Source organism: Lysinibacillus sp. GW823-FHT06C08 (assembly GCF_058795135.1).
The window spans coordinates 1-57,671 of the sequence record NZ_JBXAHN010000011.1 but is presented as its reverse complement, the minus strand read 5'-3'; the positions used below and the strand labels follow the sequence as shown (position 1 = coordinate 57,671).

39 protein-coding genes and 1 riboswitch (1 of these 40 running past the window's edge) are annotated in these 57,671 nt (G+C 37.4%); of the genes, 26 read left to right on the top strand and 13 right to left on the bottom strand.

The window, feature by feature from the left end; translation table 11 throughout:
* Both AC1Q6O_RS20215 and AC1Q6O_RS20210 read left to right on the top strand, forming a co-directional pair.
* On the top strand, positions 1-1,018 hold the 3' portion of the coding sequence (locus AC1Q6O_RS20215) for an FtsX-like permease family protein (RefSeq protein WP_342531548.1). It extends 851 nt beyond the left edge of the window; only the last 1,018 of its 1,869 coding nucleotides appear in the window; its start codon lies beyond the left edge, outside the window; it ends in the stop codon at positions 1,016-1,018.
* Between the two features lies 1 nt (position 1,019).
* Positions 1,020-1,379, top strand: a complete 360-nt coding sequence (locus AC1Q6O_RS20210) for a YxeA family protein (protein WP_089986903.1) — start codon at positions 1,020-1,022, stop codon at positions 1,377-1,379.
* A gap of 25 nt (positions 1,380-1,404) precedes the next feature.
* Here the strand turns inward: AC1Q6O_RS20210 and AC1Q6O_RS20205 are convergent, their stop codons facing one another.
* Both AC1Q6O_RS20205 and AC1Q6O_RS20200 read right to left on the bottom strand, forming a co-directional pair.
* Positions 1,405-2,793 carry a sensor histidine kinase gene (locus AC1Q6O_RS20205; protein WP_090003020.1) on the bottom strand — a complete coding sequence of 463 codons (1,389 nt, stop codon included), beginning with the start codon at positions 2,791-2,793 and terminating at the stop codon, positions 1,405-1,407.
* Positions 2,790-3,512 (bottom strand): response regulator transcription factor, encoded by a 723-nt coding sequence (locus AC1Q6O_RS20200; protein ID WP_089986905.1) that lies wholly within the window; start codon positions 3,510-3,512, stop codon positions 2,790-2,792. The genes AC1Q6O_RS20205 and AC1Q6O_RS20200 overlap by 4 nt, the downstream gene beginning before the upstream one ends.
* Before the next feature lie 224 nt (positions 3,513-3,736).
* Between AC1Q6O_RS20200 and AC1Q6O_RS20195 the strand changes: the two genes are divergently transcribed.
* From AC1Q6O_RS20195 to AC1Q6O_RS20180, 4 genes are all read left to right on the top strand, one after another.
* Positions 3,737-4,351 (top strand): PH domain-containing protein, encoded by a 615-nt coding sequence (locus AC1Q6O_RS20195; protein ID WP_427535002.1) that lies wholly within the window; start codon positions 3,737-3,739, stop codon positions 4,349-4,351.
* 118 nt (positions 4,352-4,469) lie between these two features.
* Entirely contained in the window at positions 4,470-5,825 is a 1,356-nt protein-coding gene (locus tag AC1Q6O_RS20190; RefSeq protein ID WP_090003021.1) for an acetamidase/formamidase family protein, read from the top strand.
* 193 nt (positions 5,826-6,018) lie between these two features.
* Positions 6,019-6,573: an HPP family protein gene (locus AC1Q6O_RS20185; protein WP_492402060.1), complete on the top strand. Its 555-nt coding sequence runs from the start codon at positions 6,019-6,021 to the stop codon at positions 6,571-6,573.
* Between the two features lie 195 nt (positions 6,574-6,768).
* The gene (locus AC1Q6O_RS20180; RefSeq protein WP_090003023.1) at positions 6,769-8,244 is read left to right on the top strand and encodes a hypothetical protein; all 1,476 of its coding nucleotides are present in this window, start codon (positions 6,769-6,771) and stop codon (positions 8,242-8,244) included.
* A 45-nt stretch (positions 8,245-8,289) separates the two neighbouring features.
* On the opposite strand, the gene AC1Q6O_RS20175 is transcribed toward AC1Q6O_RS20180, so the two are convergent.
* Complete coding sequence (locus AC1Q6O_RS20175) at positions 8,290-9,474, bottom strand: CaiB/BaiF CoA transferase family protein (protein ID WP_089986909.1); 1,185 nt, start codon at positions 9,472-9,474, stop codon at positions 8,290-8,292.
* Positions 9,475-9,973: 499 nt separating this feature from the next.
* On the opposite strand from AC1Q6O_RS20175, the gene AC1Q6O_RS20170 reads away from it, so the two are divergent.
* Together AC1Q6O_RS20170 and AC1Q6O_RS20165 are read left to right on the top strand one after the other, a co-directional pair.
* Positions 9,974-11,542 carry a sensor domain-containing diguanylate cyclase gene (locus AC1Q6O_RS20170; RefSeq protein ID WP_446936836.1) on the top strand — a complete coding sequence of 523 codons (1,569 nt, stop codon included), beginning with the start codon at positions 9,974-9,976 and terminating at the stop codon, positions 11,540-11,542.
* A 447-nt stretch (positions 11,543-11,989) separates the two neighbouring features.
* Entirely contained in the window at positions 11,990-16,342 is a 4,353-nt protein-coding gene (locus AC1Q6O_RS20165) for an S-layer homology domain-containing protein (protein WP_171365889.1), read from the top strand.
* A 50-nt stretch (positions 16,343-16,392) separates the two neighbouring features.
* Here AC1Q6O_RS20165 and AC1Q6O_RS20160 read toward each other — a convergent pair whose 3' ends face one another.
* From AC1Q6O_RS20160 to AC1Q6O_RS20140, 5 genes are all read right to left on the bottom strand, one after another.
* Positions 16,393-17,193 (bottom strand): alpha/beta hydrolase, encoded by an 801-nt coding sequence (locus AC1Q6O_RS20160; protein ID WP_492402058.1) that lies wholly within the window; start codon positions 17,191-17,193, stop codon positions 16,393-16,395.
* Entirely contained in the window at positions 17,190-18,182 is a 993-nt protein-coding gene (locus AC1Q6O_RS20155; protein WP_328038444.1) for an ABC transporter substrate-binding protein, read from the bottom strand. The genes AC1Q6O_RS20160 and AC1Q6O_RS20155 overlap by 4 nt, the downstream gene beginning before the upstream one ends.
* A gap of 45 nt (positions 18,183-18,227) precedes the next feature.
* Positions 18,228-19,415 carry a helix-turn-helix domain-containing protein gene (locus tag AC1Q6O_RS20150; protein WP_492402057.1) on the bottom strand — a complete coding sequence of 396 codons (1,188 nt, stop codon included), beginning with the start codon at positions 19,413-19,415 and terminating at the stop codon, positions 18,228-18,230.
* A 26-nt stretch (positions 19,416-19,441) separates the two neighbouring features.
* Positions 19,442-21,070 carry an ABC transporter substrate-binding protein gene (locus tag AC1Q6O_RS20145; RefSeq protein ID WP_090003027.1) on the bottom strand — a complete coding sequence of 543 codons (1,629 nt, stop codon included), beginning with the start codon at positions 21,068-21,070 and terminating at the stop codon, positions 19,442-19,444.
* Positions 21,071-21,167: 97 nt separating this feature from the next.
* Entirely contained in the window at positions 21,168-22,124 is a 957-nt protein-coding gene (locus AC1Q6O_RS20140; protein ID WP_107922587.1) for an ABC transporter substrate-binding protein, read from the bottom strand.
* Positions 22,125-22,350: 226 nt separating this feature from the next.
* Between AC1Q6O_RS20140 and AC1Q6O_RS20135 the strand changes: the two genes are divergently transcribed.
* A complete protein-coding gene (locus AC1Q6O_RS20135; RefSeq protein WP_107922586.1) occupies positions 22,351-23,517 on the top strand; it encodes an MFS transporter in 1,167 nt (388 codons plus the stop codon).
* A 90-nt stretch (positions 23,518-23,607) separates the two neighbouring features.
* Complete coding sequence (locus AC1Q6O_RS20130) at positions 23,608-24,582, top strand: AraC family transcriptional regulator (RefSeq protein ID WP_164908750.1); 975 nt, start codon at positions 23,608-23,610, stop codon at positions 24,580-24,582.
* A gap of 36 nt (positions 24,583-24,618) precedes the next feature.
* Here the strand turns inward: AC1Q6O_RS20130 and AC1Q6O_RS20125 are convergent, their stop codons facing one another.
* On the bottom strand, positions 24,619-25,575 hold the full coding sequence (locus tag AC1Q6O_RS20125; RefSeq protein ID WP_342531571.1) for an ABC transporter substrate-binding protein: 957 nt from the start codon (positions 25,573-25,575) through the stop codon (positions 24,619-24,621).
* Between the two features lie 99 nt (positions 25,576-25,674).
* On the opposite strand from AC1Q6O_RS20125, the gene AC1Q6O_RS20120 reads away from it, so the two are divergent.
* From AC1Q6O_RS20120 to AC1Q6O_RS20105, 4 genes are all read left to right on the top strand, one after another.
* Positions 25,675-27,240 (top strand): AraC family transcriptional regulator, encoded by a 1,566-nt coding sequence (locus tag AC1Q6O_RS20120; protein WP_089986919.1) that lies wholly within the window; start codon positions 25,675-25,677, stop codon positions 27,238-27,240.
* A gap of 100 nt (positions 27,241-27,340) precedes the next feature.
* Positions 27,341-28,285 (top strand): ABC transporter substrate-binding protein, encoded by a 945-nt coding sequence (locus AC1Q6O_RS20115; protein WP_089986920.1) that lies wholly within the window; start codon positions 27,341-27,343, stop codon positions 28,283-28,285.
* Positions 28,286-28,454: 169 nt separating this feature from the next.
* On the top strand, positions 28,455-30,380 hold the full coding sequence (locus tag AC1Q6O_RS20110; RefSeq protein ID WP_492402053.1) for an AraC family transcriptional regulator: 1,926 nt from the start codon (positions 28,455-28,457) through the stop codon (positions 30,378-30,380).
* A 138-nt stretch (positions 30,381-30,518) separates the two neighbouring features.
* Complete coding sequence (locus AC1Q6O_RS20105; RefSeq protein ID WP_342550680.1) at positions 30,519-32,444, top strand: AraC family transcriptional regulator; 1,926 nt, start codon at positions 30,519-30,521, stop codon at positions 32,442-32,444.
* A gap of 98 nt (positions 32,445-32,542) precedes the next feature.
* Here the strand turns inward: AC1Q6O_RS20105 and AC1Q6O_RS20100 are convergent, their stop codons facing one another.
* Positions 32,543-33,835, bottom strand: a complete 1,293-nt coding sequence (locus tag AC1Q6O_RS20100; RefSeq protein ID WP_089986923.1) for a hypothetical protein — start codon at positions 33,833-33,835, stop codon at positions 32,543-32,545.
* A 482-nt stretch (positions 33,836-34,317) separates the two neighbouring features.
* On the opposite strand from AC1Q6O_RS20100, the gene AC1Q6O_RS20095 reads away from it, so the two are divergent.
* Entirely contained in the window at positions 34,318-35,472 is a 1,155-nt protein-coding gene (locus tag AC1Q6O_RS20095) for a response regulator (RefSeq protein WP_089986924.1), read from the top strand.
* Between the two features lie 206 nt (positions 35,473-35,678).
* On the opposite strand, the gene AC1Q6O_RS20090 is transcribed toward AC1Q6O_RS20095, so the two are convergent.
* Positions 35,679-37,325 carry an S-layer protein gene (locus AC1Q6O_RS20090; RefSeq protein ID WP_253734949.1) on the bottom strand — a complete coding sequence of 549 codons (1,647 nt, stop codon included), beginning with the start codon at positions 37,323-37,325 and terminating at the stop codon, positions 35,679-35,681.
* Positions 37,326-37,579: 254 nt separating this feature from the next.
* Here AC1Q6O_RS20090 and AC1Q6O_RS20085 point away from each other — a divergent pair, with 254 nt between their 5' ends.
* The 3 genes from AC1Q6O_RS20085 to thiC all read left to right on the top strand — a co-directional run bounded on the left by AC1Q6O_RS20085 (position 37,580) and on the right by thiC (position 43,041).
* Positions 37,580-39,682, top strand: a complete 2,103-nt coding sequence (locus tag AC1Q6O_RS20085; RefSeq protein WP_090003034.1) for a methyl-accepting chemotaxis protein — start codon at positions 37,580-37,582, stop codon at positions 39,680-39,682.
* A 324-nt stretch (positions 39,683-40,006) separates the two neighbouring features.
* Complete coding sequence (locus tag AC1Q6O_RS20080) at positions 40,007-40,936, top strand: AEC family transporter (protein ID WP_171365883.1); 930 nt, start codon at positions 40,007-40,009, stop codon at positions 40,934-40,936.
* Between the two features lie 66 nt (positions 40,937-41,002).
* Positions 41,003-41,117: riboswitch (TPP riboswitch) on the top strand.
* Positions 41,118-41,262: 145 nt separating this feature from the next.
* The gene (gene thiC / locus AC1Q6O_RS20075) at positions 41,263-43,041 is read left to right on the top strand and encodes a phosphomethylpyrimidine synthase ThiC (protein ID WP_171365882.1); all 1,779 of its coding nucleotides are present in this window, start codon (positions 41,263-41,265) and stop codon (positions 43,039-43,041) included.
* Positions 43,042-43,250: 209 nt separating this feature from the next.
* Here thiC and AC1Q6O_RS20070 read toward each other — a convergent pair whose 3' ends face one another.
* On the bottom strand, positions 43,251-44,756 hold the full coding sequence (locus AC1Q6O_RS20070) for a catalase (protein ID WP_492402050.1): 1,506 nt from the start codon (positions 44,754-44,756) through the stop codon (positions 43,251-43,253).
* A 307-nt stretch (positions 44,757-45,063) separates the two neighbouring features.
* Entirely contained in the window at positions 45,064-46,518 is a 1,455-nt protein-coding gene (locus AC1Q6O_RS20065) for a helix-turn-helix domain-containing protein (protein ID WP_342550682.1), read from the bottom strand.
* A gap of 276 nt (positions 46,519-46,794) precedes the next feature.
* On the opposite strand from AC1Q6O_RS20065, the gene hutH reads away from it, so the two are divergent.
* From hutH to AC1Q6O_RS20025, 8 genes are all read left to right on the top strand, one after another.
* A complete protein-coding gene (gene hutH / locus AC1Q6O_RS20060; protein WP_089986931.1) occupies positions 46,795-48,309 on the top strand; it encodes a histidine ammonia-lyase in 1,515 nt (504 codons plus the stop codon).
* A gap of 153 nt (positions 48,310-48,462) precedes the next feature.
* Positions 48,463-50,133: a urocanate hydratase gene (gene hutU / locus AC1Q6O_RS20055; protein ID WP_089986932.1), complete on the top strand. Its 1,671-nt coding sequence runs from the start codon at positions 48,463-48,465 to the stop codon at positions 50,131-50,133.
* Entirely contained in the window at positions 50,130-51,407 is a 1,278-nt protein-coding gene (gene hutI, locus AC1Q6O_RS20050; RefSeq protein ID WP_089986933.1) for an imidazolonepropionase, read from the top strand. The genes hutU and hutI overlap by 4 nt, the downstream gene beginning before the upstream one ends.
* A gap of 197 nt (positions 51,408-51,604) precedes the next feature.
* Complete coding sequence (locus AC1Q6O_RS20045; RefSeq protein WP_089986934.1) at positions 51,605-52,405, top strand: NUDIX domain-containing protein; 801 nt, start codon at positions 51,605-51,607, stop codon at positions 52,403-52,405.
* An 83-nt stretch (positions 52,406-52,488) separates the two neighbouring features.
* A complete protein-coding gene (locus AC1Q6O_RS20040; protein WP_036220239.1) occupies positions 52,489-53,040 on the top strand; it encodes a cysteine hydrolase family protein in 552 nt (183 codons plus the stop codon).
* A gap of 9 nt (positions 53,041-53,049) precedes the next feature.
* Positions 53,050-54,531: a nicotinate phosphoribosyltransferase gene (locus AC1Q6O_RS20035; protein ID WP_090003039.1), complete on the top strand. Its 1,482-nt coding sequence runs from the start codon at positions 53,050-53,052 to the stop codon at positions 54,529-54,531.
* A gap of 22 nt (positions 54,532-54,553) precedes the next feature.
* Positions 54,554-55,168 (top strand): nicotinate-nucleotide adenylyltransferase, encoded by a 615-nt coding sequence (gene nadD / locus AC1Q6O_RS20030; RefSeq protein ID WP_089986936.1) that lies wholly within the window; start codon positions 54,554-54,556, stop codon positions 55,166-55,168.
* Between the two features lie 148 nt (positions 55,169-55,316).
* Complete coding sequence (locus AC1Q6O_RS20025) at positions 55,317-57,170, top strand: SLC13 family permease (protein WP_089986939.1); 1,854 nt, start codon at positions 55,317-55,319, stop codon at positions 57,168-57,170.
* Positions 57,171-57,671 lie beyond the last annotated feature (501 nt).

Genomic DNA, 57,671 nt, shown 5'->3' with positions numbered 1-57,671 from the left:
CCGCGCAAATGCTAAGTCATTGTCGATTATTGCCATTTTAAGTGCAACGACAATTACAGCAGGCGGTGGCGTCTTTGGTATGTATTATAATGCAGAAGCATCTGTACGTCAGATGCTGCCCAATACATTTATGTGGAAAGGCGATCCCGTCGAGTTTTCACAGAAAGACGTTATCTATCATGAATCACTGTCTGTGAAGAATTTACGTGTCGATAATGAATTTTCATTTTTCGAATATACATTACTTAAGGAATCTGATTATAATCGTTTAGCAAAATTACAAGGTAAGGATCAAAACCTGCATATTGCTGATGGATCGGCCGTGCTGCTGGACGCAGCTTATGATGAACGATTTTCACATGACTTTACTGGGGAAGATTTCAAACTAAAAAATGGTGATTCCTTCCATGTGGAAAAAATGTACACAGAGAGCGTTCTTAACTTTATTCCGGCGGGGACTGTACTTGTCGTGAATGATCAAGAGTTTGCTGCGACTAATGCAGAAGAGGTAAAGATGCAGGCTATTGGTTTAGACAATGATTTGAAACAACAGGCCGTGTCAAAAGACATAGTCAAGCAATTGTCGACAGAACAACAAGAATCTTTCTCTAGTGTTCCACAAAGCTATGAGGATAGTATAGCCACAGTAGGTGCATTACTGTTTGTTGGTAGCTTCCTTGGACTAGTTTTCCTAGCGGCAACAGGAAGTATCATTTATTTCAAAATCTTAACGGAAGCCGAGGAAGATCAGGCGAAATATGCGATTTTAAATAAAATTGGTGTAAACAGTAAGCAAATCTTAAAGACTGTAGCCGGACAAGTGGCTGTCATCTTTAGTGCACCACTGATCGTAGGTATTGTGCATAGTGCATTTGCGTTACTAGCATTTTCACAGTTATTTGGTATGAATATTACGAAGCCAGTCATATTATGGATGATTGCGTATTCTGCTATTTATTTCATCTATTATATATTTACTGTACGTTCGTTCTACAAAATTGTAAGACAGGGGAATTAATATGAAAAAAGTATTTTTCGGAATAGGTGCATTGCTTATCTTATTCGTAGCAGGGTTAGTTGTATTGATGACTGTAGACTTTAACCGTTTAAATAAAGACACTTATTATGTCCATATTACGGCTGATGGTGAGGTAGAGGAGTATAAGGCAAGTAATGGTGAAATTTTTAAAATGTATTGGTATGAGCTGCCTGCCTACAATAAAAATGGGGAAGAAAAAACATTAAAATTCTCCGCTCACAAAAATTTACGCCATGATGCTTATTTAAAGCTTTATGTCAAAAAAGAAACAGAAGTCTCTTCCTATGATGAGGTGAAATTCCACGAGTTACCGAATAAAGCGCAAGATCAAATGAAATAGCAAAAAGGAGCATCCACTAGTCAAACTAGGGCTGCTCCTTTTTTAAATAGATGGTAACGGTGGTACCCTTACCTTCTTCTGAAGTAATAGTAACAGTACCTCCATGGGCTTCAATAATATCTCTAGCAATGGCGGTGCCTAAGCCGGTACCAACTGTATTATCCGTATTTGTACCGCGGTAATAGCGCTCAAAAATATGCTCTAAATCCTCCGCAGAGATCCCTTTGCCATTATCCGCTATCGTAATGGAGTCTTTATCGATAGATACATGGACAGATACATCAGGCGTGTTGTGAAGTAGGGCGTTGTGTAAAAAGTTCATGATAGCTCTGCGCATAAAATGTTCGTCAATGAGATGGTGATAGTTTTCTGAGGTTGCTTCAAACTCTATATTGGCAAGTTCAAACTGTGGGGTATTTAATGTATCAATCACAATCTCACGAATAAACGGTACCATGTTGACGTCTTGTAGAGTGAGCGGTAGTTGCTGATGTCTTAAGCGCATCGTTAAATTTAAGTCATCGAGCAACTCTTGCATATGCAATGACTGTTTCTCGATAATCTGAGCATACTCGGCCTGTTCTTGAGAGGTGAGTGTCTCGTCGTCTAAAAGCTCTGCATAGCCACGAATAGAGGCAAGCGGTGTTTTCATATCATGAGAGACATTGCTAATCCATTCCTCACGCATCACTTCAAGACGTTTGCGTTCCTGCTCATGTAAAGCTAGTTCTCTAGATACTTCATTTAAATTTTCAAAAACAGTTTTATATACACCACCAGGTGTTTTAACTGACTGATGCTCATGGTTTTTTAAATGACGAATGCGTTCTATCAAGGCATAGAGAGGCGTCGTTAGCGTACGACCAAATAGCCAGCCAACCAATGCAGCGACTATTAAATCAGCAATAACAATGAATAATCCGAATTTACCAGCAAACTGCAACAAAGAAGGGCCAGAAATATGCATGACTAATCTTGCAACATTACTCCCTTTAATGCCAACAAGATAACTAACCTCATCTTTGACACCAACATAAACTGTCGTATCAGCATCAAATTCTTTATATTTGTACACTTGTATCAAATCAATGGGTTTGTAATGGGAAGGTGCTTCTTCTGGAGCAAATTGAGAACCAATGACTTGACCATTCATATCAAGTAATTGAATCCAAGCATTTCGCTGATGCAACTGTTCGAGTCCTTCTGTACTTATAGAAGCTGCTCCATTTCCTATTTCAATGTACTGCTGAAAATTCCGTACGAAGTCTTCTTCTTTCGATTCAGTAGCTCCATGAGAATCATTAATAAGTCTATATGACAGGAGCCCCATGAGAATGGCTGTATTGACGAAAATAACGATGATCACAATGGATAGAACAGAAAAGAGGAAGCGTGCGGTCAATTTCCACTTCATCCTTGCGCCTCTTTTGGTATGACGAACTTATACCCAAGGCCTTTTACAGTTGTGATAAAAAAAGGTTTAGAGGCATCCTGCTCAATTTTTTCACGCAGACGTCGAATATGCACCATGACTGTATTATCAGAACCGAAAAAATCCTCTCCCCAGACACGCTCAAAAAGAGTCTCTTTACTTAAAATGCGATTAGGGTTGTTCATAAAACATGCCATTAAACCAATTTCCTTAGCCGTTAACTCCAATAAAACCCCATCCTTGTGTACTTCAGTTTCATCAGCGTTAAGCTGGAAGGGTCCAACTTGTATCGTTTTTTCTGAAATGCTCAAAATTGTATCGTGTGTTTGATAGCCAGCTCTACGTAACTGTGCCTTTACACGGTAGGCAACTTCCTTAGGGCTAAAGGGTTTTGTAATATAATCATCGCCTCCAATGGCAAGTCCTAAAATTTTATCAATTTCTTCATTTTTAGCAGACATGAAGAGCACGGGTACATGCGATACTTCGCGGATTCGTCTACATAAATCATAGCCTTCCCCATCAGGAAGCATGACATCTAGAAGCACAATATCGGGACTTGTTTGCTGAAAGCTTGTCCAAGCATCCTGAATGGAGCCAGCTGTATAAATTTGTTTATAGCCTTCTTTTTGCAGACTTACCTTTAGAAGATTAGCTAAATCTACCTCATCATCGACTACTAATATGGTTGGCTCTTGCATTTATTCACACAACCTTTCTTTTAATGAATACTTTCTTTTTGAAAGAATCTTTATATGTTATGAACATCATTATAAATGAAATGTACTGAAAAGAGTAAATGAAGTATTACTAAGAAAAGACTTTGTATACTTACGTTCACAATTATTAAAAATGAAGTTAGGGGAATGAAACCTTTACAGCTATTAAACGTAAAAAGAGTATAAACGAATGAGGAGGAATGGCAATGTTTAAAAAAATAGCTGCGGATGCATTAGGATTATCTGATATTGGAGTAGTCGTTCAACGAGAGGATTATGATAAAACAGATGCAGATGATTTTATACTACATGAAATTGATGAGAAAATTTACTTTTTAATTAAAACGAAGGCAGATGAATACTGCTTTACAAACCGTGCCATTCTCCATGTAGATGGCGAAAGCGCTATGAGTAAAAAACGATTACTACGTCGCTATGACTATTCTATGTACGCTATTACAGATGTTTTTCTCGAAACAGCAGGAACAATTGACCTTGATGTCGAAATTAAGTTTACAATCGGTAATTCTCCACTTTCCATCGACATTCATAAACGCTTTATTGATGACATTAAAGATTTATATAAAGCACTAAATGCGATTAGCTACGAACAAAAGAACAATGCCTATAAGTTAGAAGTAGCAGAAAAAAGCTTACATATTGCTTCTTCATCACTTGGACGAATTGGCAATGATAATATTTCTCCATCAGCATCATTTGAGGCAATTACCCGCTTTGCGAATACTTGGATGATTGATCATAAAGATCAGTACAAAAAAGAAGATTTCTCACATATTTTTGATTTATATATGAATAATTAATTGTGCCAAGTAGTTTAGGCTGCTCATGATAGAAAAAAATAGCTCTCTGCGTATGTGGAGAGCGTTTTTTTACATATAATCTCATACATAAAAAGACAAACTAGGAGCGTGACGAAAAATGACAAACGAATTGCAAGTGCTTGACAAAGAGGGACTAGAAAGTGACTTTATACAGCAACCGCAAGCCGCTGAGACATTGTTCGTAAATGAGTTCATAGATGGTATTTTAGACCCTTCACAAGAAATGCTTGGGCCAGTTAAAGATGGAGGAACAATTATTGCCAATACCACACCTGGCTGCTGGGGGCCCATGCTAACACCAACTATACGGGGTGGACATGAAGTAACGAAGCCTGTTTTTGTGGAGGGGGCTGAGGTGGGGGACGCCATCGTCATTAAAATTAAGTCTATTCAGGTTACTTCACTGGCCACTTCCTCTGGTCATGATGAGGCGATTACAGATCGATTCATTGGTGATCCATTTGTTTCCGTAAAATGCCCAGGCTGTGGCAAGCTCCACCCAAGCACAGTTGTTAAAGGTATAGGTCCTCAAGCAATTCGCTGTTCGACATGTGACACAGAGACAGCACCATTCAAAATGACGAATGGCTACACAATGACGTTTGATCATAAAGGGCAAATAGGTGTAACGGTTGGACGAGAGGGTGCCCGTCGTATTGCCCTTGATGCCAAAAATTACATGAGAACACCTGAAAACTCTACTCAAAATCCCGTTGTTGCACTAGCACCAAGTGACATAATAGGTGTCATGGCCAGAATGCGCCCATTTTTAGGTCAGCTTGGTACAACCCCTTCAAAGGCAATGCCAGATTCTCATAATGCGGGTGATTTTGGTTCATTTTTAATTGGGGCACCACATGAATATGCCTTTACACAGGATGAATTGGATTTACATCGTACTGACGGACATATGGATATTAGCAGAGTTCGTGAAGGTGCAACGATTATTTGTCCTGTAAAGGTTCCTGGCGGTGGCGTATACATTGGAGATATGCATGCCATGCAGGGAGATGGTGAGATTGCAGGACATACAACTGATGTAGCAGGAATTGTACAGCTTCAAGTTAGTGTCTTGAAGAAAGTAGCATTGGAAGGTCCCATATTACTACCAAATGAGGAAGATTTACCGTATACAGCAAAGCCTTTTACAAAGGAAGAAAAGCGTCGTGCTCGTGAACTAGCAGAGGAATTTGGGGTAAAGCAGGTTGAAGAGGCATTCCCTGTATCGATCGTTGGTTCTGGCAAAACATTAAATGAGGCAACTGATAATGCTATTCGTCGTGCTTCCAAGCTATTCGAATTACCTGAACCAGAGGTATTAAATAGAGCAACCATCACAGGCTCTATAGAAATTGGTCGTCATCCAGGGATGGTCACAGCTACTTTCCAAGTACCTAAAACGATACTGAAAAAGGTCCGAATTTATAAAACGGTGAAAAAACAATACGATTAACAAATCAATTTGTAGGAAAGCAAACTTTCAAAGGTTTGCTTTTTTTGTAGGAGTTGTGAGCGGAAAAAGTGATTATTTGTCGGAAATTTGAAGTTAGAATTGAAATGTTATGATGGATTGATATAATGATAAAAGTTTAATATCCATTAATATATAAGTATAAAAAATAGAGAAATAGCAAAGTCGGTGCTGAATGTCAGAATTAGTGCGAGTAGGAAATAAAATTGAAAAAAAGAATATCATAAAGCCCTTTATTTTAAAGATGAAGGGAGGCGGACATGCGCCCTCTCGGACAAATTTTGCTGATGCCTTTACTGGAGCGATAGGTGGTCTAATCTGTATTTTTGTGATGCTTTTGTTAACAAATTATACAAATGCACCTTGGTTAATGGCATCTCTTGGCGGGAGCTGCGTTCTTGTATTTGTCGTTTGGAATGCGCCATTGTCTCAGCCTCGTAATATTATCGGTGGTCATTTGGTTTCTGCATGTATTGGTCTAGTATTGTATTCAACATTAGGTTCGAGTATGTTGTCCATCAGCCTTGGTGTTGGGTTAACTATATTTTTCATGGCCTTGTTAGGCATTATTCATCCACCTGCGGGCGCCAATCCTATCATTATTATTTTAGGAGGCTATAGCTGGAGTTACTTAATTATGCCTGTATTAATAGGGGCAGTCATTATTGTTTTCTTTGGTCTGTTAATAAATAATTTAAGAGAAACACGAAAATATCCACAATTTTGGTGATCAAGATGCCATCTGCGAAGTATTCACTTCATAGATGGATTTTTTTATTCGCATGCATTTTTGATAGGCATACCACTATTTTTTTAGCATATGTTAGGTAAGATTTGTTATATTGAAGAAAGAGTGTTAAAAACATGAATTTTAAAGATAGGGGTAGATCTTTGTTGGTCGAACTTGATGGGAGGCTCCAATTGTATGCTGTTGGACTGTGATGAGCAATTATTCATGACATATAAACAAGGTAATGTAGAGGGTGCTGAAAATTTACTTGCAACATGGCTAGAGGCAGAGGTAGATCTGCAAGAAGATCCAAAAATACTTGGTACTTCGCTCTTACCCAAACGATTTTTAGTAAACGAAGAAATGGCTATGAATATTGCCTTTTCCACAGCACGTAAATATTGGGGCCGTGCATCAACAGAAATGCAAATGTATTTTGACAAATATGGTTTAGATGCAAAATTTGTGAATGATCGGCTCAATGCCTTTTTTTATACGCAAAAAGGAAAAGAAACTTTCTTTGAGCAGCTCTTTGCCCAACATACAATAGACCTAGAACGATTAATTTGGCTGGTTTTTGGGAAAAGAATGCAGATGGAAATGCCAGTGAATGAGCTACAGACAATTATGTTATATAAATTTCAGGATGAGTATTTAGTGCATATGATGTATAAGGAACATACATCTTTTTGGCATTGGCTGTTCACAAAAAAAGTTTATTCACTTTTTATCCACAGACCATTAGAACAATTCACATTTCTTTATGAAATAATGGGACATTTCGAGCATTCTATGAAAATGAGCTGTGAACATGTGGATAACTTTGTGAATAACTATAAACTGATACTGGATAAGTGTATAACTCATGTGGATAAAAATAAATCTAGCTGTTTGGCAAAGAAACAGCTACGACTTTACCAAATTGTTACACATTATTGCTTATCGGAGGGTGACTATCATCGCGTCAAAGACTTTATAACTTCATTTGAAGCGGAATGGCGATACTCCATGTACGCTCTAACAGAGAAGGAAAAAGTGTTAATTGCCTATATTTTATTTCATATAGCAAATAGAGAACTGCAAAGTGAAAAAGTTATACATTATGGTGAATATTTATTAGAGGATGAGCGCTTAAATAATTATGCTATCGAAATTTTATTGGAATATAAAGATCTTTTGCCAAATCGGAAACCTACACCACCTGCAATTATAAAAAATTATCAACTAAATTATTTAGAAAACTTATATGCTATTTTACTTGATCATTATGTAAAAGCGACACGTTATGAAGATGGCTTACTGCTTTTAAAGGAACATGTATTAGCGTCTAACAAAAAAATAAATACTTCTTTAGTACAAAAAAACTATAGCAGTGAACAGCTAATTGCTATTGAGGCATACGTTCAACAGGATATTGCTCTACAGGTGAACAACTCACTACAGCATATTGGTTTGTCAGTAGAAGAGTGGCGACAAAATTATCGTCAACCGGATGTCCCTTACTATATCGTGGCACAGAGTGCTTCCTTGCATATGTTAAATATTTTACGGGTGTTATTTGTAACGGAGCAATTCGAGCTTTTTGAGAAATTAATGGAAATCTATAAAAAATATTTATTAATTGATGATCATTTTGAAAATCTTCGAGTATTTATTAGTGCCTATGTATAAAAAAGTGTCTAATACGTCCTTCATCGACAGTATTAGACACTTTTTTTATTCCAAAACGCCTTTATCTTTTAAAGCCTTGATTTGTTCAGTATCGTAGCCTAATGAACTTAGTATTTCCTCATTATGCTCACCTAGCTTAGCACCAACATGCTTGTATTCTGGTGCAGAGCCATCAAATTTAAAAGGAGAAGCAATTTGTTGTTGTAATGTGCCATCCCCTTTAGGAATCGCAACAATCATTTCTCTTGCTTTTAGCTGTGGATGCTCACAGGCTTCTGGGAATGTGAGAACAGGCTCCACACAACCTTCAAAATCTTCATTAAATACTCTTAGCCATTCCTCATACGTTTTCGATAAAAAAGCATCGTGAACAGCTTCTTTAAAACGAATTTGTGTGTAGTAGGAATCATTGAACGTATTATCAATCAATTCAGGAATATCGAGTGCTTCACAAAGTAATTTTCGAAATTGAGGCTCTAAACTACCGACAGAGAAGAAGCGGCCATCCTTTGTTTTATAAAAATCATAGTAACTACCACCGTTTAAAATTTCCTGTTCTGGCTGTGGTACACGTCCACCTCCAATAAAGGCTGAGCCATACATAGCATTTAGTGAAAATACAGCATCCGTCATACTAATATCAATGAATTGACCATCACCTGTTTTCTCACGATGAAGGGCAGCGGCTAGTACCCCAATCGCAGCATGCATCGTTCCACCTGCAATATCAGCTAGCTGAATTCCCATGGAGACAGGCTTTTTATCTTTATGGCGAGAATAATCAAGGACACCGGCTAATGAAAGGTAGTTATTATCATGCCCAGGTCGATTGCTATATGGTCCCGTTTGTCCATAGCCTGTAATCGCACAATAAATTACCCGTGGATTTATTTCTTTAAGAGCTTCGTAGCCAATCCCGAGCCTTTGCATAACCCCAGGTCGGAAACCTTCAATTATTACGTCATATTCTTGTACAAGAGATTTTACAATTTCAATAGCTTCTGGTGATTTCAAATTTAACGTGATCGATTTTTTAGAACGATTTAAATGTTGATGGATATATGCTTCATGATCATCATCGTAAGGAGGCATAATTCTTGTTAAATCGACGCGTTTGGAAGATTCAACATGTATGACATCGGCTCCTAAATCAGCAAAAATCATTGTTGCCATTGGCCCTGGTAGTAATGCAGAAAAATCGAGAATTTTTAACCCCTCTAAAATACCCAAATCTTTCAACCCCTTTTTGTGTAGGCTACACGACCATCAAGGATGGTTGAGTAGCGCTTTTCTCATAATCCCCATTGTGCGAAAAGCGTTGTGCAAAACTGTAATAATACAGAATATTTAATTTTAATCAGTATTATAACAGAATGAATCTTTCCTTGCCTATGTTAATTTTATTATAGAATAAATAATGCTACTTTTATATGTCAGAATAACAATAAAAGTAAAAAAATTTAGAATTTAGATTCTGCATCAACTTTCTGACAACTGTTGTCAAATATTAGAAAATTCAGTGAGAAATAAAGAGCTTATTGGAAAGAGAAAGTTTACTGGATAGCCATATTATTCAACCCTCTTTATTGATACAATCCTAGAGATATGTTCTAGCGTTTAACGGAAGGGGTCTCTTCAGAAGATTCCTTTTCTATTGAAGTGCTGTTGCTTATAATAGGCACTAATTGTTAAAAATTATAAACATACTAACATATATAGGTGGGAAGTAATGAAATCACATCAGTTAAAATTAAAGCATTTAATTATGGGAGTAGCTATGGCTGCATTCTTCTTTACAAGCATAGGAAGTGTTTGGGGCGGATACAGAATGAATGTTGACTCCATAAAGGAAAATACACTTGAAACAAATCGAGTGTATGCACAGAAATTGGCTTCAACAGCAGACGCCTATCTTCATGAAGCCTTTCAAATTTTAAGTTATAGCGCCAATCAAGTGAGTGAAAATTTGGATGATGAGCAAATTTTAAATAGAGAAACAGACCGTCTAAGATTACAAAATGAAATGTTCAATTCAGTAATCATAACAAATGCAAGGGGGCTTGTTTTATCTGTATCACCACCCTCCATTGAAATTAAAGGTGAGGTTTTAACTTCTCTTGGCGCACAAGAGGCATTAGCCAAAAAAATACCACTAGTTTCTAAGCCTTACGAGGCGATGACAGGACGCCTCATTATTTTTATATCCCAACCTATCTTTTCGGCATCTAACGAGTACTTAGGGATGGTAGCGGGAACAATTTATCTAAAAGAACCAAACGCCTTTAAAACGTTATTAGGAGAACATTATAGTAAGGATGGCTCCTACGTATATGTTGTAGATTCAGATGGACGTGTGATCTATCATCAGGACCCAAGCCGTATCAATGATGTTGTCACAAAAAATAAAGTCGTTCAGGCTGTGATGTCCGGTAAGAGTGGGATTCAAATCGTTGACAACACAAAAGGAGTGAAAATGCTTGCCGGTTTTAGTACAGTGCCTTCCACAGGTTGGGGAGTTGTCGCCCAAAAGCCTTTAGAAGTAGCACTGGCACCTTCATTCGATAGAGTACAAGAAGTTATTATTAAATCTGTACCGCTTATGATTGTTTCAATTGTTATTGTGCTTTGGGCAGCGACTCGCATTGCTAATCCTTTACAACAATTAGCGACGTTAACAGAAGAAAGTCTAGATAAGAAAAATGTAGAAGGCTTAAAGTCAGTCAGTGACTGGTACTTTGAAGCCCATTCGTTGAAGAATGTCTTAATTCGAAGTCTATCGTTTTTACATGGACAGGTTACATTTTTCAAGGATCAATCAACCGTAGATCCATTGACGGGTGTTACCAATCGACGAACGATGGATGCTATGCTGGCGGAGTGGTTAGAAAATAAGGTGCCTCATGCCATTATTTTGCTAGATTTAGATCACTTTAAAAGCGTGAACGACACATTTGGTCATGCTGTTGGTGATAAAGTCCTGCAGTTTTTAGCCAAACATATGCAATCTGTAGGGCGAGAAGGGGATGTATGCTGTCGTTATGGTGGCGAGGAATTTGTGATGCTTCTGCCGAATACAACTGCCAAAGAGGCGGAGCAAGTGGCGGAACAATTGAGGGGAAAATTGGCTGAAACGGAAAGTCCATGTGGTAGACCCGTAACATTATCAGCAGGGATAGCCCTATATCCAGAAATGGCTGCTACAACAGAGGCGTTAATTGAAGCGGCTGATGGAGCCTTATATGAGGCGAAACAAGCTGGACGAAATCAAGTTAAGATTGCCGTACAAAAAATAAAGTAAAAATTAATTAAAATAAGCTTATATTTTTGATTTTTGGGGTAATTGATTAATGGAAACATCATTTGGGCAAGCTATTTGTAAGTCATTCGCCAAATGACCATTAACTATGTTCAAATGATATGTAATTCGGGTCACATCTCTCGATCGACTTGACAAGACGTAAGGTTATCCCCCTTTCCCTTATGACATCACAAGTACGACTAGATGTATGCCTATAAATCGTGAAAGTCAAGTGAGCACCGATGCTCCTTGGCTTTTTTTGTTGTTGTAAAATGCGATAGAAGTTTTTGGCTGTACGAGTAGTCTCGTAGTGCTATATTTATCAATAAATTTACTGGACTATTTTACATTTATCTATGAAGATTCGCCTGCTCTTGGTCGATATAAAGGGTATGATGAAAATGATATTTGTACGTATCAAAATACATAAGTGAAAGGAAGAGTGGAATGGATAAATCTAAAATCCAAAAAGTAAATAAAGCCTTGATAGCAACAGTATTTGCTTCAAGTGGGATTGCTGTTGTAGTACCTTCACCACAAAAGGCGGCAGCGGCTACTTCTCCCTTTACAGACATAGATCAATACTCGGTTCATTATAACGATATATTAAAATTGTATTCTCAGGGCGTAATTAACGGGTTTGCCGATAATACCTTCCGTCCAGATGTCAATGTAACTCGTGGACAAGTAGCAAAAATGCTGGCTACGGCATTAAAATTGGATACTAGAAATGTCCAAGACCCTTATTATAAAGATGTTCCGAAGGGGAGCGATTTTTATAAATCTGTAGCGGCACTGCAAAATGCAGGCATTATGTCTGGTTATTCAAATGGCACATTTATGCCCAATGAAGTAATGACTCGCGGCGAATTAGCTAAAATATTAGTGTTAGCATTCCATCTGGAGGTTTCTCCTAGTTACAACAACATTTTTAAAGATGTAGATAGCAAATCAAGCAATGCAATCTATATTCAAACACTAATCGATTTGAACATTACGGAAGGAACGACACCTGTAACATTTTCACCGTTTGATCCTGTAAATCGTGGACAATTTGCTTCTTTTGTTGTCCGTTCACAAGAAAAGAAAAATAATGAAACATCTTACAAAATTACAAGTGTCGATGATGATGCCGTTTATATAAATGGAAAGGCTTATAAAGCAGAAAACCTTTCACATATTTTTAACGACTATAATGCTCCAGTTTTAAAGGGTGCATATATTGAAGGGACTCTTTCTAGTAAGAAGATTCTATCCATTTCTAAATTAACTATAAATGCTAGTGGTACAAGCAAGGATTTCCTTGATTTCGATGGGGATCATGGTTCATTAGGTGCTACTATCGAAGTTAATGGTAATTATATTGAATTTAATAATCTGAAGATGACTGGTACTATGTTTGTCAATGAAACAGTTCGTCCACCATTACATTTAGGGGCTACTACTTATAATCAGCCTTTATCAATTGGACGTGTGGCAAGTAACAATATATCATTTATCAACTGGTCAGATCCTGATAATACTAAGGGTGAGGATTCATCTATTAACAATTCAACAAACGATCTTCAGAATTGGACGAATCAAAAACCTGAAAAAGATAAGCCTTTTGTCAACTGGTCTAACGAAAAACAGGAAATGAAAAATGTTGAAAAGCATCTTGAATTTTATAACAGTACTGTTTCGAGACTAGTAGTATCTCAAACAGGTACAAAAATCGAATCCAATATGAAATTACCACGTGTAGACATTATAGGAAGTGTGCGCGAATTTGAAATTGAAGGCTATATTGGTACGTTAAATCTTACTACAGAAACACCGCTAACAATTTATGGTTCAGGAAATATTGATTGGATCAACTACAATAGCCGCACAGATCTTGAATTATATATCTACGGTCGAATTGGCACATTATTTGTGGATAATTTATACGGTAAAATCGATATTGGAGATTATACGTATATCGATAAGGTCATCTTACCTAAGGATGGTTCACCGAATAATATCTTCGACGATTTCCTTGATGATAAAGATAATATAGGCAGTATTACTGATCCAGATGGCAAACCAATTGATAAAGATGAAAACGAGAATCAAAACCCTGATGATAAAACAAAACCTATCGTTAGCATTACAAATGTCAAAGTGCTAAATGGCAGTGAGATTCAGGCGGACTTCACATCCGATGAAGTCGGTACGTACTATTATATTGTCCGTGAAAAAGGTGCCGAAGTACCAAATAAACGTGAAATGGTTAATCACCTTTCAAATGAAAACGTAGCTTATGGAAGTGGTGCCGCTGTAAAAGGTACAAACTCCGTTAAAGTATCCAATCTAGGTGAGAAAAAAGAATATGTCATCTACATCATGGTGGTAGACGGCTCGAAAAATGCATCTGATATTGTGTCACAATCATTCCAGATGAAAGATGCATCACCGCCAGTAGTGAAATCTTTACAAGTTACACCTTTACACGGAGGCACAAGAGCTGAATTCAAATTTGCAGCAAGTGAACCTGGAGATTATTACTACTATGTTCGTAAGAAAACAACAGCAGCTGACCCGACAACGGCAGACATCGTCGCTAACCCAACAGGTCAAGGGAAAGCAAAAGCTGGTGAACTTGGCATAACTGGAATCTTAACAGGACTTGATCCGGAGACAGATTATCAGCTCTATGTCGTAATGAAGGACGATTCAGGAAACTACTCTGTAGATCCTGCTGTTGTAAAGGATTTTAAAACTGGTGAGCTTGATAATATTAATCCATATGTTGAACAAGGTAAATTAGTTAGAAAGAGCAATAATCAGTTTGAATTGACTGTGAGTGAGGCATTAGATCCTGCAAGTGCTAACGATATTAATAATTACTTATTAACGGGTACAGTTATTGTAAATGTAACTGGAGAAAAAGGAATTAAACCTTCAGCTGTTGAGTATAAAGCAGGGGATAAAAAAGTATTATTAACAATTCCATCTGATACAGGTTTTGTTAATGGTGATACATTACGTGTAACGGTTTTACCAGGTGTCAAAGACTTAGCAGATAATGCATTTGAAAACACGAATACGGTGAAGCCAGGTGACCCTATTCGTAATTATGCTGAGTATAGACATGAAGATACTGTAATGCCAGTAGTAACAATTGTAAATACAATTAATAAAACAGATGAATCTGATGGTTTCCGACGAGCTGAAATCGAATTTAAACCGAATAAGGCCGGGACATATTATTATATGATACTACCAAGTACAGTAGTAGATAATGGTGAAACGAAGACTTTCCAACAATATTTAACAGATCATAAAATTACAGAACGTGACTTTATTAATGAATTTGGGAATGATTCTAGTAAATCTGGTTATTTCCAGATTGGTGGAAAGGATATTTATATCCAACGAGGTTCAGGTACTGCAGATTTGGAAACAGCTACACAAAAATTCCCTGTCTCTATTGAACAAAATAAACTTGATCCGTTTAATAGTTATACTATTTATATGGTGCTAAGAGATCGTGGTGGAGAACTTTCTAAAATCGCGGGTCCTAAGACAGTATTTGAAGATACTAAAGCTCCTTTACTACGTAATATAGAGATTAAAGCAAAAGAAAAAGATGATACAAAGGCTACTATTAGCTTCGAAACAAATGAAACAGCAAAAGTTCATTACTGGTTTGTTGAAAGAAGAATTAAAGATAAGGATGGCAATCTAATTGATAATCCGGATGCCAATCTAACTGCACCCGCAGATGAAAAATATTTAGAATCAAAACTTAAAGCTAGCCCATCGGTTGAAAAAATTGGGAAAGGTCTTTCAGGGACATTGGATGCGAGAGGTGTATCCCTTAAACCACATACAGAATATGTCGTTTATGTAGGTGTAGAGGACACTCCTGGCAATTTCACAATCTATAAGGCGAATGATTCATATAATGACCATGATCGAACATCTGATGGCTTGATGAAGCATAACTTCTATTCGGATGGTACACCACCAAGCATTGGAATGGTTTCTCCAATGGACAATAAACAATACCCAGGACTTATCTATCGTAATAGCGATGATACATTTACAATCACGTTTAATGAAACAATAATGCGTGATGAAAATGGTAAGTCCAAACTTGAAAATCCAGGTGTTGATTTAGCAGATATTTTGACAATTACCTCAAAGGATATCAATGGTAATGAGGTAGATGTGACAGCTAAATACGAGTCAGTTACTTATACTGTTGGGACAGATACCACTAAAGAGAGTAAGCTCATTATTAAACCAAAAACATTAAGTGATGCAAATCAAACGATAAAAGTTACAATGAAAGAGGAAACTCGAGACTTCATGATTCCAGGCTATGAAGGCCATAAGTTTGTCAATACTGGCCAATATTTATACAGAACATTGGATGCGAAGTTTATGGAAATAAAACTAACCTATTTGACTTCACCAGGCGACGATAGAAAAGTACAGGCAACATTTGATTTACTTGGCTCTGATTCGCAATTCTATGAAAATGGTGAATTACTGAAGTATTATTATTTATCTGATACTACTGGAACAGATGCTTCAGTTATTACAGGTAGAACTCCTGCACAAGTGATTCAAGCAGTCTTACATGGTTCAAACAGTTCTTTATCAAAGGGAACAGGAACAGTTGCGACAAATGTAGCTCGTGTTACAAAAGAACTTACACATCCAGCTAAATTCTTCAATGGTGACTGGGTGACAATTGTATTAGAAGATAAATATGGTAATTTCCACAAGTTCTATGCGAAGGTTGGTTATAAAGATCCTTCCATTCAATAATTATCAAAAAGCCAAGTAGATTTGTAAAAACTACTTGGCTTTTTTATTAGTTAAGTATCTAAAAATCGTGGAAGTCGACCAAGCATACAAGGTAGGACGCTCACATGGTCCTCCTCATCAAACTTCACATAATTAGTATAAATGTTTTGGTCACTTAAACGCTTCAGTCGTTCAGCCGCTAAATCAGCTCCCTCTAACATATCAGGCAACTCGTTAGCACCGATTGTGAGTAAGAGATTAATAGCATGCTGACCGTTCCAATCTTCAGAAAATTGGTCTATTACTTTTAGTACCGCATTGTCAGCCCACCAAACAGAGGGACTGCCAGCTACAATATGACTGAATAAATGAGGTCTTGCACATAAAGCATATAGTGTGAAAAGACCTCCTAAGGAATGACCAACAACCGCTTGTTTCTTTTTGTTGATGGGCCATTCTTTTTCGACAGCAGGCATTAGTTCATGTTCAATAAAGTCTAGAAACTCATTGGCTTTGCCGTTTGGTGGCCAAGGAGTTCCATCTGGACGTGCTGGCAGCTTTCCGTCACTAACAGGCAGGGTAAAATCATTGCAGCGTCGTTCCATATCAAAGGGTTCCTTAGAGGGATAGCCAATACCAATAACAAGAATGGGCTCATAGCCTTTTGGTTTGCGCGTTTGTAATTTTACCGCCTCTGCAAGCGTTGGGAAAAGAGCAACTCCATCTAGTACATAAATAACCGCATAACCATCTGCTGGTGGTGCATCTGTCGGGTTTGCAATTAATAGTCGATAGTCTAACTGGTTGTGGGATGTCATGGTATATTCAAAATAAGTTTCTGATACATATGGTTTTTTTGTCATTGTTGTCATGGCGCTAAAAACTCCAATACATCGTCTATCACTTTCCCTTGTGCATGGATACCACCATTTAGCCAATAATCCTCAGATGTTTCAAATACCTGATTACTTTTGAAGGCATCTGTACTTTGCCAGATAGTACTGTCCTTCAGTTCATTGATAAATGGATTTCCAAGATTGCCATCATTGATCAGGAAAATATAATCGGCATCTAGCTCAGGTAGAATTTCCAAAGATACTTCAAACGCACCATTTTTCACGTAGCTACTTTGCTCGAACCCTAATTCGTGTGTTAATACATACCCACTGAAATATTCATCTGTCATGAAAAACATCCCTTTGGCGTTAAAGCGAATTAACGCTACTTTTTTGCCTTCCGTTTTGGAAGCCAGCTTTGATTTTGCTACATCCACCTTTTCTTGATAATTCTGTATAGCTTGCTGTGCTTTAGCGGGCTCGTCTAGTAATTGCCCTAACACTTTAATTGAACCTTCTATATCAGTTGCTGCATTTTTGAACACATAGGTTGGTGCAATTTTTGCGTATTTTTCATATGTGCCATTTTCAATATAAAACGAATTATGCAAAACAATTAAGTCTGGCTTATCTGCCATAATCGTTTCAGGAGATGGGGGGCCGCTTGCAAAGCTAATTTCAGGTACACCTTGTAGCTGATCCTGTAAATAGAGCTGCGGTTTAACGCCATTCGACCATTGCATAGTAGGCTTAATACCAAGAGCTAGTAAGGAATCCTCCAAAACAGGTGCGAATATTTTAGTGGGCTTAGCTGGTAATGTTACTTCATTGCCAGCCTCATCCTTTATGGTTAATGGATAAGCTCTTTGCTCCTTAATATTGTTTGAGTTTACCTGTGTTTCTACCTTTTCTTCATTATTGCTTGATTGGGCATTGCAGGCAGAAAGTAATCCAATAGCTAGCATTAAAGTGGCCAGAATATAGACAGCTTTTATAATCGCTTGATTACGACCATTGTGTTTCATTGTAGTTCAATGTCTCCTTCCGTTGATAATCATTCTCAAATGGAATTATAATTCACTATCGGATACGATACCATGGACGGGGACAGGAAAAGAGTTTGGATTTTTTCCGGTAAACATGAGCAACATTTCATCTAGCATTCGATTTATCGCAATAGCAGAGTATTCAAACCAAGGATTTGATGGCAAAACATAGACATGTCCATTTTTTACAGCCTGGAGCTCTTTCCAACGATCAAGGTATTGTAAAGTAAGCCAATAATTTCGAGTCTGAGAATCTGGACAAACGATAAATAGTAAACGATCTGGGTTTATGTCTACTAACTGATCAAGCGTAATTAGCTCGTTACATGTTTGTTGTTGCCCATCAATAGGGTAGAGCTGCAAATCTGTAAATAGGACATCCTGAATCCCTTTATTGCAATATAAAAATAATTGATCGCCACATAATCGTAGAATGGCAAAACTATCTTCCTTGGTCACTTGTTTAATTTCTTGCTTAGCCTCTAATACCTTTTGTTCGTAGGACTGTATGAAATACTCACACACGCTTTGCCTTTTGACAGCAACGGCTATTTCTCTTAGTTGTGTTCGCCAATCCTTAGCTTCTATATAAACACTTTTAATGCCAATTGTTTGAAGCCAATCAAGCATGGAAAGAGAGGGCTCTTCTTGAAAAATATGAATATCAGGCTTGGCTGAGGCTAATTTTCTAAAATTATCCTCTGATTCTGCATCAAATATATTCACATGCACTTGGATTTTGTCCTGATAATTATTGTAATAATAAGGACTCCATTTAGCATTCAGTGGAGCCGCAACGGGAATGATGCCAAGAGCTAATAAATTTCCGATAGTAGACACAGAGAAGGTAGAAATACGCTGGCGCGCTAATTTACTGAAAGCAGAAGGTGAAACCCCCACCTCCTTTTTAAATTTACGGCTAAAATAAAATTCGTCACTGTAGCCAACTTCTCTAGCAATATCACGCAGTAATAGGTCGGTATCACGCAATAATTGTTTGGCATGTCCAATACGCAGCTCTGTTAAATAATCTGTGGCACTTAGCCCAAATGCCCTTTTAAAGGCCTCTCCAAAGTAGCTAGAGCTTAGACCAGAAATGATTGCGAGATGCTCAATCGTGAGAGGCTGATGATGGTTTTTAGCAATATAATCACGTATATCCTTTAATGATATTTGCGTCGTCATTCTATCTGTCATACTTTCTGTTTTCATGTAAAATGTCACCCCTTGAATTTATATTACTTTGTAGTAATTAATAATCTCGGTAATGCGCCAAGTAACTTTTCTCTCGTAAAGGCATCGCTATAATTCCACTTTGTTGCATCTACTAAATATACGTGGTTTTTCTGTACAGCCTTGAGATCCTTCCAAATATCGCTATTCATTAATTCCATCGTGGCCATTTGCGAGTCGGGTTTATCCGATAAGAGCAGGAAAATTCGATCACCAACATACTTTGGTAAGTGATCTGTCGGTATTTCTTTATATCCATTGCCTGATTGAAGCAATTTTTTAACTTGCTGGTGAGGCTGAAATCCATCTGGATGAAAAAGAGCAGGGGATAGACCTGTACAGCCCATGACATAAAGGCGTTTACCATGATCAAAGGTCAAGACCGTTGCTGTTTCGCCCGGGTCTATGACTGATTGGAGCTTTTGCCACATTGATTTTTCTTGGACTTTATAGCGGGCTAGCCAATCTTCTGCTCGTTGTTGTTGGCTAAGCCATTGTCCTAATAGAAGGATGCGTTCCTCTAACGAATCCCAAGAATTTAAGGTAATAGTTGGAGCAATTGATGATAGTGCTTGATATTGCTGCTCATCATTATTTGTAAAGATAATTAAATCTGGATTTAGCTTCGAAGATTTTTCAAGATTAATGGGAAAGGCCACATCTTGAATAGAAGGAACATGGTTTTTATAAAAGGATTTACTAATAGACTTCTTGTCACCGCCTATTGGCTGAACATCAAAGATCAGCATATCCCCAAACGTTTCTCCGTGATAAATAATCCGGTGGGGGGCGGATGGGATCATGACTTCATGTCCAGTCCAATCTTTTACCACTGTTCGTCGCCTATATTGTCGTGCAAACTGTTTTGGCGGAATACCGATCACCTGTCGGAAGCGGCGATTAAAATAATATTCATCATCAAATCCAACTTGTTGTGCAATATCCTTTAATGGCTCATTAGTTTGTAGTAATAATTCCTTTGCGTTTGTAAGACGTAATTCTGTAATATAATCTAGCGGCTTCTTCCCTGTTAAAGTTTGAAAGATTGTACTATATTGCCATTGGGCGATATGAGCAAGTTCAGCTAGCATCTTAACTGTTAAAGGCTGTTGATAATATTTATGTATATAGTTGATCGTTTCCTCGACTGCCTTCGTCATAGTTAATTGGACATTTCTATGAAGCTGATGTTCAAATAATAAATGTAATAGTTCATATAAAACGCCTTGCTGTTTAAAATAATCCGATTTGGTCTTTAATTGATATAGATCTTCTGTAAGACGGATAAACCGTGTATTCGGATAAACGGTATGCTCCACTTCAGCAGAAAAAATAGGCCCTAGATAAGGAGAAGGTAGCTCCTGTTGTAGCTGGAAAGCTGTAAAGGTTATTTTATAGAAACAGAATTCATTTGTTAGAGCCGATAAATCGATCATGGAATGAGGTTGTATAAGAAAAATCTTTCCTTTGGTCACCAAATAGGGATTGTCATCTATCGTTAATGTCCCACAGCCATCCGTAAAAAGTATCATCGTATGGTGTGATGGGCAAATAAAAGGGTAGCTCTGTGAAATACAGTCAATATCTACTAAATGAAATAATAAATTATGACTAAAAGAATGATTGTCTTCCATTTATTCACGTCCTTGCTAAATGAAAATGATTATCAATTAACTTTATTGTATAAAAAGTAAAGAGACATTTCAACAAAGATGAAATGTCTCTTTAAATCTATTTTTTTAACATAGTAGGTAATTCTGTTAATAACCATTCTCTAGTTGAGGCATCGCTATCACTTTTCTGAATATCAATCGTGTATACATGCCCATTTTTAACCGCAGGTAAGCTTTTCCAAATAGGGCTGTCCATCATTTCTTTTGTCGATTGTTTCGCTTCATCAGTTACTGGCGTTAGGATGAAAATTCGATCGCCAGCATATTCAGGAAGAAGCTCTGTAGAGATTTCAGCAAAGCCTGTTCCATCATCAAGTATTTTTTGAATCTTATCACCAGGCTTAAGAACATTTGAATCGTATAAAACTTGAGAAAGCCCTGCACGTGCCATTACAAATAATCGATCTCCTGGGTAGTATGTTAATACAGATGCAGTTTCATCTGGTTTAACAGTCCCAACAGCCACAAGCGACTCCCACATTTTATCCGCCTTATCAGTATAATCCTCTATCCATTGAGCTGCTTCTTCTTTTTTATTAAGTATATCGCCCAGTTCCGTTAAACGTTGGTTCAATGGGGCGAACGTATCAAACACTATAGTTGGAGCGATTTTAGAAAGCTGGGAATATGTCTTTTCATCAGATGTACCAATAATAATAAGGTCTGGCTTTAATGATAATGTTTGCTCTACATTAATCGGAAAACCAACGTCCTCTACATCTTTTACACGATCTTCCCAAGCATAATCAGTAATCCATGAGAATCCTGCACCAACTGTTTTGATATTTAATGCAAGCACATCCCCGTATCCTTCGCCATGATAAACTACTCTCTCAGGATTCACAGGGATTTCTACCTCATGACCTAAATAATCCTTATAAATACGTGTTGTCGGTTCTGCCGTTGCTGTCTCTTTTCGATTAGTCTCTTCATTGTTAGAACCACAAGCAGCCAATAGGACTCCAACCAGTAGTAAGAGGCTACAAATGAGCATATGTCGGTTTAATTTTTTCATATCTTTTCCTCCGTAATTGATAATCATTATCATAAGTTAGCATAATTTAAACCTTATCTTAGAACAATGGACAAACTAAATATAGGTCATTGAGGTTTATCCAAAAATCGCATTGATGATGTTTTACGACAGAAATTAAAATCCGTTTGACCGTATTATCATCCTTTAATCGGTAGAAAGTTAACCTTTTATTACACTATGATTCAACAATGAAAGGGGTTTAAGGATGAAAAAATTTTGGGTGTTCGTCATAACAGGTATGTTATTAATCGTCACGACTACAGGATTTGCTCGTATGTCATATGGTATTATTTTGCCTTTTATGCAGGAAGAAATGAGCTTCACAACCTCTCAATCTGGTTCTCTAGGTACGATATTATTTTTAGGTTATTTATTTACTGTAGGTATGTCAGGAATACTTACAATGCGTATTGGTGCAAAAAAAGTTCTATTAGTAGGAGGGGGCTGTGTCGTTTTAGGGTTAACGAGTCTAGTGTTCGTCACTAATTTTGGGTGGGCTGCTATTTCACTGTTTTTTGTCGGAGCAGGAAGTGCACTTGTGTATACACCATTATTATCGATAGCTGTTAGTTTATATCCCAAGAAACGAGGGATAGTGATGGGGCTGTTAATGAGCGGCGCTGGTATTGGGATGCTATTATCCGGTTTACTCGTACCATTTATGCTACAGCATTTTCCTGTATCAGGTTGGCGTGGAACTTGGCTAATATTCGCGTTTTTGACGGTGATTGTAATGTTGCTGGCTTTTTGGACCATAAAGCAACCGCATACTTCTAAAAAGGATATTACACAGGAACACATTGCGGTATGGCGCAGTAAAGGACTGTATATAATAGCAGGAATTTATTTTGCAGTAGGTCTTGTCTATCTCATACCAAATATATATCAAACAAGCTATATGATGAATCTTGGTATGTCCAGTGCAACGGCAGGTACTGTGTATGCCATTGCAGGGATTGTTTCGATTGGAGGTGCACCGTTCTGGGGAATGCTAGCAGATAAAATGGGTGTTAAAAAGGCATTAATAATAGCATTACTATTATCGGTCGTTGGAGATTTATTGCCTATTATGTTAGTTAACATTAGAGGATTTATAGTATCCTCTATAATTTGGGGATCATCACTTGGTGGTGTGCTGGTGTTAATACAAATGAAAGCCAGTCAAGAAGTGTCTCCTCAGAATGTTGCATCGGCTATTGGTTTTATTTCTATTTTTTATGCAGTGGGTCAAATGATAGGACCAGGCTTAGCTGGCTGGTTGATTGAGTATTTTGGTGGATTTTCAGTTGCATATGGCTTTGGAGCGATTATTTTCTTTTTATGTATAGTACTCGTATGTACATTGGTTGAAAAACAGAATGAAGAGGTATAATGTCATAGCTTAAAGATTGGACTTAGGTTATACTTTAGATAATTAATGATAATAATTCTCAATTGAAGTGCTAAGGAGATGGTGAACTCTATGAATGTGGACTTTCATCAAAATTTCACTCAATTTTTTCAGGCATTAAATGTACTAAAGCCACAGGAAACGTCCATACATTATATGGAATTCCAATCAACAATGAAGGAAGGGGCAATTCATCGTTTCTTGCCCCGTACAGATTTAGAAGTGGTTATATCAGATTATTCATTTCATCAAGACTATCAAATGAATATTTTAACAACGAAGCCAATGGTAGAAATAAGCTACTGCTTGCAGGGAACACGAAGAGTTCACATTTCTAATTGTGAATATAGGGTAAAGGCAGGGACATGCACACTGCAATTGATGGAATCTATAGAGGCAAATTTTTTATTTAATAAAGATGAGTCTTATCAGATGGTCAGTATTGGTATACCTGTAACAACGTTTAACCATTACATGAAAAAAATCAATGAGTATGATGGTGCTTCCAGCAGATTTTCAAGGATTCTTCGTGGGTCTCCTTATCGCTTGTTTCAAGAGAAAATAAACCCACCAGACTTGCTTATGGTGAAACAGCTTCTAGAAGCGATAGCAGCTAATCAGATAACTAATTTGCAATTAGAAAGCATAGCTTTACAGCTTTTAACAAGTACATTTCAGTCCTTTTTCCCTCAATCCATAAACCCGGTGGAATTCTCACGTGACGATAGAAACAAACTTTTTCAAGCACAAGCTATCATGGTTGAGAATATGATGAATCCTCCTTCTTTAATGGAGCTGTCTCGTTTAATTGGTTTAAATGATTTTAAGCTGAAAAAAGGCTTTAAAGAGATGTATGGTACAACAGTGTTTGGCTATTTACGTGAGAAGCGTTTGGAGCAGGCAAGTTTATTATTACAAAACGGAACCATGAATGTTATGGAAGTAGCTAATGCAGTGGGCTATTCTAATCCAAGTCATTTTGCTGAGGTGTTTAAGGAGAAATATGGGGTGAGCCCTCGAGACTTTTTAAAATATCGAACACAATAAAACCCTTCAGCATGTAAGGTAGCTGAAGGGGTATTTTTACTTAGCGATACTATTTAACACATTTTCAATGATTTGGCGATTAGCAATGGCCCCAGAATATAACCAGCTTGAGCTTTGGTCAAACTCATAAACATGGCCATTTTTAATGGCAGGTATATTTGCTAGGAGAGGATCATTTAGTAATGTAGAGCTGCCTGCCCGATCACTGTTAATAACAAAGAGATAGTCAGCATCTATTTGTACGAATTTTTCTAAAGATACTTGTGACCAATCACCAGCAGCAGAGGCGGATACTTCTTTCACTAGGCTAGGTGTTTTCAGCCCAAGATCCTCATAAAGAACAATACCACTCGAGGCTGTATCACTTACCATATAAATTGTATTGTTAATATTCCAGATGACAGTGGCTGAAGGGTTCCCCACCTTTTTGTGAATATCCTCTTTTGCCTCTTTAGCAAATTGATCATAATCTGTAAGAACTTCCTTTGCTTTATCTGTTTGATCGAAAATTTCTCCCACTTTCAGAAGCTTGTTACGCCAATTGTTATCTTCTGTTCCCATTACATATGTAGGCGCAATTTTCCTATATTGCTCGTATTTTTCACCTTCTGCGATTTCAGATGAACCAATTACAATTAAATCTGGATTAAAGCTTGTAACAGCTTCAAAGGGAAGATCAAACTCAATTGTTGGAATGTCCTTTAATGATTCCTGAAGGTAGTCTTGAATAGATGTCCCACCTTTTACTGACCATTGTGCTACTGGCTTAATGCCTAAAGCCACGAGGTGATCTTCTAGATAGGGAGCAATGATACGTTGAGGACTTTCGGAGACCGTTACTTCATGACCTAAAGAATCTGTTAACACGCGATTTGAATGATTAACTTTAGCCTTATCTGCTGAGGGAGATGATTGATTTCCACATGCAGCTAAGAGCATCGAAAAAAGGAGAATACCTGTGAATAAGGAATTCTTTTTAAAAAAATTTGTCAAAGCTAAAAGCCTCCCAATTCAATTGATTTCTATTATTCTATTCCATTATAATGAAAATGATAATCAATATCAATTAAGAGCTTAGGAGATAGAACTAGAATGTATAATGATAATCAGTTACTGTCCCATGTTTTTTATCAACCTATTCAAATTATGAAATTAGAAGAACTATTTTGTGCCAAAAAAGATCAGTCGGCATACCCTTTTATCATTGTACTTTATGAGGGTAATGCCTTGTGTACGCTACAAGGTAGGAAGCTTCAGCTTAGCTCAAATTCTGTTATGTTTGTGGATGATGTGGACGATTTCCATCTACTTAAAGCAAGCGGAAGTATAGGGGTTGTCATTCAATATCGTGCCTATGGCCCCAAATTGGTTAGTTTATTACAAGACACCACTTTAATGGAACATTGCTCATATCGTCTCATGGATTTAGTCAAGGAGATAGAAAGAGAAGCGAAAATTACAGTTGAAAGTAATCCGTTTCGTTTACAAAAACTATTTGGTGAAATGTTAGAAGAACTGTACCACCATTTACGTACTCACAAACAACAAGAAGATTTGTGGATTGATAGGGTACTTAATTATATGAATCTACATTTCAATGAAGACTTAACAAGAGAGCAAATGGCTGAAAAAGCACAGGTAAGTCCCGAACATTTTTCTCGTACGTTTCATAAGCACACTGGATATACGTATAGCGAATATTTAACATTATTAAGAATAAGGGAATCTCAGAAAAAACTATTATTAGGGATGCCAAAATTAGATGATTTAGCCCAAGTAGTAGGCTACAGAGAGGGGACCTATTTAAGCCGGAAATTTAAAGAAATTGTCGGTGTATCGCCTACAGTTTATTATCAAAAATCGAAGCGTCTCATTGTACTCAATGCCAATCATACTGCCTGCTTACTGGCATTAGGTATTACGCCAGTGTTAGGGGTGTACTCCCCATTTTTAGAGAATATCAAGTCTGTTCCTTCCTCACAGAAATTGAAGGGCTATGAGTATGATATTACTTCAAATTATAAAGAGATAGCCGTAGCATGTCCAGATGTCATTATTAACTACAGTGGTGGCAAAGAAAAACAATCTTTACTGTCTTTAGCCCCTATATTCGAGCTGCCATGTAGACAGTTAAGTTGGCGAGAGCAATTTGAGCTTATTGCCAATTTAGTAGATAGACGAGAAGTGTATAATCATTGGCTTCAGCAATATGATGACCAGGTAGCTCAATGCAATCAACTTCTTGATCGACAGCTTGGGGCAAGGGGTACTGCTATTGTTTGGGAAATAGGTAGTCAAGCAGCTTATTGTCTAAATAGCAGTCATGGAAGGGGGAGTCATATATTATACGAAGATTTAGGGTTTAGTAGACCAGATGAGATTGTCACACATAATATAGAAAAAACAGGGTATTTAACAGTAGATATTGAAGAAATCGTTCATTTTCCAGCTGATTATATATTTGTAACGGCTCTTCCTACAAAAGATTTCGGAAAAGAGTGTCTATTAACTGTATTACACTCAGAAAAATGGCAGTCACTTGCGGCTGTGCAAAAGAAGCAGGTGTATTTTATTAATCAGTATGAATTATTTTATGGATATGACCCTTTATCTACAGCAGCTCAATTGCAAAAACTGATGGAAGTACTGACATCATAAAATTACAGGGCAATACATCACTTTCATGCATAGACAGATATTTGTCATTCTTCTACAATTATTGAGAATGATTATCAATTAATGTGTATGGAGGGAAAAAATGCTTAAACAAAATAGAAAATTCTTAACGCCACTGTTTCTTCTATTACTTCTACTGTTAACGGCTTGTGGAGAAAAGGAAAAGACCGCTAGTCCAGCTACAGAACAAGATACTAAAGAAGCAGAGACAAAAACGATTCAGACGACAAATGGTGAGATTGTTATTCCGACTAATCCACAACGTATTGTAGCAGAGGAATATATTGCGAGTTTACTTGTATTGGACGTCAAACCAGTGGGAGCCCCTGGGCTAGCTCTTAAAAACTATTATTTAAAGGAAGCATTGAAAGGTGTAGAAGATATCGGTGTATATGGGAAACCGTCGACTGAGAGGATTTTAGGACTCAAACCGGATTTGATTATTACTGGTAATGGAGAAAACTATGATGCTTTAAGTAAAATTGCTCCAACTGTAGTTATCCCATACGGGGAATTGAAAAATGCACATGAGGAGCTTACATATTTCGGTGAGTTACTTGGAAAAGAGCAAGAAGCAAAGGATTGGCTCTCCCAATATGATCAAAAAATTGCCGATGCAAAAGCACAGGTAGATGCGATTATTCCAGAGGAAGCGAGTTTTTCCATTATTGAAGATGCAGGCAAATCTATTTATGTTTATGGTGACAACTTTGGACGTGGAGGACAGCCAGTTTATCAGTCATTTGGTCGAAAGCCACCTGCAAATGTAGCAGAAGAAATTATGGAAAAGCAGTGGGCTGAGATTTCCGAAGAGATACTAGCAGATTATGCAGGAGACTACATTATTTTAACTTCAAATGATAGAACTGTTGAAGATTTTAAGAAAGATCCAATATGGGGCAGCCTGCCAGCTGTAAAAAATGATAATCTTTATGTTTGGCCTGAGGAACGTTCATGGTATTATGACCCAACAGCAGTCTTGGCGCAAGTTGAGGAATTAACAAATTGGCTAACGAATAAAAAATAGTAGAAAATGGTGATTGATTATTTAGTTTAACCGTCTCAATTAAGAAACTTATAGAAGCATCTTTCCTAGTGAAGATGCTTCTTTTTATTATTACATTTTTAGATATTATTGAGAATGTTTATCATTTATAATATTTACAAGGGGGCCATTCTATTATTTGACTTGAAAGGTGTGTATACAAACAGTGAATATAGATGATCATATCCTTCTGTGGAAGTCTGCTACTATCCAAGTGTTTGATATACGGTATATCAAGATACATGGTGATGAGCAGCCTAGCTCATTTCGTTTACCAGCTAGCGGTTTCCTGTACGCTATCAAAGGGAAAGCTAATGTAATATTAGACAATAAATCTTATATGATAGAAAGTTTTAATATAGCGCATGCTGGCAAAGGAAGCTGCCTACATATTAGTGCTGTAGAAGATAGTTTAGAGTACTACTTAATTCTCTACAAAGCGACGTTGCCTATTACATCTAGAAAAGGCATGCTAGCGCTATGGGAAAGGGAAAAACCTGTTCAGCTTCAATATGCTTTTCAAGTTACAAATGCACTCACATTACAGGAAAAAATAGAAACTATGCATCGAGAGTGGCTCAAACAGAACAATATAGGGCATTTCCATGTCAAATCACTTTTCTACCAAATTATTTATGAACTTTTGCAGCAATTACATCAACAGCATGTCAATGTTCAACAGCCAGATCCTGTGGAGCAAATTCAAAATTATATAGACGAATATTACAATCTACCGATTACTCGAGAATCACTTGCCCAAATGTTGAATTATAGTGTGCCCTATATAGCTAAGCAATTTAAACAAAAGACGGGTAGAAGTATTATTGATTATCTTATTCAAATAAGAATTCAAAAAGCGCGGCAGTTATTAATACATACAACTTTAAGCTTGCAAGAGGTTGCTTCGAGTGTTGGCTATGAAGATGTTTCTTATTTTATCCGTATTTTTAAAAAGCACAGTGGTCTAACCCCCATGAAATTTAAGCAGCAACCAAAACAACATAAATCGTATCGTCCTATGTATCGGCTTTCTTTGTCTAATGATAAAAAGTGGATACAACATTATATTGATAATGATAATTATTATCAATATAAACAAAAAGGAGATTTACTGATGAATAAAAAGACAAAGTCCTCTATGATGACGACTTTATTGCTATGCTTCACTTTATTGCTAAGTGCATGTTCTGGTAGTGCTATGAATACTACCAATAATGTGGAGACAAAGGCGGCAACCAATCAGGCTGCGGAAGTGCAGTCCACAACGAAAATCGTTTCTACTGTGAAAGGGGATGTAGAAATTCCAGTTGACCCGAAACGTGTCGTAACGGATACGTACCCTGGTTTTTTATTGACCTTGGGCATAAAACCAGTAGGTACACAGGAGCTTTATATGAAAAGCCCTTATTTAAAAGACCATAACGAAGGAATTACTTATTTTGAGGATTCCCTTGAAGCCGTAGTAGATTTGAAGCCAGACCTTATTATTACAGGTGATGAAAAGAAATATGAAGCCTTTTCTAAAATAGCCCCTACTGTTTTAATACCGTTTACTTTAGAAATGGATGAGACATTGGAGGAGTTTAGTAGAATATTAGATAAAGAGGAAGAAGTGAAGGCATGGTTAGATGACTATCATCAAAGAGTAGCAAAAGCCAAACAAACCGTTCAAAATATTATAAGCAAGAATCAAACTGTTACTATTTTAGCTGGCGGGGCAAAAAATGATATAACATTATACGGTAATGGTTATACAGGGCGGTCATTTTATGATGGGCTTGGACTAACGCCGCCATCAAAAGTAATAGATGATATTGATCCTGAAAAGCCTTGGTTGCAATTATCCCCTGAATTACTTACAGAATATGCAGGTGATTATATTTTTATGGCAGTTGATAAAGCAACAGAAACATATGATTATAAAAGTGAACCTGTTTGGAAAACACTTGATGCTGTACAAAATGATCAAATTTTCGAAATAGATGGATGGAGTTTCTGGTTTTCAGATCCAATTTCTATACTTGGGCAAATCGAAGAAGTAACGGAAATGATAGTCCAACAAGTTAAAAGAAAATAAAGATAAGTTCAAAATCACTCTAGCCTTGTATTGCCAGAGTGATTTTTCTATTAATATCTATTTATTAAAAAATATAATTGAGAACTATTATCAATTATAATAAACTTGGAGTAGCTGAATGGAAAGGAATGATAAAGAATGCTACCTGATGAGGAGTTTCTATTTCTTTGGAATCATGCCACGACAAAAATACTAGATATACGTTATGAGCTATTCAAACCTGAGGAAATTGGTAAATTGTATAAATTACCTGCTAATATGTTTCTTTATGCTACAGGAGGTAGTGCAGATATCTATATAGACTTAAACAAATATACACTAGAGGGCTTTCATCTTATCCACAGTGGGAAGGGCTCTACTCTGCAAATCATGGCTAAAGATAAAGGGTTTGAATACTATATGGTATTCTATCGAGCCTTTATTCCTTTAACTTCTAATAAAAGGGTAGTAGCGGCCATGTATAGAAATAATCCTTTCAAATATCAATACGGTTTTGTACCAAGCTCACCTGTTACTATGTTCGAAAAAACACATCAAATGTATAGTAAATGGAAAAATGCCAGTAATCTAGATAAATTTACAGTTAAATCACTATTTTATCAATTTTTAAATGAAATTTTTATACAGTTAGATCAAGAGAGTCTCGACATCCCAAAGTTGAATGTCTCTTATCAAATTCAAGCATACATAGAAGAAAACTTCGCAAAACCATTGACGTTAGACACAATTGCCAAGGCATTACGTTATAGTCCATCACATTTATCTATTCAATTCAAGCAACAGATAGGCTGTAGTCCTATTGAGTATTTAATTCAGCTAAGAATCGGAAAGGCGTCCACTTTGCTTGTGGAGACAGATGCTAGCTTACGTGATATAGCTATGAGCGTCGGCTATCATGATGTTTATTATTTTAGTAGACTATTCAAAAAAAGAGTAGGGATCTCACCCATAAAGTTTCGTCAAAAAGAACAAATAGATCGTCTAGTAAAAGATAGTCCTTCAATGTCTGAAAGATACTCCATTGTCGATTGGAACTTCCAAGATTATATTGAGAATGGTTATCAATATAAAGGGAGGAAGTATGAATCAATGAATAAAAGAGGAGTATCAACTATTGCAACACTTTTTCTATGCTTAACACTTTTATTAAGCGCTTGTAGCAACGGAACATCTACGAATACGGGGGGCGAGGGAAATAAGACCTCTGTTGCACAAACAGCAATTAAATCACAAACAAAGGTTGTATCCACTATTAAAGGGGACGTTGAAATACCCGTTAATCCTGAGCGAGTAGTTGTGATGTATTATACTGGTGACGTCCTAGCATTTGGTGTAACACCTGTGGGTTCTTCTAAGATACAGGAGGGCGCTGCATTTGAGGAGGAATTAAAAACAGTCGAAAGTTTAGGTGAATGGTTTGAGCCGAATGTTGAGGCAGTGATTCAATTAAAGCCGGATGTCATCATTATTCCAAAGAATGAAGAACTATATGGCCAGATGAAAAAAATAGCTCCAACTATTGTGATAGATGACGCCACAACATCTTTAGATCAACGTTTAGAAAAAATTGGTGAAGTGCTGGGGAAAGAGAAAGAAGCAAAAGATCTTTTGACTAATTTTTATACAAAAGTAGAAGACAGTAAAGAACAGCTAAAAGCGGTGGGTGTATTAGATAAAACAGTTAGTATTATGGAAGGCGGCAAAGGGAAAATGTCAGTTGTAACAAGTTATACCTTTGGACGTGGTTCTCAAGCATTGTATGAATATTTAGGAATGCGTGCGCCAGAAATTATTCAACAGAAAATAGATGATAAGAATAATACTCAGGAGGCGATAGATGTATCCTTAGAAGTATTAACGGAGTATGCAGGAGATTATGTTTTTCGTTCATCGTATGAAGGGATGGTAGATTTAACTGACCATCCAGTTTGGTCCGCTATTCCAGCTGTTAAAGAAGGCAGACTTGTGGAAATTGATTTTGGTTTTTGTTACTACAATGATATATATTCATTAACTAAACAGCTTGATTTCATTGTAAATCGTCTATTAGCTACAGTAAATTAAATAAATGGTGCCTCATAAATGGACAACAGGTTAAGGGGGCGCTTTAAGAAAGCACTAAAGAAACCTTTGAAATGGGTATCTTTAGTGCTTTAAAATGTTTAATTTCTAATGATTTGGAATGTCCCAGGTGTCATTGTTGGGATAATATGACGGTTTCCACTAACGATATAGTCGGCTGGTACTTGCTTGCCAAAGTCATTTAAGTGGTTGATCGATGAGTTTGCTGATAAACCTTCAATAATAATCTCCATGTTCGCATCGAATGTAACTTGCTTTTTATTTAATGTAGCCTGAAGAGTAATGCGATCTCCCCTTTTTGTTACTTGAATGTCGATTACACCTTCATCTTCATTGATTAATGTATAAAGTGGCGGAATAATAATTGTTATTTTATCCTTTGTTGTTAAAATAAAGCGTTCTGTATCAATCTCGGAATCAGAAACATTTATTTTGGCTTTATAAATATTCTTGCTTTTCGTCATAGCCGTTGTTTTACCTGGTATAGCTACCATATCTGATAGTACAGGTGTTTTAGGGACGTTCCCTTTTGAAGGGAGTGTATATTTCCCTTGGACAAAATCAACCAAAGTCCAAACATTTGGCACGAGTTGCTGCTGTACAGGTGTTAGAGCTTCAAAAGCCGTCTTTACTTCTTGTACATCCTGCGGAGTAGAGGTTTTTGGTGATAGAGCTGCAATGGCACTTTCTACAGCCTTAGCAGCAGCCTTATCCTTCAATACAAGTTGTTCAGCGTCAAGTAGAAGTTGTTCAACCCCAGTAGGTAAAGAAACATATGAAAACCTACGTAAGGCATATAGCTCTGCTCGAGCATCAGCTACATCTTTATGGAAAGTTGGACGAGATGAATTAATTAGTTGAATTTTATTTACTACTTTATCAACTGATGTATTAGGCGCAATATATGATGTTAATATTTTTTGCGCGGCTGCACTTACAAAAGTTTTTTGTGCTGCATTTAAGGTATTATACCAATCTCTTGTTTCCATGACATTTTGATAATAATTAACAGCTGTAGATTCTACTGAATATAACTTTTCCTCAATTTGTGCTGCCAGTTTACGGTAAGAAATCCTTGTCTGTTGATGTGCTGACAATGTGGAATAGTTTGTTACATACTGTTTTTCCAGCTCTGTTAGTGCATTGTAGGCCTTAAGTGCTGCCTCCAAATTTACTTGGAAGGTAGAGGTTGTGTAGTTAATATTGTTAATCAATTGTATAACATTTGACACGTTAGAATTGTAGTAAGAAGTGCTGTATATGTATGCCACGCTTGGTTGTCCAGTCACATTAGCAGCAGATGCTGGTGCACTATAAAGGAGCGATGGGACTGCCACTAAAGACAGCAGAGCTAATTTTTTTTTATTTTTCATACTATGAGATGCCTCCTAATTATATTATTCGAAACGGAAATCTATCCAATATATGGGGTTGTATCAATTTTATCATAGCCTGGGATTTTTTTATGCATTTTTTGGCCGAATAGGTAGATTGGTTATGTGTTTTTAGTGAGAGTATATAACTTCAGTACCTATTTAAACGGCATCAAAAAAGAATTGTTTTGTTGTGGGACAAGTACTACCGGATAATAATGGGCTGTAATGACCGAAAATCATCTGACAGAGAGAATATAAAAATGAGCGGTTAGGCCAGTTTATTTTAATTTTTTTATGGTAAATAATAGAAGTTATGAATAGTTAAAATATGGTTTTTTTGGAGGCGTGCTCTTTTTTATCCTATATCAGTAGATGTCTACAAATTGGATTATTTATCCTTCAAAAGTAATGCTATCTCTCAATTTTTTAGAAAAATAAACGATAATAAGTAAAGGAGTAGTTTTTAAGGAGGAGTAATAATGAGAATCGTGCTAGTAGATGATGAATATTTATCAATAACGAGATTAAAAACCTTGCTTGAAGAAAGTAAGGTTCCAGGGATAGAAGTAGTTGGAGAATACACCGATTCTCTAAAAGCGATGGATGAGATACAGAGTATACAACCAAGTGTTGTATTTTTAGATATAGTCATGCCGGATATGGATGGTTTAGCACTGGGGGAGAAAATTCAAGAATTATTGCCAGATGTAGAGATTGTTTTTACAACAGGGTTCGATCAATATGCTTTAGATGCCTTTAATTTACATGCTGTTGATTATTTATTGAAACCCATACAAATTTCACGTTTAGAAAAGACATTGGATCGTCTTGAACAGATCAATAATAAACACAAAAAAAGTTCAATGAACTCTACAATTATTAATCTATTTGGCGGGCTCCATGTCGTATCGCCAGACGGCCAAACACAAATTTTAAAATGGCGAACATCCAAAGCGAAAGAGTTATTTGCTTACTTACTTAATCACCGTGATGAAATTATATATCGTGATACCATTTTAGAGTTATTTTGGCCAGAGTCTGATAGAGATAAAGCATCGAAACAACTTTATACGGCCATTTATACAATACGTCAAACATTAAAAAACTATGGGCTGGAAGGTGTGCAAATTTCAAGTCCATTGCTCAATTCAGGCTATAAACTTTTGTTGGAACAAACTGTTGTAGATGTAGAACAATGGCTGTCTAGCTTGAAAGCTTTACCTTCACTAGAAAAGTCAACCGTGGATCAGCATGAACAAGTATTCCAAATGTATACTGGTGATTATTTAGGCGATTGTGATTATCTATGGGCAGAAAGTGAGAAAGAGCGTTTAAGGCGACTATGGTTACATCATGCCCATCAGCTTAGTGAATTTTATATAACAAATGAAAACTATTCAGCTGCTATTAAGGTACAGGAAACAGTTCAAGCTCTTTTTGCAGGTGAAGAGGAAAACTATTTCATCCTGATGAAACTTTACGATTTACTGAATAATGTAGCGGCTGTTGAGGAGCAATACTTACTGTTAAAAAAAGCGCTTCAGGAGCATTTGGCGGTGGAACCAAGTGAGGAAATTGAGAATTGGTATAAAAGATGGAAGCAGACCAATGCGCTAACGCACATGAATGTTTAACTATATAGAATAATGATTATAAAAAGGACTCTTGCAGTTTGCAGAGTCCCTAGATTGAAATAAAAGCCATTGAGAAGTTAACGCAAGCTCGATGATATAGTTGTTCCTAGTTTTCGTCCTAACAGGTTTATGAAACTCATTGATCAAACGTTATATTCATTGATTTGTTTTGTCAGCATCATTGTTTTATTTCAAGCTGAAAGAATTTAATCTTTCCCTTTTTTATACTGGCCTTTATAGGTTGAAATAGCGGTGTTTAAATAATTAATGACATATGAGACTTCGTAGTCAGAGAAATAATTATTAGATAAAAACGTTTCAGCGTATGATACGGCCGAGTCGAAAATGTACCATTCCATATACGTTGTCCAATTGGTATTAGATGATAAACCTGATCCATCCTCTGAAACAGTCACATACATCCCTTTTGCCTGATTAACAAGCGTTTGTAAGCTGTATTTATTACCATAATAATAATTATTATTATACTTATAAGCACTCTTATAAGTCCAAATAGCATTGTTTAAGTTATTGATAGCACTCGTAATATCAGTTTGAGTAGCGTAATAATTATTAACAACTGCTTGAGCAGCTGAAACTGCGGAATCTATAGCGTTCCTCTCAGCTTGCGTTGTCCATGGATTATTATGGTAAACATCTGAGCCCCACGAAACCGTTACATACTGAATTGAATTGATTAAAGATTGAAGAGTAGCTTTATCGCTATTGCCGTAGCCATAGCCATATTTTAAGCCGTACTTTTGAGCAGTTTGATAGACGGATAAAGCATTTCTGTATTGTGTAATAGCATTCTTTACTTGTTCTTGTGAGGCGCTATTGTTGTTTGCTACAGCTTTGGCGCTGGCCACAGCAGAATCAAAAATATTACGATCAACCTGCATTGTCCATTTGTCAGTTGTTAAAATATCGTATCCATTTATAGAAACCTGTACGTAAGGGGGGGATGCTAGTAGCGTAGTTAGCTCTTTTTTATCAATAACAGGTAGGGTAACGGATACGCTTTTATTGTCTACTTGTACTTTACCCACCTGGTGTCCAGAATTTAATGCTACTTTTGTTCCGCCTTTGACAATGATTTGTTCAATTTTGCCCTCGCCGAAAAGGTTGAAGTTTTCCTCTACATTGATCGTTAGCTTTTCCACATTTGCCTTCAACTCAAAAGTAGGAACTTTACCTCCTATATCAATTTTAGAAAGCGCTTGGTCAGAAGATATATTCACCTTCGTACGTGCTACATTGATAGTAGATGATTTCATATCTCTTAGCGTAACATACAGCCAGTCATTCTTCTTTATAATTAGTGGTTTTAGTGTAATCGTATCGCTCACAGAAACGTCATCAAGTGTAATAGCTTTTTTTACTCTGTTTGTAATGATTAGCTGACCATCAATCGTAATGTCTTGTATGTTTACATAATCTGCGTTCACAGTAACATCACCAGAAACATGAGCGTCACCCCCATCAAAATATACTGATTTTTTACTCGTACCAGCTTTATTTAATGTTAATGATGTCACATCAATAATTTGCTTGTTTTTTACGACAATGGTGGCCGATGCATTCGTTAATGCTGTTTTGTTTGAATGATCAAAAAGGGGCTTTAAATCATTGTGGATTCTAAATGTACCGTTTGTTGTAATGACCGTATCATTTGTAATGTTTTTAATCGTTACGGCATTGCCGACCACTTTTTTTGTTGCTGCAACTTGAAACTGTGCTTCATATAAGCTTGATTGATTTAGGGAAGAAGAGGCTTGTGCAGTAGCCACTGGTAATACTAGTGTCGCTGTCATAGCCGTGGCTATTAATGTTGATAGCGCTTTATTTGTCATGCAAGTCACTCCAATCATTTTATCTAATAGATAATATAGCATATTTTACTATAATTTAGTATTTTAAGTGTATGTTTTACTAATTGTTGCAACTTGAATGAGTCATAAGTACTTTGAAATATATAAGAAAAATCTATTAATATGCCTGTATTTTTATCTATAATTATGTAAATTTCTACTTTATTCGCTAAATATTTTATTGAGATACGACCTTCCATCCATTATGATTATTTATAAAAGTGGGGGTGTTTGTGATGAAGAAATCAAGAGGAATTGCATTGAAACTATCTTCCCTAATAATAGGATTGTTTCTAGTATTATTTTTATCCTATACAGTGACAACGGGGATGATTATAAAAAAGCAAAGTGTTAAAGATGCAGAGTATGGAACATTGCAAACGGCTGAATCATCAGCGGCTATTATGAGCGAGCGCTTTAAAAAAGCCAATACAACATTACAAACAACGAAACGGATCGTTGAAAGTATGGAGAAGAATAAGACGCTATCTACCAAAGGTGTTTTAGACATCATGGAAAATAATTTAGCCAATAATGATGATTTATTAGGGGTAGGAGCTATCTTTGAACAGAATTCTCTTATTGTAAACCCAAATGATGAGGCTACATTGGTAGATTCCAAAAAACGTTTTGGACCATACTTAAGTAAAAATGGTAATGAAATAACGACCACTCTTATTGAAGGTGTTGATGATAAAAATGTATCCCAATGGTACTGGGTGCCAAAAGAAGAGGGACGGACCGTTTTAACGGAGCCCTATGACTATAGTGTAAACGGTCAAACCGTACTAATGACCACAATTTCTGTACCATTAGTCAATGCTTCAGGGAAGTTTTTTGGTGTATTGACGGCGGATGTATCGATTGATTATTTAAATGAGCTGACAAAGTCTGTTGCTCCGGAAGGCGGCTATGCGGCAATTATTACAAATAACGGTGTACTAACAGCTAACAGCTTCGGTAAAGAGCTGGATGGGCAAAATATGCAAGACGACCCTGCTTGGACAAGCATAAGTAAGACAATGGAAAACGGCGAGCTAACAAGTATGTACATAGAGTCTAATGAACTAAAGGATCAAGCTTATAATGTGTTTGCTCCAATGATTTTAGAGGACATTGACGAAACTTGGACCGTTCAAATCGTATTAGCTGAATCAAAAATTTTAGAAACATATAACCATGTATTTATATATACGATTATAGCATCCATTATAATGGTAGCCTTGATGACTGCTGCAAGTGTACTATTTATTTACAAACAGTTAAAGCCGCTCAAGTTTTTACGTGCTTCAATTGAAACAGCAGCAGCAGGTGATTTAACACAAATGGTAGAGGATAAATATATTAAACAAGATGAAATTGGGGCAGTCGCATTGGCCTATAATAATATGTTGGATAAAACTAATAGTGCTATTAAAGCGGTGTTAAACTCCACGACTCTATTGAACCAATCTTCTAACCAGGTACATGAGGCGTTTAATGAAATCGTGTCCTCTAGTCAAGAGGTATCAGTAGCCATTAATGAAATTGCACAGGGTGCATCGAAGCAATCAGAGGATACTGAAGAAACGAACTATCGTATGATGGATTTATCGGATCAAATAGACGCTATTACTGCGCTTTCGAATGAAATGGACGATTTATCCAACAAGACAAATGTGACAACAGAAAAAGGCATGCAAGAGGTTCTAAGTTTACATGAACATAATATAGAGACGAATGAGATGAACAGCCGTATTCAGCAGCAAATGGAATCGCTAGCTTCTAATATTGCCAATATTAATCAAATTATTGCCTCCATTCAAAGCATTACGGAGCAAACTAATCTATTAGCTTTAAATGCAAGTATTGAGGCTGCACGAGCTGGTGAGCATGGAAAAGGTTTTGCTGTCGTGGCGGAAGAAGTAAGAAAGTTGGCAGAGCAATCAAAAACTGAAACAGAAATTATTAAAAGCACGGTAGAAAGTATTTTAGAAAATTCTCAGCAAACAGTTGCAGTCATTGCATCAAATGCAGACTTAATGCAATCTCAAAATGAGTCCGTACAAAGCACGCAATTGGCCTTTAAAGATAATAGTGATTTGTCACGTGCAATTGCAACTTCTATTAGTGAACTAATGACACAGTTGTCTACTATGTTAGAGCATAAAAATCAAGCGATTATGTCCATTCAAAGTATATCGGCTATATCAGAGGAAACAGCGGCCTCTGCTGAGCAAGTAAGTGCCTCTGCAATGGACCAACAAGCAGAATTGCAAAAAGTGGCAGAGTCTATGCAAAATATGAATGATATCTCTAATGAACTGCAAGAGGTAGTTAATCTATTTAAGCTTGCGTAAAGAAAAAGGCTACCTAAAATCTAAAGGTAGCTCAGACTGTTGATAAAAGGAATCGAGAAGTTCATGCTCGATTCCTTTTTCATTTTTACTTCATGAAAAATAATTCTTTGCTGCCTAATCATACATGGCCATGAATGAGTTTTGGTAATTCTTACATTGTGTACATTGTTCTCGTTCATTGATTTGATTTTTTGAATCTTTTCAACCATAGGAACAAGGCGCGCCCCGTCCGTAGTGGAAATCAACGGTTTTAATTATGAAAGTAAGTGTCATTGACCAAGTGCATGATCGACACTACTATTAAAAGGGAGGGGGGACATCAATATGGTGTATCTTGGAATGATTTTCTTTCAAATTGTCGCACCTATTTTAGTATTACTTGTACTAGGTGCTATTCTACAAAAGAAATTTCGCTTTAATTTAAAAGCATTATCACAGCTTATTACATATTGTTTTATGCCAGCCGCTGTATTTATTAATTTATATGAGACGAATATAAAGCTGTCTGTTCTAGGAGAAGTCGGATTGTTTGTTGTACTTTTTATCGGTAGTCAAATGCTGCTTAGTCACTTTTTAGCGAAAGGGCTTGGCCTCGCCAAAACTGAGGCGGCTGTTTTTAAAAATAGTGTAGTACTCATTAACTCTGGGAACTATGGGATTCCGGTAGCTCAAATGATTTTTGCCACTCAACCTATTGGTGTAGCCATCCAGGTTATACTCGTTATCTTTCAAAACATGACAACATATACGTATGGTTTATATAATTTAATTTCCTCTACTAAATCGGGCATGGCGATTTTTAAGGACTTTATAAAAATGCCTATTATTCACGCTTTAATAATCGGTGTGGGCATGAATTATTTTGATATTGGCATTCCGCAGTTTATTAAAATACCAATAGACCATGTAGCAGATGGTTTTATTGCCGTTGCATTAATCACGCTAGGCGCCCAATTGTCTCAGATGGAGATCAAAACGATGTTTAATAAAACAGTATTCGTCAGCTGCTTCACGCGATTATTTATCGGACCAGCCGTGGCTTTAGTCATTATCTATACGCTGGGTTTAGATGGGGTTGTGGCACAATCATTATTTATAGCAAGTGCTTTTCCCACATCCCGCAACAGTTCAAGTCTAGCATTAGAGTATGATGTAGAGTCGGCAACAGCTGCACAAACCGTTTTATTCTCAACCATTGTGAGTTGTATAACGGTCACGATTGTGATTTATATTGCGGATGTAATGTTTACCTAATAGAAAATATTTAAATGATAACTTCCATCTCTTAGCAATATCTGCTACACTAGCATCAAACTGAATAGTATTAACTAGGGGGGTCTGATGAGTCAGGCTGAGAGGGAAACGCATAGAGGTTTCTTGACCCTTTGGACCTGATCTGGCTCATACCAGCGTGGGAAAGTTAAGAAGCTATTGCCTATTACGTGCAATCAATAGACCCTTTACATTCATGGCCGGATCCAATTATTATTTTGGATTCGGCCTTTATTTATTTTATTTGATTGTTGGGTGAGCTAGATTCGGTCCTTGCCTATAATATATTTAAGGGAGAGAAGTAGCTCATGTCAGCAATTAGTGAAAAGAACATTACGATTATGTCTAACTTTGAAGGAAGTAAAAAGGTTTATGTGGAAGGATCTCGTCCAGATATATTAGTACCAATGCGTGAAATTGCATTAAGTCCGACGACTGGTAGCTTTGGAGATGAAGAAAATGCCCCGATTAGAGTGTATGATACGAGTGGACCATATACAGATCCGGCCTTTCGTGTGGATATTACAAAAGGCTTACCTGCTTTACGAAGTCCTTGGATACAAGAGCGAGGGGATGTTGAGGAATACGGAGGACGTACGATTAAACCTGAGGATAATGGTTTTCGTCGTGCTGATGATCCACGTATCCATGAAAATGTCTTCCCGGAATTGGTGAGAAAGCCTTTACGTGCAAAGAAGGGTAGAAATGTCACACAGCTTCATTATGCTAGAAAGGGAATTATTACACCTGAGATGGAATTTGTAGCGATACGCGAAAATATGGACCCAGATTTCGTACGTTCAGAGATTGCAGCAGGCCGAGCTATTATGCCTTCCAATATTAATCATCCAGAGGCAGAGCCAATGATTATCGGTCGTAATTTCCATGTGAAAATTAATGCGAACATTGGAAATTCAGCCGTATCATCCTCGATTGCAGAGGAGGTCGAAAAAATGACATGGGCTACACGCTGGGGCGCTGATAATATTATGGATCTATCAACTGGCAAGCATATTCATACAACGAGAGAATGGATTATTCGAAATGCTGCAGTACCCGTTGGGACAGTACCAATTTATCAGGCATTAGAAAAAGTGAATGGTGTGGCTGAGGATTTAACGTGGGAGGTGTACCGTGATACGCTTATTGAACAAGCGGAGCAAGGGGTAGATTATTTCACTATTCATGCAGGTGTCCTTTTACGTTATGTCCCTCTTACCGCAAACCGTGTAACGGGTATTGTGTCTCGGGGTGGGTCCATTATGGCGCAGTGGTGCTTATACCATCATCAAGAGAACTTCCTCTATACTCATTTTGAGGAAATATGCGAAATTATGAAAGCTTATGATGTAGCCTTCTCATTAGGAGATGGCTTACGCCCAGGGTCAATCGCGGATGCTAACGATGAAGCACAATTCGCGGAGCTGGAAACATTAGGCGAATTAACGCAAATCGCATGGAAGCATGATGTTCAAGTAATGGTGGAAGGGCCAGGTCATGTTCCAATGCATTTGATTAAAGAAAATATGGACAAGCAATTAGAGGTTTGTAAGGAAGCTCCCTTCTATACATTAGGTCCATTGACAACAGATATTGCGCCAGGTTATGACCATATTACATCTGCTATTGGAGCGGCGATGATTGGTTGGTTTGGAACTGCTATGCTCTGCTACGTGACACCGAAGGAACATTTAGGTTTACCTAATAGGGAGGATGTTCGAGTAGGGGTTATTACTTATAAAATTGCTGCACATGCTGCAGATTTAGCAAAGGGTCACCCAGGTGCACAGCAACGGGATGATGCACTGTCAAAAGCGCGTTTTGAGTTCCGCTGGCGCGATCAATTTAACCTTTCTCTTGATCCAGAGCGTGCAGTAGAATATCATGATGAAACATTGCCAGCAGAAGGAGCCAAAACGGCTCATTTTTGTTCAATGTGCGGGCCTAAATTTTGTAGCATGAGAATTTCCCAGGATATTCGTAATTATGCTAAAGAAAAGGATTTAAATACAACAGAAGCCATCCATGAAGGTATGAGGGAAAAGTCAGCGGAGTTTAAAAAGGCAGGTAGTCAAATCTATCAATAATAATAGTGCGAGGCTTGTGTTTATTTACTAGACACAAGCCTTTTTTTATGTTGGTTTCACAACTTAATAGGGGAGATGAATAAAAGTAATATATGCATTTGCAAATAGAAGTGAACGCTTGAACCTAGACGAATACAAAAAAGCTCCACGTGAATTATACATTCACATGGAGTAAAAGTTGGATTTGGATATCAATAATAAGTGGAATATTAAACGTTTGTTGGTTGTTTTACGTATGGATTTGTAAGATCCATACCTTCTAATGAAAGACCCATTGCTTTTGCAACACCTTCACCATATGCTGGATCAGCTAAATAGCAGTGAAGAATGTGACGGCGTTTGATGAATTCCTCAACAGAAGCCATATCATTAGCCGTATTTTCAAATAGACGTTGTTGTTCTTTCGCAGTCATTAGGCGGAAAAGTTTACCTGGTTGCTCGAAGTAATTACTATCGTCTTCACGGAAATCATGAATTCCTGCATGACCATCGATGTGTAACTCAGGCTCTTTATGGTCTAAATTATGTTCCCATTCACCATAGCTATTTGGTTCATAGCCTAGTGTTGATCCAAGGTTGCCGTCAAAACGCATAGAGCCATCTCGGTGGAAAGTACGGAATGGACATTTTGGTGCATTAACAGGAAGCATATAGTGGTTTACACCTAAACGGTAGCGTTGTGCATCCGCATAGGCAAAGATACGACCTTGTAACATTTTATCTGGTGAGAAGCTAATACCAGGGACGATGTTAGATGGTGCAAAGGCAGCTTGTTCCACTTCTGCAAAGTAGTTGTCCGGGTTTTTATTTAACTCAAACTCACCTACAGGAATTAATGGGAAATCTTTTTTATACCATACTTTTGTTAAATCGAATGGGTTGTATGGTAGCTCACGAGCTTGCTCCTCTGTCATAACCTGAATATACATTTTCCATTTAGGTAAATCGCCTTTTTCGATGGCTTCATATAAATCACGTTGTGAAGATTCACGGTCTTGACCGATTACCTCAGTTGCTTCATCACCTGTTAAATTTTTAATGCCTTGTTCTGTACGGAAGTGGAATTTAACCCAAACACGCTCATTATCAGCATTGATAAAGCTATATGTGTGAGAACCAAATCCGTGCATATTACGGTAACCAGTTGGAATACCACGGTCGGACATTACAATTGTAACTTGGTGAAGTGCTTCTGGTAATAGAGTCCAGAAATCCCAGTTAGAATTAGCGTTTTTCATATTTGTACGTGGATCACGTTTGACCACGTGGTTTAAATCTGTAAAGTGTAGTGGATCACGGAAGAAAAATACTGGTGTATTGTTTCCTACTAAATCCCAGTTGCCTTCTTCAGTATAGAACTTAAGGGCAAAGCCGCGGATATCGCGCTCAGCATCTGCTGCACCACGCTCACCAGCAACTGTGGAGAATCGTGCGAACATATCAGTTTTCTGGCCCACTTCTGAGAAGATTTTAGCTTTTGTATATTGAGTTATATCGTGCGTTACAGTAAAAGTACCAAATGCACCTGAACCTTTCGCATGCATACGACGTTCAGGGATTACTTCACGATTGAAGTTTGCTAATTTTTCAACTAGCCATACATCTTGAAGTAATAGAGGGCCGCGTGGACCTGCTGACATAGAGTCATGGTTACTTACTACTGGAGCACCACCTGCTGTTGTAAAACGACGGCTACGATCATTTGCGTTTGTCATATTAGTTACCTCCTGAAAATAATATAAGTCAAACTCTTCGTCTATAACTATAACAAATATAAAATAGAATTGCTAGTACATTATAATAATTATCGTTAAAGAATTTTTATAGTAAGATATAAAATATAAATATATGCACCGAAGAGCCTATTTATGCTTAATCCTCGTCCTAAATTTCTTGTTAAATAAACTATATATAAACAGTATTTATACTGTAAAAGAAAAGAAGTAAAAGAATTAACACCCATAACACAAGCCTTTATTGAAAATGAAAATAACTAATTGAAAATTATATGCAACATTCTTTTTAGTTTTTTCGGTATCGATGGGGAGTCATACCGATTTGTTGTTTAAATATTTTAATAAAATAATTTGGATCATCAAAACCGTTTAAATGAGCAATCTCACTAATTGCAAAATCTGTTTCTACTAGCATCTTACTAGCGTTTTGAATTCTAACTTGCTGTATATAGCGCTTAAATGGCAAGCCCTGTTTCTTCGAAAAAATCGTACTTAAATAATTGGGGCTGATGCCAAGCTTACGGGCGACAAAGGGAAGAGACAAGGAACTATCTTTAAATTGCTGATCAATAATTTCTAAAGCGAGCTCAACATAATCGGCTCTTTTCTCCATGCGGGCTTCACGGGATAGCTCTATTAATCTCTGTGTGAAAGAAATAATGCCATTGAGAATCGTATAAAAAATAGGATGCTCAATAATTAAATGGAATAGCTGGCGGTAGTTTTGTTCAATGACTGCTTTTTCGTGTAGTTTATATTTCAACATAAAGCGCCGAATTTGTGCTAACACACTTGTTAGATGGATGCGTAGGTCATCCTGCTCGTAATAGATGCCTTCATTAGAAAGTCGATATAAAAATGTTTTTACGGCTTCGAGATTACCCTCCTCCAGGCTACTTATTAATAATTGTTGTTCCTCTGGTGTTAGTAATGGATCGAAGGGGTGTATTTCAAATTGTTTACTTGCGTAAAAAATATGCCCGAATCCTTCGTAAAAACTTTGATGAAGTGTACGCTTTGTTAATGTATACATATTTTTAATGCTTGTAGTCGGTCCATCATATATCCCGATATTTAAAGAACTATTGCTAAACAAACGCCATTCCTTCATAAGAGTACGTACATCCTTCTCTACCAGCTTTATGTCTTGCGTTTGAAAAAGGCAGACGATTCTATTCGATAAAGGATAGGTTTTCATATGGAAGTGAATAGATGTTTGTTGAAGCCAATTGTAAAGCTTGTTATAGGTTTCAGTGTGCTCAGGTTCAATTATTGTAAAGTAAATGCCAGTTTCAATAGAGTTTGATTTCGTATCCAAAAATAAATGATTATAAAATGATTCATTTGCAGCCTCCTGGGCATAATCTGTATTTTGTGGTGAGCGCAAGGAAATGCCTGTCAGTTTTTGCTTTAATACTTCTAAATCAATGGGCTTTACAAACAGATGAGCTACCTGTAAATCAATGGCTTTCAATGCGTTTTTAAATAAGGGTTCTGTTGTTACGGCTAAAATAGCACCTGCAAGTTTTTGTAGATCTCGATAAAGAGAAGTTAAGCGATTATTAGGGATCATGTCGATATTTAACAGTATGGCATCCGGTTCAAATTGACGGATGTATTGAGGTACATCTGAAATAGTCGTGCACATGTCAATGAGAACATCGCCTGGAAAATAGGTATGTAAAAACCACTTAATGCCTGCTAGTTCAGTGGGGTCTCGATCGATTAATAACAGCTTCATAACATCTAACCTCGCTTATAATATTCTAGTTTCATATAAAAATACGATTATATTATTAAAAATAACATAGGAATCTGAAAAAAATCATGTTTTCTCTTTTAAAATTCTCTATATTCTGAAAAAGGTAGTTAGTACAATGGAAATAGAGTAATTAACCATCATTCAGCAGGACACTCATTTACAATGTAAACGCTTAAAGTAGTTGAATGCGGATGTTTTAGTGATTACGTTAAAATGAATTTTACATAAGCCATAAAGGGAATAGGGGGATGTCATGTGAAGTCGATCATCGAGCTTGATGGCAATACATTAACAAGACAACAAATTGAGGAAATCGCTAAAGGGCATGCAACAGTTGCACTTGCTACAGATAGTATAGAACGTATTCGTTTAAGTAGGGAACGGATCGAAAAGCGCTTAGCGGAGGGACAAACGATTTATGGTGTGAATACAGGTTTTGGCAAACTAAGCAATATAAAAATTGAGGAAGACGATATTGAGCTATTGCAACTGAACTTATTACGATCGGATGCAACAGGTGTGGGCCAGCCGTTTCCTACTGATGTTGTACGTGCCATGATGGTTTTACGTGCAAATGCCTTAGCTCGTGGATTTTCAGGTATTCGTGAGGAAACGGTACAGCTTTTATTAGATTTTATTAATAAAGGCGTACACCCAATTGTCCCGTCACAAGGTTCGGTTGGAGCAAGTGGAGATTTAGCGCCATTATCACATTTAGCTTTAGTCCTAGTGGGAGAAGGTAAGGCTGAGTTTAATGGAGAAGTGATGAGTGGTAGTGAGGCGTTACAGCAAGCGGGATTATCACCTGTTCGACTACAAGCTAAAGAGGGGCTGGCACTTGTAAACGGTACACAGGCTATGACAGGAATCGGTGTCTTAACCGTTAATGAGGCTGAAAGAATTGGGCTTGCGGCGGATATGGCTGCTAGTTTAACACTAGAAGCATTGAAGGGAATCACATCTGCGTTTGACCCAGCCCTTTTAGCGGTAAGGCCACATCCTGAGTTAGAGCTTGTTGGCGGTCGTATTCGTAAGTGGCTTGAGGGAAGTAAGCGAGTGACAAAGCAAGGAGAAATTCGTATGCAGGATGCATATTCACTGCGCTGTATTCCACAAGTGCACGGTGCTTCCTGGCAGTCTTTCTTTTACGCGGAGAACCGAGTACAAACGGAAATGAACGCCACGACCGATAATCCGATTGTTTTAGAAAACGGTGAAGTACTATCAGGTGGCCATTTTCATGGTCAACCAATTGCTTTAGCGATGGACTTTTTAAAAATTGGGGTAAGTGAATGGGCTAATATTTCAGAACGCCGTACAGAGCGAATGGTGAATCCTCAATTAAATGAAGGGTTACCACCATTTTTAGCGACAAACCCCGGGATTGAGTGCGGTCTGATGATTGCTCAATATACAGCAGCATCCATTGTCTCAGAAAATAAAGTGTTGGCTCATCCTTCTAGTGTAGATTCAATTCCTACATCAGGGAATCAGGAAGACCATGTAAGTATGGGGACAACTTCTGCTCGTCAAGTACGTCAGATTGTCCGAAATGCTGCCCTAGTTATAGCGATAGAAATGATTTGTGCATCACAGGCTATTTATTTAGATAAAGCGGAGGAACAATTATCACCAACCACACGAAAGTATTTAGAGAAAGTTCGTGAGTTTTGTCCACCGCTATTAGCAGATCAGCCGATCGGTGATGAAATTGAGGCGTTGGCGGAGTATTTATTAACTAGTGATGCTCTAGTAAAGGAATATATGTAAAGTTGCTTAAAAGATTTTAAGTTGGAAGAGCTGAGGCGAGACTTGGTTTTCTAAGTCGCCTCTGCTTTATAAGGGATTATTCGTTTTGATGTCTGAATATTCAGTTTTATTTATTATTAATGTATTTATCATTTTAAAGGAGCGTGTTTTTTTATGGTATTTAAAACAAGTATTCGTGCACCACATGGGAATCAACTAACTTGTAAAGGATGGACACAGGAAGCAGCGATGCGCATGCTGATGAACAATCTTGATCCTGAAGTAGCGGAGAATCCAGATGAGCTGATTGTTTACGGAGGTATTGGAAAGGCAGCTCGTAATTGGGAAAGTTATGAGCAAATTATTGCTTCATTAAAAAAACTAGAGAATGATGAGACATTATTGATCCAATCAGGGAAGCCCGTAGCTGTATTCCGTACACATGAACATTCTCCGCGTGTTTTAATTGCCAATTCCAATCTTGTACCAGCGTGGGCTAATTGGGACCATTTCTATGAATTAGAAGATCGAGATTTAATGATGTATGGTCAAATGACTGCTGGAAGCTGGATTTATATCGGCGCACAAGGTATTTTACAAGGTACTTATTTATCCTTCGTAGAAGCAGGGAAAAAAGTATTTGGCTCTGCAGATTTACGCGGTAAATTCATCCTTACAGGTGGTATGGGTGGGATGAGTGGTGCACAACCTCTAGCGGGGAAAATGGCTGGCGCTGTCATTCTAGTTGTAGAAGTAGAGCGTGCCCGCATTGAACGTAAAATAAAAGAGGGCTATTGTGATTATCTTGTAGAAACTGTGGATGAAGCGGTTGCATTAGTAAATAAATTACGTGACCAAAAAGAACCAGCCTCGATTGGCCTTGTTGGAAATTGTGCAGACGTCAATCGTGAACTGTTGAATCGAGGGATCATTCCAGACTTTGTCACAGACCAAACCTCTGCACATGACCCGATAAATGGCTATATACCGAATAACATGACATTTGAGGAAGCATTAGCACTTCGTAAATCAGATGTAAAAACATATGAACGAAGAGCTAAGGAAACTATGGCAGAGCATGTTCGTACAATGCTAGAGTTCCAAGAGGCTGGTGCAGAGGTGTTTGATTATGGCAATAATATTCGCGCCTATGCTAAAGAAATGGGCGTAACCAATGCTTTTGATTTCCCAGGCTTCGTACCAGCCTATATTCGTCCGTTGTTCTGTGAAGGGAAAGGGCCATTCCGCTGGGCTGCGCTTTCGGGAGACCCTGAGGATATTTATAAAACGGATGCACTTGCGAAAGAGATGTTCGCTGAAGATGAAGGTCTAGTTAATTGGATCGATATGGCACAAAAAATGGTTAAATGGCAAGGATTACCTGCACGTATTTGTTGGCTAGGCTATGGCGACCGTCATCGCTTTGCGTTAAAAGTAAATGAAATGGTAGCGAATGGTGAGTTATCAGCTCCAATTGTTTTTGGTCGTGATCATCTTGATTCAGGTTCTGTTGCTTCGCCAAACCGTGAAACAGAAGGGATGTTGGATGGTTCAGATGCAGTATCGGATTGGCCGATTTTAAATGCGCTAGTTAATACAGCAAGCGGCGCCAGCTGGGTAAGTGTTCACCATGGTGGTGGCGTAGGTATGGGCTATTCACAGCATGCAGGGCAAGTGTTAGTAGCGGACGGATCGGAGCTAGCAGCAGAGAAAATTGCACGCGTATTAATTTCAGACCCTGGTATGGGTGTGGCTCGTCACGCAGATGCAGGCTATGACATTGCTATTCGGACAGCTAAAAACAAAGGTGTGCAAATACCAATGTTAAAGGATGATGTAAAGTGACTGTCTTAATTAAAAATGCTAATGAAGTGATTACATTAAAAAATAATGTACGAGGACCTCGCACAAAGGAGCAAATGCAAGAAATTGCTATAGTGGAAAATGGTAGTGTTCTTATTGAAGAAGATCGAATTGTTGCTGTAGGTGCTTTAGAGCAATTAGAGGTAGATTTTCCTGAACTAGTGAAGAAGGCTACTACAATTGATGCTTCTGGTAAGGTCGTTATGCCAGGGTTAGTGGACTGTCATACACATCTCGTACATGGAGGAACCCGTGAAGAAGAGTTTAATATGCGGCTCAATGGTTCTACCTATATGGAAATTATGAATACGGGTGGTGGCATTCACGCTACAACAAAGCGTACACGAGAAACTAGCTTTGATGAGTTGTATGAAAAAACAAGGAAGCACTTAGATATATTTTTAAAGCATGGAGTCACAACCGTTGAAGCCAAATCAGGCTATGGATTGGATTGGGAGACGGAAAAGAAGCAGCTTGAAGTAGCGAAAAAGTTGCAAGCAACGCATGATATGGATGTTATTAGTACTTTTATGGGTGCACATGCAGTACCTCGCGACTATAAAGGGCGTGAGGATGAGTTTGTGGATGTTTTGATTCATGAAATGCTACCAAAAGTTGCAGAGTTAGAACTGGCTGAATTTAATGATGTATTTTGTGAAAAAGGTGTCTTTACACCAGAACAATCTGAGCGTATTTTAGAGGCTGGGAAAGCCCTTGGATTAACACCGAAAATACATGCCGATGAAATTGAGCCTTATAAAGGTGCTGAACTTGCTGCAGAAGTGGGAGCCATTTCGGCAGAGCATTTGTTAGTAGCCTCTGATGAAGGTATTCAAAAAATGGCTGAAGCGGGTACAATTGCTGTCTTGCTGCCAGGAACTGCATTCTTTTTACGTGCTCCGTTCGCAAGAGGCCGTCTAATGATTGATGAAGGGGTACCTGTAGCCATTTCAACGGACTTTAATCCAGGATCATCTCCGACTATGAGTCTACCATTTATAATGAATTTAGCTTGCATGCATATGGGAATGACACTAGAGGAGGTACTAACGGCAACAACAATTAATGCCGCGTATGCAGTGAATCGAGGCGAACAAATAGGTTCCCTTGAAGTGGATAAAAAAGCGGATGTTATTATTTTAGATGTTGCTAATTATAAGCAATTACAATACTTCTATGGCATGAACCATACAAATACAGTTATTAAAAATGGGCAAGTTGTTGTACAAAATGGAATTTTGCTGAAAGAACAATAAAGTAAATGGGCATAAATAAGGCATAAAAGCTTTATTTATGCTTTTTTATTTTGATTAAAAAAATCTGATGATAATAGCTCTTTGAGGTACTAAATAAATAGGTTGCATTTTTTTCGGTAGGGGTTTATAATTCAATTAAATAGTAATTCATTGATTACAAATTACTGAAACCTTGTAATGATTAAAGGGGTTATATGATGTCAAAATTTCGGACGGAAGAAGAAATGCTAGCGCATTATGATTCTTCAAAATATAAAACACCTGATGGATACACAGCAGATATCGCAATTTTTACGATTACTTCGGAGAAAACAGAAGAAAAGGCACCGCCGAACATGACACTTAAAATTATGTTAATTAAGCGTGCTGCTAAAGATGCTGATGGAAATGCCAATATTGAAGGTGGAAAATGGGCGCTTCCGGGTGGGTTTGTAGATGCTCATCAAAAGGAATCAGCCTATATTGCAGCAAAAAGAGAGTTAAAAGAAGAGACGAATGTAGAAGGGTTACATGTTCAGCACTTTGGTGTTTACGATGATATCAACCGAGATCCTCGTGGCTGGATGATTTCAAATGCTTTTTATGCGATTGTTCCTGAGGAGCATATGGAACAGCGACAAGCAAATGATGATGCAGATGATGTAGAGTTATTTGATATTGAAAATGTATTTACACTTCAACTAGCCTTTGATCATCGTAAAATCATTGCAGATGCACTCGAATTTATTAAAAAAGACATGGTGCAAACAACCGTTGCTAAAAATTTTTTACCACAAGAGTTTACCTTATCAGAATTACAACGGGTACTACTGACAGTTGAAGACGATCCACGAATCGCTAATGATTCTGTATTTTTTACAAAAGCACCTAAACTACCTTTTATCGAAAAAGTAGTGGATGTGGAAGGAAAACCGAAGAAAACAAAGCGTAATTCGTTTAGGCCATCACAGCTGTATACTTTTAATGATTTTGAAGTAGTGGAATCGATTTATCATTAGGAAAGATTCGTCTTTCCTGATAACTTTAAAAACAGTAATTTGTAATTTAAGTATTACTAATTAAAAATTGGAGTGATAAAACGATGAAAAAGAGAGCATTAATTAATATTGATTACACTGTTGATTTTGTTGCAACTGATGGAGCTCTAACTTGTGGGGAGCCGGGACAACAGCTTGAGCAGGCGATTGTTAATTTAACAAGTGAATTTATCTCAAATAATGAGTTCACAGTATTCGCTATAGATGTTCATGAGCAAGAAGATGTTTATCATCCTGAAACAAAGCTATTTCCTCCACATAATATTCGTCATACCAAAGGGCGAGATTTATACGGGGCTTTAAAAACATTGTACGAAGGTAAGCAAGAATTGGAACATGTCTATTATATAGATAAAACTCGTTACTCGGCCTTTGCAGGGACAGATTTGGAGTTGAAATTGCGTGAAAGAGGAATTACAGAGCTTCATTTAATTGGTGTTTGTACAGACATCTGTGTTCTTCATACGGCTGTAGATGCTTATAATAAAGGGTTCGATCTTGTCATTCATAAAAACGCTGTCGCATCCTTTAATCAAACAGGACATGAGTGGGCTTTAAGTCATTTTGAGCATACACTTGGTGCCTCTGTTATTTGATAGTAAAGAATGGAGGGAAATGACGTGAAATACGCAGATGATAGTTTCATGTTACACACCGATTTATACCAAATAAATATGGTTCAGACCTATTGGAAGGACGCGGTTCATCAACGAAAGGCTGTTTTTGAGCTGTATTTTAGAAAACTTCCATTTGGCAATGGTTATGCGATATTCGCTGGCTTAAAAAAAGTAATGGAGTTTATTAATAACTTTGGTTTTTCTCAAAGTGATATTGAATATTTGCGTGAAGAAGGGAACTATCCAGAGGAATTTCTCCACTATCTCCAGAATCTAAAGTTTACAGGAACTATAAGGGGGATGAGAGAAGGAGAGTTGGTTTTTGCCAATGAACCTATTTTGCGAATCGAGGCACCATTGGCTGAAGCGCAATTAATAGAAACCCCCTTGCTAAATATTGTTAATTTCCAAACGCTAATCGCGACGAAAGCTTCGCGTATTAAAGAAGTGACGGGTGAGGATGTTGTGATGGAGTTTGGAACCCGTCGTGCTCACGAATTCGATGCGGCAATTTGGGGAACTCGTGCTGCTTATATCGGTGGCTTTTCTGCAACAAGTAATGTGCGTGCAGGTAAATTATTTGGTATTCCAGTTTCAGGAACACATGCGCATGCTATGATTCAAACCTATAGAGATGAATATACTGCGTTTAAAAAATATGCAGCTGCACATAAAGACTGTGTATTCTTAGTAGATACTTATGATACGTTACGGTCAGGTGTTCCGAATGCCATCAAAGTAGCGAAGGAATTGGGAGATCAAATTAATTTTATTGGTATCCGTTTAGACAGTGGTGATTTAGCCTATTTATCAAAGGTAGCAAGAAAAATGCTAGATGATGCAGGCTTTAAGGAAACAAAAATTATGGCATCCAATGATTTAGACGAATATACTATTATGCATTTAAAATCTCAAGGGGCGAAAATTGATGCTTGGGGAATCGGCACGAAGCTAATTACAGCCTACGATCAAGCTGCTTTAGGTGGAGTATACAAGTTAGTCTCTATTGAAAATGAAAATGGGGAAATGGTTGATACTATAAAAATCTCTGCGAATCCAGAAAAGGTGACGACTCCTGGGCGCAAACGAGTCTATCGTATTGTTAATAATGAGAATGGTCATGCTGAAGGTGACTATATTGCCCTTGATGAGGAAAATATTCAGCAAACAGAACGATTAAAGATGTTCCACCCTGTTCATACGTATATAACTAAGTTTGTGACGAATTTTACAGCGATCGAGTTACATGAAAGCATTGTAGAAAATGGGAAGGTAGTATTTGAGGAACCTACAATTCAAGAGACACAAGCATATGCAAAGAAAAATTTAAAATTATTATGGTGTGAGTACAAACGAACGATGAACCCGGAAGAGTACCCAGTTGATTTGAGTCAGGCTTGCTGGGATCACAAGAGAGCTATTATTCATGATATTAAAGAAAAAATTTCGAAGAAGATGGATACTAGATAAAAAATGACAGGAGGAAGATACGATGGCGAGAATAGGTATTTATGGTTCATCCTTTGATCCTATCACCAATGTTCATCTTTGGACTGCTAGCACGGTTGCACACCGTTGTAAATTAGATAAGGTCATATTTTTACCCTGTTCAAATAAGCGAAAAGATAAAACTATAAAAACAGAAGATAAGCATCGGTGGAATATGCTACATTTAGCAATTGCTAAGGATGATCGTTTTATAGCAGATTCCTATGAGATGGATCAAGAGGGATGGAATATTTACACGTATGACACGATGAAATACTTTAGGGAAAAACATCCAGAAGATGAAATCCACTTTATTATGGGCGCAGATTTATTAGTAGACATTGGAGCAGGACTATGGAAAAAGGGAGACGCATTAGTTACCGAAAATAAATTCATAGTTATGGCGAGGCATGGGGTTGATATGCTATCAACAATTAGCCGATCCCCGATTTTAAGAAATAATGATGATGGGAGATTTCATCTTATTGATAAGGGCTTAGCCATGGAAATTAGCTCTACCTATATTCGGGAAGAATTTGCGATGGGTGGAGAGCCAAGATATCTTTTGCCCAATGCTTGTTATGACTATATTAAAGAACATCATCTATATAAGAAATAAAAGTGTGGTTGCATGCCACACTTATTTTAATTTTGAAAAGATGGTGACTTTTACTATTTCTAGCCATTCGTAAGCTATAATAGAAATAGCAATGGTGACGGCTTTTTTGCTGTCAAAAATTTTAATGATTAATGTTAGAAAGGAATTCATGAATGTGCAGCTTACATTAACATTTCTTATTTTAGGTGCAACAATTTTCGCATTTGTGACCAATAAAATACGAGCAGATCTTGTAGCAATTGTGTCACTTTTAGCATTTGTTATTACAGATATTCTAACGCCCACAGAGGCATTAGCTGGATTTTCAAACTCTGTAGTTTTAATGATTGCAGGGCTTTTCGTCGTGGGTGCAGGAATATTACGCACAGGTCTTGCGGGAATGGCAGGACAGTTATTACTTAAATGGTCGGGCAATAGTGAGTTGAAACTATTTGTATTACTACTCATCATTGTTGGATCTGTCGGTGCATTTATGAGCAATACAGGTACTGTCGCATTAATGATGCCAATAGTTGTAAGTATAGCGATTAGTATGAAGGTCAGCCCTTCTAAATTTTTATTGCCACTCTCATACGTAGCTAGTCTATCGGGTCTTATGACGTTGATTGCGTCCCCAACCAATTTAATTGTCAGTCAGTTATTGGTAGATAGAGGATATAGCAAACTTGGATTTTTTGAGATAACTCCAATTGGTATAGTGGGTATGATTGCAGGAATTGCTTATCTAGTACTTGTGCGCAATATTCTGTTACCGAAAGATCAACATCGTACGCAAACAAATGAGGGCTATAAGCTTTCACCCAAGAAAATCATAAAGCAATATGATTTAAATAATCGACTATTCAAAATTTCTGTTCCAGAAGAATCACCTATTATTGAAACGTCGTTAGCAGAGTTAAAGCTACCAGCCAAGTACACGCTCTGTATGATGAAAATTCATCGCAAGTCACAAGAAGGTATCAATTTACTACCTATGACGTATCAAGAAATGGCTGGTCCCACAAGTGTGATTCATGCAAAGGACGAGCTGTATGTTCAAGGGGAAGAAGCGGATATTCGTCACTTTGTTGAGGATTATCACCTCGAGATGCAAGGATTAGTAGAAGGGGAAGCTGATGAATTGGTTTCGAAGCACCTCGGTATTGCAGAGGTATTGCTTACGCCAAATTCAAGCTTTATCAATGAAACAGTTAGTTCGTTAGGGTTTAGAGAAAAATACAATCTAAATATAATTGGTATTAATCGTAAGGGTGGTTATAAACTCCAAGACATGGTTTCGCATAAGTTGAAATTTGGAGACGCTATTTTAGTGCAAGGAGCTTGGGATGAAATTCTTTTATTAGCGAGAGAGACCCAAGATGTTGTGGTTGTGGGTCAGCCAAAAGAACACGCGAGTGTAGCAGCGGCAACAGGAAAAGCTGGTATTGCGGGGATTATTATGCTGTTTATGATTATGTTAATGGCATTTGAAATTTTCCCTGCTGTTATTTCTGTTATGATTGGTGCCGTTTTAATGATATTAACTGGTTGCTTACGGAACATGGAAGATGCGTATAGCAATATGAATTTTGAAAGTATAGTGCTAGTGGCCGCTATGCTACCAATGGCGACAGCGTTAGAAAAAACAGGAGGCATGGCTATATTATCTGACGGGATTATTAAAGTTCTTGGTGACTATGGTCCCTATGGTGTCCTCATAGGTGTTTATATTTTGACAGCTGTCTTTGGACAATTTATTAGTAATACGGCGACGGCTGTATTGTTTGCACCAATAGCTATGAGTGCTGCAATAGCAATGGAGGTTAATCCTACAACATTTATGATTGCAGTAGCAGTAGCCGCGAGTATGGCGTTTGCCACACCAATTGCATCCCCAACTAATGCGCTGGTAATGACAGCTGGGGGCTATAAATTTATGGACTTTGTAAGAATAGGGATACCGTTACAAATTGTTATGTTTATTGTCATGATGATAACTATCCCATTCTTTTTCCCATTATAAAATTCAGTTTAAGACTATAGATAAACTCAAACTTTTGAGTTTATCTATAGTCTTTTTTGAAATCAAGTAAAGTCGTTGACTCCATTTAGGAGTGTAGTGCCCCTCATTCCAGTTCACCTTTATATAAAAAACTGCATCTACATACTGAAAGATCGGTTTAATATCGATTTTTTTCCTGCTATCCAAAAAAATCTATTAATTTTTTCTTGTAAGATATGATAAAATTATATTTTAATTAGTGGTATAACATAAACCTTAAGGGTGAAAATATTATTTGTAGTCAAAGGTTTATTTTGATTATTAATATAGGAAGTAATTCTATGTCGAGAAAAAAGTTAAACTTTTTTTGAAAAAGTGTTGACCTTTTAAAAATAAGGGTGTAGTATTATACAAGTCGCCACGGTGACACGCTAAAACAAAGCAAAACATGAACCTTGAAAACTGAACAAGCAAAACGTAATCAATAAAGTTTTAAGTAACTAGCTTAGCTAGTGAACAAAA

Bases quoted from the DNA above. Each gene is read 5' to 3' on its own strand.
- AC1Q6O_RS20210 (WP_089986903.1), top strand. From the start codon at position 1,020: ATGAAAAAAGTATTTTTCGGAATAGGTGCATTGCTTATCTTATTCGTA.
- AC1Q6O_RS20205 (WP_090003020.1), bottom strand. From the start codon at position 2,793: ATGAAGTGGAAATTGACCGCACGCTTCCTCTTTTCTGTTCTATCCATT.
- AC1Q6O_RS20200 (WP_089986905.1), bottom strand. From the start codon at position 3,512: ATGCAAGAGCCAACCATATTAGTAGTCGATGATGAGGTAGATTTAGCT.
- AC1Q6O_RS20195 (WP_427535002.1), top strand. From the start codon at position 3,737: ATGTTTAAAAAAATAGCTGCGGATGCATTAGGATTATCTGATATTGGA.
- AC1Q6O_RS20190 (WP_090003021.1), top strand. From the start codon at position 4,470: ATGACAAACGAATTGCAAGTGCTTGACAAAGAGGGACTAGAAAGTGAC.
- AC1Q6O_RS20185 (WP_492402060.1), top strand. From the start codon at position 6,019: ATGTCAGAATTAGTGCGAGTAGGAAATAAAATTGAAAAAAAGAATATC.
- AC1Q6O_RS20180 (WP_090003023.1), top strand. From the start codon at position 6,769: ATGCTGTTGGACTGTGATGAGCAATTATTCATGACATATAAACAAGGT.
- AC1Q6O_RS20170 (WP_446936836.1), top strand. From the start codon at position 9,974: ATGAAATCACATCAGTTAAAATTAAAGCATTTAATTATGGGAGTAGCT.
- AC1Q6O_RS20165 (WP_171365889.1), top strand. From the start codon at position 11,990: ATGGATAAATCTAAAATCCAAAAAGTAAATAAAGCCTTGATAGCAACA.
- AC1Q6O_RS20160 (WP_492402058.1), bottom strand. From the start codon at position 17,193: ATGACAACAATGACAAAAAAACCATATGTATCAGAAACTTATTTTGAA.
- AC1Q6O_RS20155 (WP_328038444.1), bottom strand. From the start codon at position 18,182: ATGAAACACAATGGTCGTAATCAAGCGATTATAAAAGCTGTCTATATT.
- AC1Q6O_RS20150 (WP_492402057.1), bottom strand. From the start codon at position 19,415: ATGAAAACAGAAAGTATGACAGATAGAATGACGACGCAAATATCATTA.
- AC1Q6O_RS20145 (WP_090003027.1), bottom strand. From the start codon at position 21,070: ATGGAAGACAATCATTCTTTTAGTCATAATTTATTATTTCATTTAGTA.
- AC1Q6O_RS20140 (WP_107922587.1), bottom strand. From the start codon at position 22,124: ATGAAAAAATTAAACCGACATATGCTCATTTGTAGCCTCTTACTACTG.
- AC1Q6O_RS20135 (WP_107922586.1), top strand. From the start codon at position 22,351: ATGAAAAAATTTTGGGTGTTCGTCATAACAGGTATGTTATTAATCGTC.
- AC1Q6O_RS20130 (WP_164908750.1), top strand. From the start codon at position 23,608: ATGAATGTGGACTTTCATCAAAATTTCACTCAATTTTTTCAGGCATTA.
- AC1Q6O_RS20120 (WP_089986919.1), top strand. From the start codon at position 25,675: ATGTATAATGATAATCAGTTACTGTCCCATGTTTTTTATCAACCTATT.
- AC1Q6O_RS20115 (WP_089986920.1), top strand. From the start codon at position 27,341: ATGCTTAAACAAAATAGAAAATTCTTAACGCCACTGTTTCTTCTATTA.
- AC1Q6O_RS20105 (WP_342550680.1), top strand. From the start codon at position 30,519: ATGCTACCTGATGAGGAGTTTCTATTTCTTTGGAATCATGCCACGACA.
- AC1Q6O_RS20100 (WP_089986923.1), bottom strand. From the start codon at position 33,835: ATGAAAAATAAAAAAAAATTAGCTCTGCTGTCTTTAGTGGCAGTCCCA.
- AC1Q6O_RS20095 (WP_089986924.1), top strand. From the start codon at position 34,318: ATGAGAATCGTGCTAGTAGATGATGAATATTTATCAATAACGAGATTA.
- AC1Q6O_RS20090 (WP_253734949.1), bottom strand. From the start codon at position 37,325: ATGACAAATAAAGCGCTATCAACATTAATAGCCACGGCTATGACAGCG.
- AC1Q6O_RS20085 (WP_090003034.1), top strand. From the start codon at position 37,580: ATGAAGAAATCAAGAGGAATTGCATTGAAACTATCTTCCCTAATAATA.
- AC1Q6O_RS20080 (WP_171365883.1), top strand. From the start codon at position 40,007: ATGGTGTATCTTGGAATGATTTTCTTTCAAATTGTCGCACCTATTTTA.
- thiC (WP_171365882.1), top strand. From the start codon at position 41,263: ATGTCAGCAATTAGTGAAAAGAACATTACGATTATGTCTAACTTTGAA.
- AC1Q6O_RS20070 (WP_492402050.1), bottom strand. From the start codon at position 44,756: ATGACAAACGCAAATGATCGTAGCCGTCGTTTTACAACAGCAGGTGGT.
- AC1Q6O_RS20065 (WP_342550682.1), bottom strand. From the start codon at position 46,518: ATGAAGCTGTTATTAATCGATCGAGACCCCACTGAACTAGCAGGCATT.
- hutU (WP_089986932.1), top strand. From the start codon at position 48,463: ATGGTATTTAAAACAAGTATTCGTGCACCACATGGGAATCAACTAACT.
- AC1Q6O_RS20045 (WP_089986934.1), top strand. From the start codon at position 51,605: ATGTCAAAATTTCGGACGGAAGAAGAAATGCTAGCGCATTATGATTCT.
- AC1Q6O_RS20040 (WP_036220239.1), top strand. From the start codon at position 52,489: ATGAAAAAGAGAGCATTAATTAATATTGATTACACTGTTGATTTTGTT.
- AC1Q6O_RS20035 (WP_090003039.1), top strand. From the start codon at position 53,050: ATGGAGGGAAATGACGTGAAATACGCAGATGATAGTTTCATGTTACAC.
- nadD (WP_089986936.1), top strand. From the start codon at position 54,554: ATGGCGAGAATAGGTATTTATGGTTCATCCTTTGATCCTATCACCAAT.
- AC1Q6O_RS20025 (WP_089986939.1), top strand. From the start codon at position 55,317: ATGAATGTGCAGCTTACATTAACATTTCTTATTTTAGGTGCAACAATT.